The sequence below is a fragment of the Bradyrhizobium prioriisuperbiae genome (assembly GCF_032397745.1).
GTDB classification, from domain to species: Bacteria; Pseudomonadota; Alphaproteobacteria; order Rhizobiales; family Xanthobacteraceae; genus Bradyrhizobium_A; species Bradyrhizobium_A prioriisuperbiae.
In genome coordinates, this window is sequence record NZ_CP135921.1 from 1,318,385 (window position 1) to 1,376,055 (window position 57,671).

The 57,671-nt window shown below is 62.4% G+C and carries 52 protein-coding genes and 1 pseudogene (2 of these 53 running past the window's edge); 22 read left to right on the top strand and 31 right to left on the bottom strand.

The features are described 5' to 3' along the window. On the bottom strand, positions 1–1,086 hold the 5' portion of the coding sequence (locus RS897_RS06180) for a type I secretion system permease/ATPase (protein ID WP_315835707.1). It extends 606 nt beyond the left edge of the window; the window shows 1,086 of its 1,692 coding nt (coding positions 1–1,086); it begins with the start codon at positions 1,084–1,086; its stop codon lies off the left edge, out of view. A gap of 197 nt (positions 1,087–1,283) precedes the next feature. Continuing rightward, entirely contained in the window at positions 1,284–2,423 is a 1,140-nt protein-coding gene (locus RS897_RS06185; protein ID WP_315835708.1) for a calcium-binding protein, read from the bottom strand. Between the two features lie 63 nt (positions 2,424–2,486). Between RS897_RS06185 and RS897_RS06190 the strand changes: the two genes are divergently transcribed. Continuing rightward, complete coding sequence (locus tag RS897_RS06190; protein ID WP_315835709.1) at positions 2,487–2,639, top strand: hypothetical protein; 153 nt, start codon at positions 2,487–2,489, stop codon at positions 2,637–2,639. Between the two features lie 362 nt (positions 2,640–3,001). Here RS897_RS06190 and RS897_RS06195 read toward each other — a convergent pair whose 3' ends face one another. From RS897_RS06195 to RS897_RS06205, 3 genes are read right to left on the bottom strand one after another with little or no spacing between them, the layout of a single operon-like run. Beyond that, on the bottom strand, positions 3,002–5,350 hold the full coding sequence (locus tag RS897_RS06195; RefSeq protein WP_315835710.1) for a glycosyltransferase family 2 protein: 2,349 nt from the start codon (positions 5,348–5,350) through the stop codon (positions 3,002–3,004). Then, positions 5,347–7,857, bottom strand: a complete 2,511-nt coding sequence (locus RS897_RS06200) for a glycosyltransferase family 2 protein (RefSeq protein WP_315835711.1) — start codon at positions 7,855–7,857, stop codon at positions 5,347–5,349. Before RS897_RS06200 ends, RS897_RS06195 begins: the two co-directional genes overlap by 4 nt. A 24-nt stretch (positions 7,858–7,881) precedes the next feature. Continuing rightward, positions 7,882–8,805, bottom strand: coding sequence for a hypothetical protein (locus RS897_RS06205; protein ID WP_315835712.1), 924 nt, complete (start codon positions 8,803–8,805; stop codon positions 7,882–7,884). Between the two features lie 177 nt (positions 8,806–8,982). On the opposite strand from RS897_RS06205, the gene RS897_RS06210 reads away from it, so the two are divergent. Further along, the gene (locus RS897_RS06210) at positions 8,983–10,236 is read left to right on the top strand and encodes a glycosyltransferase (protein ID WP_315835713.1); all 1,254 of its coding nucleotides are present in this window, start codon (positions 8,983–8,985) and stop codon (positions 10,234–10,236) included. Between the two features lie 22 nt (positions 10,237–10,258). On the opposite strand, the gene RS897_RS06215 is transcribed toward RS897_RS06210, so the two are convergent. After that, complete coding sequence (locus RS897_RS06215; RefSeq protein WP_315835714.1) at positions 10,259–10,387, bottom strand: hypothetical protein; 129 nt, start codon at positions 10,385–10,387, stop codon at positions 10,259–10,261. A 50-nt stretch (positions 10,388–10,437) separates the two neighbouring features. Next, positions 10,438–11,694, bottom strand: a complete 1,257-nt coding sequence (locus RS897_RS06220; protein WP_315835715.1) for an MFS transporter — start codon at positions 11,692–11,694, stop codon at positions 10,438–10,440. Between the two features lie 142 nt (positions 11,695–11,836). Here RS897_RS06220 and RS897_RS06225 point away from each other — a divergent pair, with 142 nt between their 5' ends. After that, the gene (locus RS897_RS06225) at positions 11,837–12,421 is read left to right on the top strand and encodes a CGNR zinc finger domain-containing protein (protein ID WP_315835716.1); all 585 of its coding nucleotides are present in this window, start codon (positions 11,837–11,839) and stop codon (positions 12,419–12,421) included. 168 nt (positions 12,422–12,589) lie between these two features. After that, the gene (locus tag RS897_RS06230; protein WP_315835717.1) at positions 12,590–14,731 is read left to right on the top strand and encodes a methyl-accepting chemotaxis protein; all 2,142 of its coding nucleotides are present in this window, start codon (positions 12,590–12,592) and stop codon (positions 14,729–14,731) included. Between the two features lie 125 nt (positions 14,732–14,856). Here RS897_RS06230 and RS897_RS06235 read toward each other — a convergent pair whose 3' ends face one another. The 3 genes and pseudogenes from RS897_RS06235 to RS897_RS06245 form a co-directional block, all read right to left on the bottom strand. Continuing rightward, the gene (locus RS897_RS06235) at positions 14,857–15,462 is read right to left on the bottom strand and encodes a class I SAM-dependent methyltransferase (protein WP_315835718.1); all 606 of its coding nucleotides are present in this window, start codon (positions 15,460–15,462) and stop codon (positions 14,857–14,859) included. Positions 15,463–15,484: 22 nt separating this feature from the next. After that, positions 15,485–16,015 (bottom strand): annotated as a pseudogene (locus RS897_RS06240) (SDR family NAD(P)-dependent oxidoreductase); the annotation flags it as partial. A 56-nt stretch (positions 16,016–16,071) separates the two neighbouring features. Then, positions 16,072–17,166, bottom strand: coding sequence for a hypothetical protein (locus RS897_RS06245; RefSeq protein ID WP_315835719.1), 1,095 nt, complete (start codon positions 17,164–17,166; stop codon positions 16,072–16,074). Between the two features lie 107 nt (positions 17,167–17,273). Here RS897_RS06245 and RS897_RS06250 point away from each other — a divergent pair, with 107 nt between their 5' ends. Both RS897_RS06250 and RS897_RS06255 read left to right on the top strand, forming a co-directional pair. Beyond that, on the top strand, positions 17,274–17,873 hold the full coding sequence (locus RS897_RS06250) for a DUF6088 family protein (RefSeq protein WP_315835720.1): 600 nt from the start codon (positions 17,274–17,276) through the stop codon (positions 17,871–17,873). Further along, on the top strand, positions 17,866–18,888 hold the full coding sequence (locus RS897_RS06255; protein ID WP_315835721.1) for a nucleotidyl transferase AbiEii/AbiGii toxin family protein: 1,023 nt from the start codon (positions 17,866–17,868) through the stop codon (positions 18,886–18,888). Before RS897_RS06250 ends, RS897_RS06255 begins: the two co-directional genes overlap by 8 nt. 72 nt (positions 18,889–18,960) lie before the next feature. Here the strand turns inward: RS897_RS06255 and RS897_RS06260 are convergent, their stop codons facing one another. The 3 genes from RS897_RS06260 to RS897_RS06270 form a co-directional block, all read right to left on the bottom strand. Then, positions 18,961–20,382: a DUF2971 domain-containing protein gene (locus RS897_RS06260; protein ID WP_315835722.1), complete on the bottom strand. Its 1,422-nt coding sequence runs from the start codon at positions 20,380–20,382 to the stop codon at positions 18,961–18,963. Between the two features lie 82 nt (positions 20,383–20,464). After that, entirely contained in the window at positions 20,465–21,895 is a 1,431-nt protein-coding gene (gene mauJ, locus RS897_RS06265; protein ID WP_315835723.1) for a methylamine utilization protein MauJ, read from the bottom strand. Between the two features lie 32 nt (positions 21,896–21,927). Further along, positions 21,928–22,512, bottom strand: a complete 585-nt coding sequence (locus tag RS897_RS06270) for a hypothetical protein (protein ID WP_315835724.1) — start codon at positions 22,510–22,512, stop codon at positions 21,928–21,930. A 645-nt stretch (positions 22,513–23,157) separates the two neighbouring features. On the opposite strand from RS897_RS06270, the gene RS897_RS06275 reads away from it, so the two are divergent. From RS897_RS06275 to hemA, 6 genes are all read left to right on the top strand, one after another. Continuing rightward, the gene (locus RS897_RS06275) at positions 23,158–24,048 is read left to right on the top strand and encodes a MurR/RpiR family transcriptional regulator (protein WP_315838537.1); all 891 of its coding nucleotides are present in this window, start codon (positions 23,158–23,160) and stop codon (positions 24,046–24,048) included. Beyond that, entirely contained in the window at positions 24,045–25,376 is a 1,332-nt protein-coding gene (locus RS897_RS06280) for an aspartate aminotransferase family protein (protein ID WP_315835725.1), read from the top strand. The genes RS897_RS06275 and RS897_RS06280 overlap by 4 nt, the downstream gene beginning before the upstream one ends. Before the next feature lie 45 nt (positions 25,377–25,421). Then, a complete protein-coding gene (locus RS897_RS06285; protein ID WP_315835726.1) occupies positions 25,422–26,345 on the top strand; it encodes a transporter substrate-binding domain-containing protein in 924 nt (307 codons plus the stop codon). A 191-nt stretch (positions 26,346–26,536) separates the two neighbouring features. Beyond that, complete coding sequence (gene bioB, locus RS897_RS06290) at positions 26,537–27,565, top strand: biotin synthase BioB (RefSeq protein ID WP_315835727.1); 1,029 nt, start codon at positions 26,537–26,539, stop codon at positions 27,563–27,565. A gap of 248 nt (positions 27,566–27,813) precedes the next feature. Further along, positions 27,814–28,878, top strand: a complete 1,065-nt coding sequence (locus RS897_RS06295) for an MBL fold metallo-hydrolase (protein ID WP_315835728.1) — start codon at positions 27,814–27,816, stop codon at positions 28,876–28,878. A gap of 286 nt (positions 28,879–29,164) precedes the next feature. Continuing rightward, a complete protein-coding gene (gene hemA, locus RS897_RS06300; RefSeq protein WP_315835729.1) occupies positions 29,165–30,394 on the top strand; it encodes a 5-aminolevulinate synthase in 1,230 nt (409 codons plus the stop codon). 55 nt (positions 30,395–30,449) lie between these two features. Here the strand turns inward: hemA and RS897_RS06305 are convergent, their stop codons facing one another. After that, a complete protein-coding gene (locus RS897_RS06305) occupies positions 30,450–31,100 on the bottom strand; it encodes a response regulator transcription factor (RefSeq protein ID WP_315835730.1) in 651 nt (216 codons plus the stop codon). Between the two features lie 318 nt (positions 31,101–31,418). On the opposite strand from RS897_RS06305, the gene RS897_RS06310 reads away from it, so the two are divergent. After that, on the top strand, positions 31,419–34,949 hold the full coding sequence (locus tag RS897_RS06310; RefSeq protein ID WP_315835731.1) for a hybrid sensor histidine kinase/response regulator: 3,531 nt from the start codon (positions 31,419–31,421) through the stop codon (positions 34,947–34,949). Positions 34,950–35,088: 139 nt separating this feature from the next. On the opposite strand, the gene RS897_RS06315 is transcribed toward RS897_RS06310, so the two are convergent. Further along, positions 35,089–35,769: a response regulator transcription factor gene (locus RS897_RS06315; RefSeq protein ID WP_315835732.1), complete on the bottom strand. Its 681-nt coding sequence runs from the start codon at positions 35,767–35,769 to the stop codon at positions 35,089–35,091. Between the two features lie 375 nt (positions 35,770–36,144). Here RS897_RS06315 and RS897_RS06320 point away from each other — a divergent pair, with 375 nt between their 5' ends. Next, a complete protein-coding gene (locus RS897_RS06320) occupies positions 36,145–37,770 on the top strand; it encodes an MFS transporter (RefSeq protein WP_407654535.1) in 1,626 nt (541 codons plus the stop codon). Between the two features lie 104 nt (positions 37,771–37,874). On the opposite strand, the gene RS897_RS06325 is transcribed toward RS897_RS06320, so the two are convergent. The 3 genes from RS897_RS06325 to RS897_RS06335 form a co-directional block, all read right to left on the bottom strand. Then, on the bottom strand, positions 37,875–38,339 hold the full coding sequence (locus tag RS897_RS06325; protein WP_315835734.1) for a secondary thiamine-phosphate synthase enzyme YjbQ: 465 nt from the start codon (positions 38,337–38,339) through the stop codon (positions 37,875–37,877). 87 nt (positions 38,340–38,426) lie between these two features. Further along, entirely contained in the window at positions 38,427–39,182 is a 756-nt protein-coding gene (locus RS897_RS06330) for a hypothetical protein (protein WP_315835735.1), read from the bottom strand. A 131-nt stretch (positions 39,183–39,313) separates the two neighbouring features. Next, a complete protein-coding gene (locus RS897_RS06335; RefSeq protein ID WP_315835736.1) occupies positions 39,314–39,937 on the bottom strand; it encodes a 2-hydroxychromene-2-carboxylate isomerase in 624 nt (207 codons plus the stop codon). Between the two features lie 289 nt (positions 39,938–40,226). Here RS897_RS06335 and RS897_RS06340 point away from each other — a divergent pair, with 289 nt between their 5' ends. The 5 genes from RS897_RS06340 (at position 40,227) to RS897_RS06360 (ending at position 42,960) form a co-directional block, all read left to right on the top strand. Beyond that, positions 40,227–40,616: an AtpZ/AtpI family protein gene (locus tag RS897_RS06340; RefSeq protein ID WP_315838538.1), complete on the top strand. Its 390-nt coding sequence runs from the start codon at positions 40,227–40,229 to the stop codon at positions 40,614–40,616. A 108-nt stretch (positions 40,617–40,724) separates the two neighbouring features. Further along, positions 40,725–41,474, top strand: coding sequence for a F0F1 ATP synthase subunit A (locus tag RS897_RS06345; protein WP_315835737.1), 750 nt, complete (start codon positions 40,725–40,727; stop codon positions 41,472–41,474). Positions 41,475–41,542: 68 nt separating this feature from the next. Continuing rightward, entirely contained in the window at positions 41,543–41,770 is a 228-nt protein-coding gene (locus RS897_RS06350) for a F0F1 ATP synthase subunit C (protein WP_068732626.1), read from the top strand. Positions 41,771–41,866: 96 nt separating this feature from the next. Continuing rightward, a complete protein-coding gene (locus tag RS897_RS06355; RefSeq protein ID WP_315835738.1) occupies positions 41,867–42,457 on the top strand; it encodes a F0F1 ATP synthase subunit B family protein in 591 nt (196 codons plus the stop codon). 5 nt (positions 42,458–42,462) lie between these two features. After that, positions 42,463–42,960: a F0F1 ATP synthase subunit B family protein gene (locus tag RS897_RS06360; RefSeq protein WP_315835739.1), complete on the top strand. Its 498-nt coding sequence runs from the start codon at positions 42,463–42,465 to the stop codon at positions 42,958–42,960. 91 nt (positions 42,961–43,051) lie between these two features. Here RS897_RS06360 and RS897_RS06365 read toward each other — a convergent pair whose 3' ends face one another. From RS897_RS06365 to coxB, 12 genes are all read right to left on the bottom strand, one after another. Then, entirely contained in the window at positions 43,052–43,783 is a 732-nt protein-coding gene (locus tag RS897_RS06365) for a hypothetical protein (RefSeq protein WP_315835740.1), read from the bottom strand. A gap of 145 nt (positions 43,784–43,928) precedes the next feature. Beyond that, positions 43,929–44,516 carry a GNAT family N-acetyltransferase gene (locus tag RS897_RS06370; RefSeq protein ID WP_315835741.1) on the bottom strand — a complete coding sequence of 196 codons (588 nt, stop codon included), beginning with the start codon at positions 44,514–44,516 and terminating at the stop codon, positions 43,929–43,931. 139 nt (positions 44,517–44,655) lie between these two features. After that, complete coding sequence (locus RS897_RS06375; RefSeq protein WP_315835742.1) at positions 44,656–45,945, bottom strand: M16 family metallopeptidase; 1,290 nt, start codon at positions 45,943–45,945, stop codon at positions 44,656–44,658. After that, positions 45,942–47,360 (bottom strand): threonine synthase, encoded by a 1,419-nt coding sequence (gene thrC, locus RS897_RS06380; protein WP_315835743.1) that lies wholly within the window; start codon positions 47,358–47,360, stop codon positions 45,942–45,944. Before thrC ends, RS897_RS06375 begins: the two co-directional genes overlap by 4 nt. Positions 47,361–47,545: 185 nt before the next feature. Continuing rightward, positions 47,546–48,283, bottom strand: a complete 738-nt coding sequence (locus tag RS897_RS06385; RefSeq protein ID WP_315835744.1) for an SURF1 family protein — start codon at positions 48,281–48,283, stop codon at positions 47,546–47,548. Then, on the bottom strand, positions 48,280–48,663 hold the full coding sequence (locus RS897_RS06390) for a DUF983 domain-containing protein (RefSeq protein ID WP_315835745.1): 384 nt from the start codon (positions 48,661–48,663) through the stop codon (positions 48,280–48,282). Before RS897_RS06390 ends, RS897_RS06385 begins: the two co-directional genes overlap by 4 nt. 142 nt (positions 48,664–48,805) lie before the next feature. Continuing rightward, positions 48,806–49,660, bottom strand: a complete 855-nt coding sequence (locus RS897_RS06395) for a cytochrome c oxidase subunit 3 (protein ID WP_315835746.1) — start codon at positions 49,658–49,660, stop codon at positions 48,806–48,808. 262 nt (positions 49,661–49,922) lie between these two features. Further along, positions 49,923–50,570 carry a cytochrome c oxidase assembly protein gene (locus RS897_RS06400; protein WP_315835747.1) on the bottom strand — a complete coding sequence of 216 codons (648 nt, stop codon included), beginning with the start codon at positions 50,568–50,570 and terminating at the stop codon, positions 49,923–49,925. Positions 50,571–50,579: 9 nt separating this feature from the next. After that, positions 50,580–50,744 carry a CoxF protein gene (locus tag RS897_RS06405; protein ID WP_315835748.1) on the bottom strand — a complete coding sequence of 55 codons (165 nt, stop codon included), beginning with the start codon at positions 50,742–50,744 and terminating at the stop codon, positions 50,580–50,582. Positions 50,745–50,762: 18 nt separating this feature from the next. Continuing rightward, positions 50,763–51,701, bottom strand: coding sequence for a heme o synthase (locus tag RS897_RS06410; protein WP_315838539.1), 939 nt, complete (start codon positions 51,699–51,701; stop codon positions 50,763–50,765). A gap of 116 nt (positions 51,702–51,817) precedes the next feature. Further along, a complete protein-coding gene (ctaD, locus tag RS897_RS06415; protein WP_315835749.1) occupies positions 51,818–53,437 on the bottom strand; it encodes a cytochrome c oxidase subunit I in 1,620 nt (539 codons plus the stop codon). A gap of 65 nt (positions 53,438–53,502) precedes the next feature. Beyond that, positions 53,503–54,357, bottom strand: a complete 855-nt coding sequence (coxB, locus tag RS897_RS06420) for a cytochrome c oxidase subunit II (protein WP_315835750.1) — start codon at positions 54,355–54,357, stop codon at positions 53,503–53,505. Between the two features lie 511 nt (positions 54,358–54,868). On the opposite strand from coxB, the gene RS897_RS06425 reads away from it, so the two are divergent. Beyond that, positions 54,869–55,438, top strand: coding sequence for an invasion associated locus B family protein (locus tag RS897_RS06425; RefSeq protein ID WP_407654444.1), 570 nt, complete (start codon positions 54,869–54,871; stop codon positions 55,436–55,438). Positions 55,439–55,445: 7 nt separating this feature from the next. On the opposite strand, the gene RS897_RS06430 is transcribed toward RS897_RS06425, so the two are convergent. After that, the gene (locus tag RS897_RS06430; RefSeq protein ID WP_315835751.1) at positions 55,446–55,937 is read right to left on the bottom strand and encodes a GNAT family N-acetyltransferase; all 492 of its coding nucleotides are present in this window, start codon (positions 55,935–55,937) and stop codon (positions 55,446–55,448) included. Positions 55,938–56,102: 165 nt separating this feature from the next. Between RS897_RS06430 and tldD the strand changes: the two genes are divergently transcribed. Together tldD and lepB are read left to right on the top strand one after the other, a co-directional pair. Beyond that, the gene (gene tldD, locus RS897_RS06435; protein ID WP_315835752.1) at positions 56,103–57,527 is read left to right on the top strand and encodes a metalloprotease TldD; all 1,425 of its coding nucleotides are present in this window, start codon (positions 56,103–56,105) and stop codon (positions 57,525–57,527) included. Positions 57,528–57,544: 17 nt separating this feature from the next. Next, positions 57,545–57,671, top strand: the beginning of a protein-coding gene (gene lepB / locus RS897_RS06440; protein WP_315835753.1) for a signal peptidase I. It continues 623 nt past the right edge of the window; 127 of the gene's 750 nt are visible here — the first part of the coding sequence; its start codon is at positions 57,545–57,547; the stop codon falls past the right edge of the window.

Here is a 57,671-nt window from a genome sequence, read left to right on the forward strand (position 1 = left end):
GCCGACCAACACCCGTGCAAGGCAGGATTTGCCCGCGCCACTGGGGCCGATAACCCCCAGGACACGCCCCTCGCCAAGGCTGAAGGTCACATCGTTGAGCAACGGCTTCTCACCGTTCCCGGCAAAGGCAAACACCCGCGATACCACGAGAGATCCACGCACATGGGGCAGCGAGACTTTCCCACCCTGCGTCTGGGCATCACGCAGCACATCGTCAAGCCGGCCCAGGGCCGCGAAGAAGTTCGAATAGTTTTTCCAGCCCGAAATCACCTGGTCGATCGGACCCAGCCCGCGCATCATCAGGGTCATGGCAACAAAGGTGTTGGCCAGGGTGACCTCGCCACGCAGGAACAGCAGCGTTCCGACGGTGTAGATGCCCGCCATCTGATATGCGCGCATGAATTTCGTGATGGACACGAAAATCTCCATGCGGCCGGTCGCAGCCGACTGCCAGCCCAGCATGCGCGAATGCAGGCCGTACCAGCGATCGCGCAATGGCGGCAGCATCCCAAGGACGCGCACAGCTTCCGAATTGCGCGCGACCGCTTGGCCGAACTCGTGCGATTTCATCGCCAAGCGCTGGTAACGATCCGCATCCGCCTTGGTCAGGCGGTGATTGAGCACCGCCAGGACTGCGGTCAACACGATCATCACCAGTCCGACCACGCCGAACAGCCAATTCACGATGGTCATCACGATGATGAAGAGAGGTGACCAGAATGCGTCGAAGATCGCCGTCAGCGAATTGCCGGACAGAAAATCGCGCACCTGGTTGAAATCGGCGAGCGTGGTCGACGCCCGGGTCGCCGCCCCTGCCTTGCCGGACCGGTTGGCGGTTTCGAAGATAACGCGACTGAGCCGCTCATCCATCGCGTGCCCGATCCGGACCAGGGCTTTCTTCCGAACCCATTCGAGCACGGCGTACATCGCGATCAGGAATGTCGCGATTCCCGCGAGGACGAACAGCGTGTCGACATTCCGGCTGTACATCACGCGATCGAAGATCTGCTCGACATAGATCGGCGATGCCAGATACAGCACCGGGCAGAAAAAACTGAATCCGAGCAGCGTCGCGTACGCCGGCAAGAAAGAGCGCAGCTCCGCGAGAAGAGGCGACGAGAGTTTGACGTTCAAAGGACCCTCGCAATGACCGTTGCACACGGATAGCGCCTGCCCCGGACATGCAGTTCCGGAACAGGCTGTCGCATTTGTCTTGTCGCACCTCCGGCGAGAATGCCCGGCATGGCGGCCGGTGCACCCTCGCGCGGTTTAACCAACGCCACTTAGATGTGACGGTCCGTGTCGGTGAAGACCAGATTCTCCACATGACTGACGGTAACGGTCTGTCCGTCGGTGAAGTGGATGACGGTCTGGCCGCCATGAGTATGGATCGAGTCGATGTCCGTCGATGCACGATCGTCGAACTTGACGGTGTCGCGACCGGAACCGCCATCGATGGTATCGTTGCCATCGTTGCCGACGTGGAAGACGTCGTTGCCGCCGCCGCCGATCAAGGTGTCGCCACCGGAGCCGGCATAGATAGTGTCGTTGCCGTCGCCGCCGATCACCACCTGATGGTCGCCGTTGCCGGCGTGGATCACGTCTCTTCCATCGCCGCCGATCAGCGTATCCCAGGCACCGTCACCGCCATACAGGGTGTCGTTGCCGTCACCGCCGCTCAGCAGCTGATGGTCGCCGCTTCCGGCAATCAGCGTATCCGAACCCGAGCTGCCATACAGCGAGTCCCAGGCACCCGAACCGCCGACCAACGTATCGCCGCCGCTGCCGGCGCTCAGCAACTGATGATCGCCGCTTCCGGCAACCAGCGAATCCGCTCCGGAGCCGCCGTACAACGAATCCCAGGCACCCGAGCCGCCGATCAATGTATCGCCACCGCTGCCGGCAATCAGCAACTGATGATCGCCGCTTCCACCAACCAGAGAATCCGAGCCCGCGCCGCCATACAGTGAATCCCAGGCACCCGAACCACCGATGATGGTATCGCTGCCGTCGCCGCCGTCCAGCAACTGATGACTGCCGCTTCCGGCAACCAGCGAATCCGAACCTGCACCGCCGTACAGCGAATCCCAGGTGCCCGAACCGCCTATGACGGTGTCGCTACCTGCATCGCCGGACAACAGTTGATGGCTGCCGGTGCCCGCGTGCAGCGAGTCGTCACCCGTACCGCCATAGATGCTGTCCTGGCCGGAACCGCCGATGACCGTATCATCGCCCGCACCGGTGAGCACGACGTCGTCGCCCGAATCTCTGAGCGTCACGAGATCGTCGCCGTGGCCGGTCACGACCATCACGTCGTGACTGCCGCGAACCGTGAGATTCGCGTCGCCTGAAATGTTCTCGACAATCACCTTGAGGGCAGCGTCGGTGGTGACCGTATTGGTCCCGCTGGTCAGGTTCAGCACCTCGGCTCTCGGATCGAGCGGCTGAGTGCCGTCGCTGATCTGAACCTTCACGGTCTCATCGTGATGATGGCCTCCGCCGTGATGACCACCGCCCTGGTGACCTCCGCGGCCAAAGAGATCGAACAAGCCACTGCTGGAATCGTCGTCGAAGCCACCGTGATTCAGGAGATAGTCCACGACCGCCGCGCGGGCAGCCGGATCGATGTTGGGCGTTAGCAAATGGTTGAGTTCAGTTCTGTCTAGATCATACGTCGCCATGTATCACCCCTTACATACCGCGGCCATCTATATCGCCCGTCACGATTTCAAGATCAGGTCGCGCGAGTTGAGAATAGTTTTGCAGGCTTGTTGGCTGACCTATCGCATTGCAGCGACGGCACCATGAAGACGACAGGGCCCATGAGTCAATCTGAAGAGCCGAACAACACGCGCATGCCACCGCGTTTCAAAATGTTCAGTTACGTCGCGCGTAATGAACAACGGAGGTTTCAACTGAAATTCGCGCAAGCATTAACGCGAAAAGAAACTTCAAAGGCGAATCGAGTTCGATGTGACAAAACAAAGAAAAATTCGCCTGACTAAAATCCCGGCGGAACCGCCACTGGAATCGGCAGATCGGATGTGCGCGCGTCCATCGATCTCAGCGGCCAGGCCAGCGCGGAAAACGGAATGGGATCAAGTGACAGCACCGGACTGTAGAATGGATCTGATGTCAATACGTCGGCCCACCGTGCTCGCAGGTTGAGCAACTCGCGCTCAAAGCGTGACTTTCGATCGGTATCCTTATCTTTGCCGCGGCTGGCCGATTCGAGGTGAAGAAGCTTCGCGTGCGGCGTAAACACCACGCGTTTTCCAGATGCGCGGAGTTTTAAGCAATAATCGACGTCATTAAAGTTGACCGGAAAGCGGAACTCATCCATTCCCCCGAGGTCCATGAAATCCTGCCTCCGCGTCAGCAGACAGGCCGCGGTGACAGCGCTGCACTCGTGAGCGACGCGAAGCAGATCACCATATCCGGCATCGCCATCCATCCGATCGTTGAAGGCATGAATCGCCGCGAAGTTGGGCCCGAGTACGACGCCGCCGTGCTGAACGACACCGCTCGGCCACAACAGCAATGCGCCCACCGCACCGACGTCGTCGCCCGACAACCGTCCCAGCATCTCGTCGAGCCAGCCGTCGTCGCGCGCCTGCACATCGTTGTTGAGCAGACAGAGGAATTCACCGTTCGCCGCGGCCGCCGCCAGATTGTTCAGACGCGCGAAGTTGAAGTCACCGGCAACGCGGAGCACCTTCGCTTCGCGCCCATCAATCGACGACAGATATGCGAGCGAGTCCGGATCGGAGGAGTCGTTATCGACCACGATGACTTCGGCGCGCCGCCTGCGCAGCGCCGGTGCAATCGAAGCGAGACACGCTGCGAGCAGTTCGTGCCGATTCCGGGTCGGGATGATCACGCTGACCCGCCCATCGATTCGCCTCGACGTTTTCACCGCCGGCAGAACCAGGCTCTGCCCCGATGTCACGTCGGCGTCGACGCCGCGTTGCGCAAGATGCGCCTGTGTTGCAGCGGCCAGCGTACGGCCGGCCGCACCGATGTCGATCGGCGGCAAAGTCGCGAGAGCTCCCGGCAGGTGAACAATCCGGTCTGCGCCCCTGATGCCTTCGTCCAGAAAGCAGTTGAATACGCGATAGAGATCGGAGGCGCCGGCGTCGAGCACGCGCTCCGCGATGGAACGGCGCAGCGCGAAAACGTGGGCGCAGTATCCCTGCTCAAGCATTCTTTCATAGTCGAAAGCCGGAAACGCCAGCGGCCACAGCGAGCCGTCACCGCCCGCCACATCGAGATCGCCATAGACGGCCGCCGCATAGCCACGGCTTTCGAACACGCCGGCGATGCGCGCGAGCGCGGTCGCCTCGAGCAGGGTGCCTGATGGTAGGAACACGACAAAATCCGCCTCGGCACCATCACCGGCCAGGAACTCCCGGACAGCAGCGTTCTGGAATCCGACATAGTCCGGCGTCTCGGGAAGGGACGCCGCCACCCAATCCGGGTGGCTCTGCGCCTGCAGGCTATCCAGCGTGTCGTCGATCACGCCCGAGCCGACCACGATCACCGCCGCCTTCAAAGAAGGACCGCCCGTGGCGCAAGCCGGAAGTTGCTGGCGCCAGCGCCGATACTGCGCGAACGGAACCGACATCGGAACCAGGCGATCGAACATCGCACTGCGCAGACCATCGGAATCGGCGTTTCCCAAGCCCGCAACTGCCCGCTCCAGACCGCCAGTGAAAGCAACGAACGGCAGCGGACTGCCCTCGAGATGCTCACCGCTGGGCGTCATCGCCGCAAGACGGCGCGCCGATCCATCCGCAAACCGCTCAGGCACGTGAAAATCGAGAGCTCGAACCGCCCGCGCATCGTCCACATCGCCAACGTGGCTCCAGCCGGAGGCCCGCACCCGATCGACCCGCTCGCCATCGATGGAAATGTCGACCAACGGTTCCGCGTCATCCATGATCCAGCCGGAAAATCGCAGGCCGCCAAGCCAGCGTACGGCGCCGGGAGACGACCGGGCCCGATCCGTGGCCTCCGGTCTGTCGAACAGAATTGGGGCTCCAATCGCTGTTCCGAGGTTGGCGATCCGCGCTTCGACAACAGCGCCGTCGCCCAGCGCGCTCTCCGCCAACGCGAAGGCAAAACCATAACAACCGTCTCCGATATTATCGGCAGCGAGCGTCTCGACGAAGTCGATTGCGCGCAAACATTTGACCGGGTGGCCATCAACGAGCAATTCGACAATGAACTTCCGGCTGGGATCGGCAGCATCACAGGCAAATCCGGAAAATGTTCGGTCGTGCGACCACTGCAGCGCGGTCCGCAGATCCTCATGCACGAGAGGTTTTCGCGGCTTGAGCGGGGCCGTCATGCGGATTGCGCCCCTTGCAACCAGGGCACCAGCTGTTCAACCACACCCGTTGTGATCAGTTGTTGCGAATCGAGCGGCAGGTCACCTGCGCGCACAGCACATTCCCCACGAGACCAGTCGATGTAAGCCACAGGCAGCGCTGCCGCCGTCGTGGCCGACACCACGGGATGCCCGAACAGCGGCCGCAGGAGACAGCAGAAAACACGTTCGAGCCGATGCCGTCGAAACACATCGGCGAACTCGTCCGCATCGATCGGACCGGTGACGAATGCGCCGGTCCGGAACAGCTCATGATCGTCCAGCGTGCTGCCAGCCACGATGATGTCGAGACCCGGCATCGCGCGCCGCAGGCCGGCGATCACGCCGTGCATGAACCGATGCTCCTGTGCGCCACCCCGGATCGGAACCAGACCGAGGCGTGCTGCGGGGGCATGCGAAGATGCGAGGTGAGGCATCGACACCGTGGCTGTATCCAGCCGCGTCACCGTCCGACGCAATGCAAGCGTTGACGCCACAGCAGCGGCCTGTGCGTCGGGGGCGAGCACGCGGTAGGCCCTGGCGACGACGTTGCGGAGAAAGAGCCGCTCCGGGGCGGCGTGATCGCGTTGCGCAGCCTCGCGTTTGCCGTTTGTTACAGTGGATGCGAGCCCGTCATGAGTCATGAAAAGATCGTAGGGAATTGCCAGTTCCAGAAGCAGATCAATGACATCACGCGGGATCGCGGCAAGATCGAGAAACTCGATCCTTGCAAGCTCCGCGCCTTGCAGAAACTGACGCATCCCCTCCATCTCGCTCGGAAGCCGAAACGCCAGCGATTGCGGAATGCCGTCGGCCGCGTCGCGCAACTCAGCGATGGCACCTTCCGGACCACGGCGGAGCTCCAGAATGAATACGGCCGGCAGCGCATCGGCCAGCAACTGCCCGGCACGTTCGCGCGCGACTTCGGCGGCGACGCCACCAGCGGAGACCAGCAACGTGCCATGGCGGTGAGCCGACGGGAGGCAAAGTTCAATGGCCCGACGTGCCGCTTTCAAGGGATCCGCGAGAACGAAATCCGCACATTCGGTCCGATAAGTCGGAAACCGTTGCTCGATGACCGCAAGATTGCGAACGACCAGCGACCGCTTCTGCGCGCGGAAAGACCGCGAACCGGCATGGCCGACATAGACCGAGGTCGCACAGACGTTGCGAAATCCGTGTTGCCGGGCGCGCAGGCAGAAATCGACGTCTTCCAGATATCCGCGGTGATAGCTTTCCGACAACGCACCCACGGCGTCGAGACACGCACGGGTAACGTAGAGGCAGAACCCGATCCCGTTGGGGATATCCACAATGCCGCCGGTATTCACCCGCGCCGCGATATCGTCGAGCTGCGCCACGGTGGCGGCATCGCCCGCGGCGTTCGATCGGTTGGGAACGGGAAAACTGGTGAACTCGCCATTGTTGGACAGTGGCGTCACCGTGCCGATATCGGGCGCGGACCTTGCCGCAGCCGACAACCGCTCGATAAAGCCTGCGGGAACGATGGTGTCGGCATTCAGCAGCACCACGTCGCCGGACAACACCGCATCCAAGCCGCGATTAATCGCGCCGACAAAGCCCAGATTTTGCGCGTTGGTCAGGATCGCCAGGTTCCGCCTGCCGTCCAGGCCATCGAGCAGGTCCCGGATGTGCGGGTCCGGGCTGGCATCGTTGACGACAACTGCCGTGTAACGCGCGCTGCCCTCGATTTGATCGAGAAGACTTTCAAGACAGGCCCTGGTGGCATGGTAGTCGGCGTAGACCGGAACGATCACCGTCACCTGGGGAACAACATCGACGGGTGCGCGGGTCGCCGGGCTCTTCTGCACACCTTGGCCGGCGGGATGCGTGGTCCGCAATGACACCAGGACATCGCGATCCCTGGTGACGGAGACAAACTGGGCGGCCTGCGCCGGCGGCCGCGGGAGATGAAAACCAACCGCGTTTCCGAGCTCAGCGGACAAAGGATGTCGTGGATCGGCATCCAGCCGTGTTTCGACGCGGTCCGTTTCGCCGGCAATGGCGATCCGGATCAGGCCGGCTCCCTGCCAGGCGGCCCACCCTTCGATGGAGCCCTCATGCACCCGCACACCAGAAAATGCCGTCTGCCCGGCCTTGCGCAACACCGCGATGGCCTGCCGGACAATGCGCATATCGTGCTCGACGCTAATCAGCGTTCGCGCCGCCGCGATCCGCTGCCTTGCCTTTCCCCAGTTCAGGAGTCTCCGATTGGCCGCGATATCGTCCGGCGCGATCTCCAGGGCCATCGCCAGATCAGCGACCGCCGCAGCCCGCTCTCCCATCCGATGCAGCGCCTCGGCACGCAGCACATAACAATGGGCATCCGGCAATGGCCTGATGCGGCAGCGACGATCGGACAGCCGGTAAGCCGCCTCCACGTCGCCGCTTTCCAGCGCCCTGGCGCACAGAACTTCGAGCACCTGATGGTGTGGCTCGCCGAAATGCTGGGGGACGTGCAATGTCACGGCAACCGAACCATCCCGATGGCGCTATCCCCCGGCCCGCTCGTCGACCGAGTCGGCGTACGACCGCAGTTGGCTTTGGGCCGCCCGCGAGCGGAATACGCGGACCCGGCCGGGCGATCGCGCCTTGGCGGTCACCGGTTCCGACAAGGGCTGTAGCGGCACGTTCAATTCATCCACGCGCAGACGCAATCCAACCAGCGGCTCGCGCCCGGTCGGACCGGCGAGATTCAATCTCCGCCCGATCACCTGGCTCACCGGAGCACCAAGAAACGCTGCTTCCGCAACCAGTTGGAAGTCCGACGCGCCCGGTCCCGACAATTCGAGCGAGAGGCCGACAACGGGCAAAGCGCGGCCACGCGTGCCGGCATAACCGCCAAGCTCCACCGTGCGGCCTGACGTCGTGTGAGGCCGCGCCAGCATCACCGAATAATGCATGTCGAGATCGTCCGGCTTGCCGGGCCATTCGATCGACACGCCCTCGATGCGCGCGGGCGACGCGGGCCCGGCGATCCATTCGTCCGCGCGCGCAACCACATCACCGATCCCGGCGACGTGCCCGAGCAGGCTCAACTGATTGGAATCCTCGCCGGAATCGACGTCGGCAACGGCGCGCCCGGTAACATTGCGCCGCACCGGCACAACCACTTCACCCTGACTCAAGGTTTCAATTTTAACCGTCGCAGCCGTCGATCCGTCACTGTCGATCGGAATAACCTCGACAAAAAGCTGCCCGGGTCGCATCGCACGAACAACAAGGCACGAGCCCGGCTGCCAGAGCGTCGCATTTCGATGTTCGGGACTTAATACAAGTTCGATGTTCTTGCCGTGCTTGGGATTCACTACGACGTTGATCTTTGGAGGCCGCGTGTCGTCATCCGCGGTCGCATAACGAACGAGAAAAAGACCTTTGGCGACATCGACGACTTTACTCTTCTTTGTACGTTCCATGACCGCTCGCCGCGTTTGCATTGCCCGATGCGCGCGACCTTAAGAAGCAACTGTCTATCCCGGGTTAATCGCAATTAAATGATTTTCGAGACATCCGTTGTCATTCGTGCTCGCCGACACCGGCGATGCATGCTCTGATGATCGACAACGCGAACGACACAGTGGATTCAAATCAAAATGAACGTATTGTTCGTTCACAACAACTTCCCCGCACAGTTTCAACAGCTCGCGCGATTCCTGTCGCAGCAACCCGGCGTCACAGTTGCCGCGGTCGGCGCGCAAAACTCGCGCGCGCAAAAAGGCGTGCGCCTGGTCAAATACTCACTGACCGATGTCGACGTCTCCGCGTCGCATCCGTTCGCGCGCCGCTTCGATCTCGAGTGTCATCGCGCCGAACAGGTGCTGTATGCGCTGACGACACTGGCATCATCGGGATTCGTTCCGGAGGTCATCGTCGCGCATCCAGGCTGGGGTGAGACACTACCGCTTCGTGCCGTCTTTCCGAAGGCGCGGCTGATCGTCTACTGTGAATTTTTTTACGGCACCAATGATCGCGATATCGGATTCGATTCCGAATTCCCGGCCATCGGTGTGGACGGACATGTGGCCCTGCAGATGAAGAACGCCGCGACCCTGCTGGCGTTGTCCGAATGCGACGCCGGTCTCGCGCCGACGCAGTGGCAGCGCTCGACCTTTCCACGGCTTCACCAGGACAGGATTTCGGTGCTGCACGAAGGCATCGACACCGCGGCCATCAAGCCGTCACAAAACGCTTCGTTCCGCCTGCCGTCAGGACGAGTGCTCTCGGCCAAAAACGAAGTCGTGACATTCGTCGCGCGCAATCTCGAACCTCTGCGGGGATATCATGTCTTCATGCGCGCGCTGCCGCGCCTAATGGCTGAGCGGCCGAATGCGGAGATCCTGATCATCGGCGGTCATGGCACGTCCTACGGTGCGCCGCCGCCCGCAGGAAAAACATGGCAATCGATCTATCTCGAGGAAGTCAGCGCGCGGATCGACATGCGGCGTGTGCACCTTGCCGGGCACCTGCCCTATCAGGACTATCTGCGGGCGCTGCAGATTTCCTCCGCCCATGTGTACCTCACCTATCCTTTTGTGCTGTCATGGTCGCTGCTCGAAGCCATGAGCGCGGGCTGCCTGGTGATCGGCTCGGATACGGCTCCGGTGCGCGAGATCATCAATGCCGAGAACGGGATCCTCGTCCCGTTCTTCGACACCGATCAATTGTCCAAGCGACTGATCGAGGCGCTCGCACATCGCGAACGTTTCAATGGCATCCGCACCGCCGCGCGCCAGACCATTCTCGATCAATACGATCTGGCACGGACATGCCTGCCGGCGCTGGTCGCTTTTGTCCGTGGCGGCGAGACACCGAGCGAACTCCCACGATTTCTGGCCAGGGCAGGCTAAGCCGCACGATCACATCCAGCGATCAGCCATTCTCGGGGCAGATGATCGCCGGCGCGCCGGTCTCCGAACACTGACGGTCCCACAGGACACGAAAATTGCGGTCGGCTTCGGTCAGACGCGCACGCCAGGGTGTGCCGCCCAGGTAGTCCATCTCCGTGAACTGCTCCCGCACCCGGTGCTGCACCGCGCTGCGGTGCGGGCCTACGGCACCGCGGATCCCTTCGCGACGCCGACTGATACCTTTGACATCACAGCCATGATGCCGGCGGCGACGATGTTGGCGGCCACGCTGACCAGGATCGGCAAGGTGTAACTGTGGCTGATGTCGAACGCGAAGCCGGCGGCACTGGGGCCGATCAGCGTGCCGAACGCGACACTGGTATAGAGCACACCGATGATGCCGCTGACATTGCGGCCACCGAAATAATCCATCACCACCGCCGGCAGCACGGCGACCCAGCCGCCATAGAAGATGCCGAACACGAACGCGAACAGTGCGAGCGGCCAGAACCCGGTCGACACGGCCCAGATCGCAAGCGCAACCGCCATGCCGACGAACATCAGCAGCACCGACTGCTGCCGTCCCATCCGGTCGGCCAGGCCGCCGAGGAAAAAGCGGCCCGCGGTGCTGCCGACGCCGATGGCGCCGAGCAGCAGAACGGCTGACGTTTGCGGCACGCCATGGTCCAGCGCATAGGGAACGAGGTGAACGAAGGGCACGAACACGCCGAGTCCGCAGATCAGGCACGCCATATAGAGACCGATGAAGCGCGGTGACCTGATCGCCTCGCCGACCGAAAATCCCAGCGGCCGCGTCGCCTGCGCATTCGCCTGCAGAGGCTCGCCATCCGGCGCGAGCCCGCGATCACGCGGATCGTTCTCGATCAACAGTGCCATTCCCACGCCGACAACGGCAGTGAGGCCGCCGAGCACGAGATAGGTCATGCGCCATCCCATCATCTCGATGAGCAGCGCCGCCAGCGGCGGCATCACCGGTGTGCCGACGCCGATCCCGCTCACCGCAAGCCCCGAGGCGAAGCCGCGGCGTTTGACGAACCAGCGCTGCACGGCGCCCACCGCCGGCACATAGGCACATCCCACGCCTAATCCGACGCCGAGGCCATAGGCGGCATACACTTCAGTCAGGTTGCGTGCGACACTGGCAACCGCAAGTCCCAATCCGGTGAAGAGCATCCCGATCACGGCCAGCCGACGCGATCCCCATCTGTCGGCGAGCGGGCCACTGACGACGCCAAGGCCGAAATAGAGAAAGCCGGCGAGCGAAAACACCAGGGACACCGATCCGCGCGATGCGCCGAATTCCCGCTGCAGGGAGTCGACGAAGGCGCTGAACGTGTAAGCGCTGCCGAATCCCATGAAGGTCACGGCGAACGCCGAGGCGACGATGAACCAGCCATAGAATATCGGAGGGGTCGCCGAGGCCCGATGGCTGCTCATGATGAACTCCCTTTTCCAGAGGATATCGGACGTCGAAATGACAAGTTCACAGCGCGCGTTGAACACCGCTATAATTTATTTAATGGTGTCTTGCTGTCAACCAGTAAACATGATTAACTCGTGTTTGTTCCCGGGAAGCGGCATGCGCGAGTCGAAAAAATTCAAGGTTCCGGACGAACTGGCGAACCTCTACGAGTTCGCGAATTCGCTCGACCTGCGCCATTTCATCCATCACGGCGTGCAGCATCAGCAACACGATGACCTGCAGGGACCGCGCGATCTCGCAGCCTGGATGGCGGAGCGCGACCTGCTGCGCCCTGGCGCAAAAGTCTCACCGGAGATTTTCGCGGCTGCGCTGTCCTTGCGCGAGGGCGTGCTTGCTTACCTCGCCTGCGCACCCGACGAGCGACGCACCAGCAAGACCACTCTGCAGGCGCTCAACACCGCGACCCGCCCGTTTCCGCTGCTGGCGGAAGCCTCGACCGAGGGCATCGTGCTGCGGCCGGCGCGCGATGATGCCTCCGCCGGCCTCGCGCAGATCGTGGCGGAGCTGCAAAACGCCGCCGCCATCGGCACACTGGATCGCCTGAAGATGTGCGATGCCGAGGAGTGTCGCCGGGTGTTTTTCGACCGCTCCAAACCGGGCACGCGGCGCTGGTGCGTTTCCACCCTGTGCGGCAACCGGATCAAAACCCGCACCTACCGCGAGCGCCGCCACGCCGGTTAAACAGGCCCAGCGACGCTCCGGGTGGCGCCCGGGCAACCCACATCATGGTCCAAAACGGCCTGAAATCGCGCGCAAACGCTCAAATTCTCCAATTTTTATTAACTCGGTACAGAGATACTGCACCCCGCAGAAAGCATAAAATTGCCTTGATAGAGGCATGGGGGAAATATGGCCTTGTCGTTCAGGATCGGGAAATTGCCGTTTGGCGGCTGGCGTCCCAGGCTCGGTTTGAAAGGCAACCTCTTCCTCGCATTCTCGGTGATCGCGGCCATGGCGATCCTGATCAGCGGCGCAGCCAGCATCCTGTTGGGACGGCTCGGGCACACCATGGCGGATCTGAGCGGGCGCGACATTCCCCGCCTCGCCGCCAGCATGCAGCTCTCCGCCTTGAGCGAGAGCCTGGCCTCGAAGGGACCGACGCTGCTCGCCGCCAAGGACGAGGCGGTCCGCGTCGAAGACAGCAAGGACCTCAAGGCCACCCAGGCGGCCGCGATCTCCAAGCTGCGCGAGATCGAGAGCCTCGGCGCCGACAAGACGGTGGTGAGTGCGCTGGAGGAAACCGTCAAAAGTATTGACGACACCATCAACAGCCTCGGCAAGGCTGCGAAGGAGCGTCTCGACATCGCCGCCGAGCGCGAGAAGCAGTACGACACGCTGCGGTTCGCGCAGACCCACTTCCAGTCCTCCGCCGCGCCCGAGATGGTCGACGCGCAGACCCGGCTGAATGCGCTGCTCGCCGGCCAGGAGATCGAGGCCGATCTCGTCAAGGAGGTGGCCTACAGCGTGGAGCGCATCAGCACCATCATTTCCGACAGCAACGGGCTGACCGCCGACATGATGGGCGCGTTGTCGGCGAGCACCAGCGGCGACATCGATACGCTGCAGGAGTCTTTCGCCACCACCCGCAAGCACGTCGACCCGCTGCTCAAGTCGCTGGCCAATATCAAGAGTGCCGCGCCGATGTATGCCGCGGCGATGAAGCTGATCGCCTTCGGCGAAGGCAAGACCAGCGTCTTCAAGCTTCGGCAAAAGGAGCTCGACGCGCTGGACTACGGCCAGTTGATCCTTGACGAGACCCGCAAGCTCAACCGCGGCCTCGAGATCAGCGTCAAGCGGCTGGTCGACGATGTCCAGACCAACACCAACACGGTGACCGCGGGCGTGCAGACCACCATCTCGGTCGCCACCACCATCATGCTGGCGCTGGGCGCGCTGACGCTGGTCGGATCCGCGCTGTTCGTCTGGCTCTATGTCGGCCGCAACATCCTGCGCCGGATCGGCAACCTGCAGTCGGTGATGCAGCGGCTGGCCGACGGCGATCTCGCCGCCGAGGTGATGCGCAGCCGGCAACAGGACGAAGTGGCAATCATGGCTCGTTCGCTGGAAGTCTTCCGCCAGGGCCTGATCCAGGCTCGCGACATGGAGACCGAGCAGGACAAGGATCGCCTCACCAAGGCCCAGCGCACCGCCCGGATCGAACAGCAGATCGCCCGCTTCGAGGAAACCGTGGGCGCCTCGCTCGACGGCCTGATGACGTCAGCGGATTCGATGCAGACCACCGCCAAGAGCATGTCTGCCACCGCCACCCGCTCCAGCGAGCTTGCCAATGCGGTGGCGTCCGCCGCCGAAGAAACCTCGATCAACGTGCAGACCGTCTCGTCCGGGACCGAAGAGCTGTCCTCGTCGATCGAGGAAATCAGCCGGCAGGTGTCGAGTTCGTCACAGGTCGCGGGCAAGGCGGTGCAGGAAGCCGGCCAGACCGACGCCACCATGCAAGGCCTCGCCGACAGCGCCAACCGCATCAGCATCGTGGTCGACCTGATCCAGACCATCGCCTCGCAGACCAATCTGCTGGCGCTCAACGCCACCATCGAAGCCGCCCGCGCCGGCGAGGCCGGCAGGGGCTTTGCGGTGGTCGCCTCCGAAGTGAAGGGCCTCGCCGACCAGACCGCCAAGGCCACCGAGGAAATCCGCGCCCAGATCGCCCAGATGCAGCAGGTGACCACCACGGCGGTCAATGCCATCCGCAGCATCGGCCAGACCATCGGCGCCATGAACGAATACACCACCACCATCGCCGCTGCTGTCGAAGAGCAGGGCGCCGCGACCCGCGAAATCGCCCGCAACGTGCAGCATGCGGCGGGCGGCACCACGGAGGTGTCGAGCAACATCGTCGGCGTCAGCCAGGCCTCGTCCGAAGCCGGCACCGCGGCCGAAGAGGTGCTGGTCGCCTCCGACGCCTTGCGCCGCGAGGCCGATCATCTGCGCGAAGGCATTCATGCCTTCCTGTCGGATATCCGCGCCGCCTGACGCTGCGCACTTTATGTCCAGCGATGCGCCGGCAAGGATCGGCCAGGAGCCTCTGGACGGGCTCGAAGAGCCGCTTATGACTAACGGCCCGGCATACTTATTACGCCAATCCGCGTGTCGATTTTCTATCTCGACAGCCGCCGACCTGGGACCTCAGGACGCTGACGGATGCGATACACGGATGCCGGAGGAATATTGAACGCAATTCGCCCGACAAGGCTTGCCTTCAGACCGAGGCGATCAAGGATCGGGCGCGGCACAGGACAGCGCGGGCCGTAGGTGAATTGATAAAAGGTGCCGCCCTCACGCATGTGCTGAAAGGCGCCGGTCAAAATGGCCATGACCTTGCGCGGCGACATCGAGAGAAGCGGAAGGCCGCTCACGACCGCCGCAGCGGGCGCCATGAACAACTCATGTTGCGAAAGCTGGCGCGCATCCATCCACAACACTTTCGCCCTCGGGAAACGCTGCTGCAACAGGCGCATAAAATCCGAGCCGTATTCAATCAGCAGCAAGTCACGCTCGGGAACACCGCGCTGAAGCAGCGTCTTGGTGAATATGCCAGTCCCGGGCCCGAGTTCAATCACCGGTCCCACGCCCGGCACGATCTCCTGCGTCATCAAGCGCGCCAGCGACTGGCCGGATGGCGCGATTGCGGAGACTTGTCCCGGGTTGGAAACATACGAGCGGAAGAACTGGAAGAAGTCTGCAACGGCGGTAGCGCTCATCACCATCCTCTTCTGGGTTCTTGGATCAGGATGCGATATTGTGCTGCCGCGCTTCACCTTGAGCGGTCTTCGAAAGCGCATCCCATGCTTCCCAGGTTGCAAGGCGCTCGGCGAAGGCAGCCCTGGCGCGGGGCAAGCCTTCAGTACCAACAAAGAACCGCAGCGGCGGATTCTCGGCGTCCACGATCTTCAGAATGGCATCCGCCGTCGCCGGCGGGTCGCCAAACTGGTTCTTGGCGCCTGCGGCGAAAACTCCCGCCCGAATTGCGCTGTAGGCCTCGATCGTGGGTGTGATCCGCAGGGAGGCCATACTGGCAAACCCCGTCGCATAGGCGCCAGGCTCCAGCAGCGTCACCTTGATCCCAAAACCTTTGACTTCCTGCGCAAGGCTGTCATGCATCGCCTCGAACGCGAATTTTGAAGCGTGATAGAAGCCGGTGACCGGGCCTGCGACGATCCCAGCGACACTGGAGACGCCCACGATATGGCCGCTGCGCTGGCGCCGCAGGATCGGAAGCGCCGCCTGAATGACCCGGAGTGCACCAAAGAAGTTGGTGTCGAACTCGGCGCGAACGTCTTTTCGCCTTGGGCGATTATTGTCATGCGGTGTGTTTAAGCCTCGGGAGGCGCGGAGGCTTGTGCTGGCGCCCTGCTGTCTTCGATGAACTTGCCATCTTCATCGAACAGGAACGTCAGGCGGCCCGCCAGCATCTGCGTTTCAAGCTCGGCATCGCTGAATTTATGCGACTTGATCATGGGGAGGTTGCGTTGAAAGAGGTAGTGCATGAGCTGGCCGCGGACGGTGTAGTCCAGCGTCACGAGTTCGGGCCACATGGGCTTTCCGTCGATGCCGTGGCGTTCGCCCTGCAGATCGAAGGATGATCGCAACTCCGTATGTTCCTTAAGGTGGGCATTAAGGAAAGCAAGTTCAGCCGCTAATTCGCGCAGTTGCATACCAGAGACGGGGCCTGTGATCCGCTCCAGCTTTTGCTTGAGGAACAGGGCGGCGGCGCCACCGTCATTGAAAGCGGCAAGGAAGGCAAACGCGCCCATACGCAGCATGACCGACTGAGCCTGATAGAGATCGCCAAAATCGAATTCGCTTCGAGATCCTTCTTCCTGCACGCGTATCGCGACAAAGGAGCCAAGCGCGCTCGGGTGAATAGCCGCGCCGGTCGCAAAGCAGCGGAGCAGCGTGTGCAGATAGTGCAGGCCACCCCAATCGTATTTTAGCTCCTCCGCGATCGGTGCGACGCCTTTTCTCGCATCGAGATGCGCGCGGAGCCTGCGATCCTTCAGATGGGTCTTGAGAAAGATCAACCCCATCCAGACATAGAACAGCAAGACGCCGTGCTGTTCTTGGTGTGCTTGAACCGCACCGAACCCGCCCTCCACGAGCGCGCGCACTGGCTCTTCGATCTTACGGCCCATCAGGGTGTTGCACGCCGAGCAGCAGGGCACCGTGTAGCGGTCGTAGCGAATGGCGCTTCCATTCGGCAACGTGATCGAGGCGGCAAAGAGATCGTAGCGCCGCAGAAGCCATCTCGGAATAACGTGCTCGTCGTTGAAGGACACCGTGCCAGGGGCCGCTCCGTAGATGAAGCAGCAGTCGCCAAGGCAAAGATCGCGGACGAAGCGCTCAAGGCTGAAATAAACGACCGACCCGTTCTCATCGAGGACCGTATCGTCGGGCTCCCTGGTCCACATGCGCGATCCATCCCTTAATGTTCTGTAAGATATTGATAATATTCATGAAAATATCAAAACATTGATTTTCGTCAGAAGTAGTGTTATGTTTCTGACAAGGTGAGATCATGCAACCGATTGCCCAACGCATTTTAACTCAGGCCAAGACGCTTTCCGAAGGCGCTTTAATCAGCGCCAAGGAATTCCTGCATCTGGGCACGAGGGCGGCCGTCGACCAGGCCCTCAAACGGCTAGAGGAGAAAAAGGAGCTGATGCGCATCGCCCGCGGCGTATATGTGCGCCCGGTGCAGACGCGGTTTGGCACGCGTGCCCCGGCTCCGGAAAAAGTCGTGGCCAACATCGCGACCTCGCGGGCGGAAACCGTCGTCAGTCACGGTGCGGCCGCCGCCAACGCGCTCGGCCTCACGACGCAGGTGCCGACCAAGCTCGTCTATCTCACGTCCGGGCGTAGCCGGCGTCTCCATCTTGGGGCACAGGTCGTGGAAATGAAGAATGCTCCGCCATGGATGCTTCTTCCGTCGCATCGCGCGGCCGGAGAAGCCGTCCGCGCGCTTGAGTGGATTGGCCAGCGCGGCGCTTCGGAAGCCTTGAAGACCTTGAAACGAACCCTGTCGCCTGCCACGGTCGAAGAACTGGTCGCGATCCGTCCCGCACTTCCGTCGTGGATGTCCGAGTCCATCAGCCAGGTATTCATAGCCCATGCCTGAAAATTACCTGACGCTCTCCCGCGAGGAACGCCTTGAAGCCCTAGGCGTGGCCGCCACCCAATCCGGGCGGCCCGTCCACTTGCTCGAAAAAGATATCTGGGTCGTTTGGGCCGTGGACGGCTTGTTCAAATCGGAATTCGGCGAGCATCTCGTCTTCAAGGGCGGTACGTCGCTGTCGAAAGGTTACGACGTCATCGAGCGCTTTTCGGAAGATATCGATGTGACCTACGATATCCGCCAGCTTGTGCCTGAACTGGCGGCCGACGATCCCATCCCGAAAACGAACAGCCAGGCCGATAAATGGACCCGCACGATTCATGATAAGCTCGCGGCGTGGGTCAAGGAGAAAGCACTGCCGGTCATCGAGAAGCACATCAAGGATTCAGGAGTCGACGCCAAGGCAACCGTCGATGGCTCCAAGATCTATATCGACTACGATCCGCTCGCCAAAGGCACCGGCTATGTTCCTCCGCGCGTGATTCTCGAATTTGGCGCGCGTTCGACCGGCGAGCCCTCGGAAAAGAGAACGATCGCCTGTGATGCTGCTTCGTATCTGCCGGACCTTGCGTTCCTGACAGCTACGCCTAACACCATGCTGCCGAAGCGAACGTTCTGGGAGAAAGCGACCGCTGTGCACGTCTATTGTTTGCGCGGCCACCAGGGCGACCGCTATTCCCGCCACTGGCACGACCTTGTGCGTTTGGATGACGAAGGCTATGCGCAAGCCGCCTTTGACGATCCGGACCTCGCCAAAGACGTTGCTGCTTTCAAAGCACGCTTCTTTCGCGCGAAGGATAGCGAAGGCAATCCGATCGATTACGCCAAGGCTGTCTCGGGCGGATTGAAGCTCGTTCCCGATGCCGAAGCGCTCAAGGTGCTCGAAGCCGACTACAAGAAGATGGCGGATGACGGCATTCTGCTCGACGACGCCGAGCCTTTCGCGAAGCTCATCGAACGTTGCGCCGACCTTGAACGCCGAGCCAATGGTGGGGCATCTTCTGACGCGAAGGGCTAGGCCTTCCTCCCGGCATAGCCTTGCAACGCGTCGGACATCGGCGGCGCCTGACAGACCGCGTTTATCCCGCTATCAGAGCAGCGAGAGAGGGATGATCTGGAAACCTTGCTGCTGTCGCACATAACGGGTTTGATAGAACTCGAAGCCTGAACGCTCCTCGGCCTTGCACTTCGCAGCGATAATTTTGACGATGCTGGCCTTGTCGGCCTCGCGCGTGTTTACGCCGAAGACTATGCCCGCGAGGTCCTGAAAGCGGTATTGCAGCTTGCGGTATCGCGGGTCATCGTAGCTGTCGAGCATGGAGTGGATGGCGATCCTGGCCTCCTGCTCATGGGCCCAGTCGAGTGTCTTGCGGACAAGCCCGGCTTCGAAACCCGCCCAATAGCCCTCCCGCCACTTCGCTTCATCTTCCGCAATGGCCGCGCGGATGGGACTTTCCCGTCCCGTCTCGTCGCGAAACCAGAACCGGTTAATCGCCTGTTGCGGAAGATGCCCGATCGAGCGAAAGAAATCGATCTCGGGATAGGTGTTCGAATATTCGATGTTGCGAACGCTGTGATCCCGAAAGCCAAAATCCGGCTCCATCGCACGACCCTGCCCGCTATGCCAGCCGGTGACCCCTTTCAACTGCAGGACAGGATCGCCTGCTTCATTGGCGGAGGTCTTGAATTTGAGCGCCACGCCGCGATGGGAATCACCATACGTGCCCCACATCGATGCGTTGGTCGCAATGCGCGCAAAACACGCATAGTAGGCGGGATAGTGGATAAGCTGGTCGAGTGCACCCACGTAGCTGCTGGCGAAATTGTAAGAGAATAGTGCCGCATAAGGGGGCAACGATCCATTTGAGTTCACATCTAACCGGATCTGCTCCTGAACGGCGAGCCCTTCGCCGGCCAGAAACAGAGCCTCGGCGGACGCGACCTGGGCGGGGTCGAGCGTAACGAGCGCTTCGAGGCTCCGGTTCATGCGTTCCATTTGTTCGCGGAAAGCCTCCGCCGGTGTTGTCATCGTGAAGACGTCTTTGAGCGAGGGGTGTGTAAAGAAGAGGTGCAGGAAAAAGGGATAGAGCGCCCGCAGGTAATGTGTCAGTTCCTCCCGCCGCATCGGCCGGGCGCGCGCGCCGAGCTTTTCGACGAAGGAGGAGATTCCCGGTTCGGCAAAGAACTGCGAACAAATCTCCAGATAGACGTCACGCACCGTCGCAGGCGCTGGCGGCAGATCATCGAAGGTGACGTAGATCACCTTGCGAATGTCGGCTTCGCCGAAAGATGGCCCGCCCAGAAGGCGGTGAGCCATGAGCATCGCATTGAGGAGGAAGTGTCGGAGGAGATTATGCCAGACGACGGCATCGCCTTGCCAAACGACATCCTTGTATCCCTCCATGGGATCGTTGAGGTCCTCAGGCGGGGCAAAGTAGATTTCCTGCCGTTCGAGTTCGTGGAATTCATCGAGGACGGCGCTGGCGCGGCGAAAGCGAAAAAGATCGGTCATAGGCTACCGGCCGCTGCGATGTTGAAGGCGGGTAAAAGTCTCTTATAGCGTATTTTACGTCAGTCGGTAGGAAGTGATACGCTCAGTCGCCCGAGTACATCACGTCCGAGATCGCAAACTCCTGCTCGATGAAGCGGCGTGCCAGCCTGTGCATGACGCGCGCGGCTGTGTGCAGGCGAACAATCTCGTGGGCATCGTCGGGATTGGACTTTGAGTGCTTTCCTGCATGCGCAACCGCAATACGGCAGGAATCGTGGATATATTTATGCGGCGGTTCGCTGCCGCATATGGCGAGGAAGCGGCTGATATCGTCGTCTCCCTTGGACTCGGTGTGCAGCGCTTCAAAATTCGTTAGAAACCATTTTCGCGCGGCTTCCTTTCCAGGATATCTGATCTCGATGAGTTTGTAGTAGTTCAGCACGGCGTAGCTGACGAATTCATTTTGCTGCGCATTCCGCGCCTCCCGGAAGAGCGCAAGGGCGCGCCGTGCTTCCTCGGAATCCGGAATTTTCCGGTCAAAAATGTAGTCGTGCGCCGTTGTGAACGCGAGGTCGCGCTTTGAGACGGGAACTGGGACGGGATTGCCCGACCATCCATGCTGCGCAATCGCAAAGTTATCGTCGCACCATGCCATCACACTGAGAAATCGGTTGATGACCGTCATGGCGGCGCGTTCGTCGAGCCGGTTGGCCATCAGATCGATGTGGACCGATTGCACGTTTTCCTTGGTCTTGGGCATGAGCGCCAACTGGTACCGATCGAAGGTGATGAGCTTTTCTTCCTTGGGCCAGGTGACCTGATTGTCTACGCCGACATGGAGATAGCGCGAGCCATTGCGCACGCCGAGCTTCCGGTAACGTTCCTGCTCCGCCTCCTCGGCATCGTACTCGGAGCCGTCGCCGTCCGGCGGCGCGGGAAAGCGATCGGCCAACGCGCATTCCCGGGCCAGCCGCCGAAAGAACTCTTGCGTAAACGACATCTCGCGCATCGTTGGCGCATTCATCCGGTCGCGGTCAGGGTCGAAATCGACGTCGCGTCCCGGTGATAACAGCGAGACCGCCATTTGCGGTACAAAATGGGCCCTTCGCTTCTCTCCGTTGCGCCGGTACACGACTTCGGCGCCGCCATGACTGTTCATGCCGGTTTCGGCCATGGTAAGCGTCATCCGGATGAAGTCCTTTCGGGCTTCTTCATCCGCCAGAAGCGTAACGATGACGTCGCTCAGCGTCTCGGCCATGAAGAACGACGCCTCGGTGCCTCCGACGGGGCGAAACCCCTCCAGTATGAGCGCGACATGCCCGGCCCAGCCGGGATGCATCGGGACAAGCCCAAACACGGCAGCCGCTATATGCTTGCCCGACAACTTCTCCTCGCGCCGCTCCCTTCCGCGCGGGAGCTGGTCGTAGCGGCGCAGGGAATCAAATCGCTGCTCCAGTTCCTGCGGCGCGCTGTGAGACACGTCGCTGTTCTGGCACAACAGCCCAAGAATACGGGCCAGGTTCTTTGCATACATCGCCACTCTCTTTCCGCGGGCTCGTCCAGCATCTAGTCGTAGGCGTGGCGATAGTCCCGGAGCACGGGGTTGGACCAAACCCGTTTGATTCCTTCCTCCGAGATCGGTAAATCCAGAGCCGTCAGCAGATAGCAAAGCGCTTCCATCGCCCGCGTTGATTTCGAGAAAGCGCGGAATTCGGCGTCACTCTCCGGATTGAAATGGCCGTGGGCACTCTTGCCGCGAAAGCTGATCGCGCGCTTAAGGTGCTCGACGGCCTCGGGTGGCAGAACCCCGCTGCCGAATCTTGCATCGACCGTACCGATAAGGCGCTTGAACTGCTGCTCGGCCGTCTCCGCTCTGATCCACCGGATAGCGCCCGCGATCCGCTCGGCAATCGCAGGGCCGTGCCCCAGTTCCTGCGCCTTCGCAGCCGCCGTGGCCGCGATCGCGTCAACGTCCGAACTGGAGAGCACGGGTTGCGCTTTTGCGATGGGGATGTCCTCGAGCCAGCGGCAGGCGTTGAGGAGCCTCTCCGACGAAACCACATTTTTCAAGCCAAAGCTCGTTATCATCAGCGCGCCGGGGCGCCGCCACGCAGCCGCGCGGTTCATCCAGACAACGAGGCATTCGCGCAAGGAGGCGAGCTCTTTATCGTCCCAGGACCGTACCGGAGAGCCGCCGACCCAAAGGTCGCGATTGTCGATCTCGACCTCGGGTCATACATAGTGCACTTCGTGGTCGCCCGGATATTCGTGTTTTCGGATCGCCGACAGCTTGAGATTCGCGCCGAAACAAAACGACAGGAAGCTGACGTAACCCGAAACGCTTGGCGGCCGGTCCGATCCTTGGCAACCCGGACTTTTGTGGATCGACGTACGATACGTCGCTTGTCGTACTGGGAAAACTCTGCGGGAACCCGGCGCACAAAATGCGAGGTACCGTCTCGGCGGGTGAGTAAAGTCAGGCGTGACCCACCCCGCTGTTGGACGATATTTGGTATTTTCAATTTTTCGGCCTCCGTATGGAGGCTCGTCGGGTGCCACGGCTTCCCAAAAATTGGTGGAGGGGAGAAGCGTAGTGTGGCGCTCCGTCCAGTCAGATGCGCGCTGCATCGTTTTGATCACAAACAATCTTTTCTGATATTTTTGCGGGGTGTGAGCACCCGGCCGGTGCTCGAATCCTGATCAGCTTTGCTCAATATTTGATCCAATTGGATCATTTATAGCAGGAGCTGAAACATATGTTGCAAGTTCCGGCCACGGAGACTACAAATGCAGTCCATGGATCACGGCCCTCTCGCCAAAGAGATCATCGAGGCATTCGAATCCATGTCGGCTCAGCTCCAGACGGCTGCCAGATATGTGCTGGAACGTCCGCGCGACGTGGCGCTGCTGTCCATGCGCGAGCAGGCGCGCCAGGCCGGCGTGCAGCCGGCGACCATGACGCGGCTGGCGAAACATCTGGGTCTGGCCGGCTATGAAGACATCCGCGAGCGATATGCCGCCGCGATCCGCAGCGGCGACATCGGCTTCGCCAGCAAGGCCGGCGCACAGGTCGCCACACAGAAACTCAGGGGCGACAAGGCGCTGGCGGCGGAGATGCTGGTTTCGATCGGCAAGCAGATCGAGCATCTTGGCAGCGGTAACGGGCTCGATCGCCTGGTCGCGGCAGCCACCCAACTGGCGTCGGCGCGCCGGATCTACTGCCTGGGCCTGCGTTCCAGCCATACGGTGGCCTGGCATCTGCACTACATGCTGACCCTGATCGGCGAGCGTTCGATCAATCTCGACGGCATCGCTGCGACCGGGACCGATGCTCTCGCCGGCGCCAGCACCCGCGACGCACTGCTGGTCGCGGCGGTCTTGCCCTACCCCAGACTGACGGTCGAACTGGCCGAGCATGCCGCACAACGCGGCATTCCGATCGTGGCCATCACCGACAGCGAGCTCTCGCCGCTCGCCCAGATCGCGCAGCACTCGGTTATCGTCTCGACCGACAGTCCTTCGTTCTTCCATGCCATGTCGCCGGCCTTTGTCGTGTCCGAGATTCTCGGCGCAATCATCGCCGGGCGTGGCGGCGACGACACCGTCGCCGCACTTCGCCACACCGAGGACCACCTGGCGGCCCTCAACACCCACCTGCAATCGCGACGCGTCAAAGGTTCGTCATGACCCATATTCTCCATCGTGTAGCCGACGCCGTAATGCCTGTTGCCGTTAGCGGCAAAGGCGTCGAACTGTTCGACAGGGACGGCAAGAGCTACATCGATGCCTCCGGCGGCGCGGCGGTGTCATGCCTCGGCCATGGTCATCCCGATGTGCTGGCCGCGCTGCACAAGCAGCTCGACACTCTCGCCTATGCCCACACCGGTTTCTTCACCACGGATGTCGCCGAGCGGCTGGCCGACCGGCTGGTGGCGGACGCGCCCGCGGGCCTCGATCACGTCTATCTGGTGAGCGGTGGATCCGAAGCCGTCGAAGCGGCGCTGAAGATGGCACGGCAATACTTTGTCGAGAAGGGCGAGCCGCAGCGCCGGCATATCATTGCGCGCAGGCAAAGCTTTCACGGCAACACCCTGGCTGCACTGGCGACCGGCGGCAATGAATGGCGCCGCGCCCAGTTCAAACCGCTGCTGATCGAAACCCACCACATCGATCCCTGCTTCGCCTACCGTTTGCAGGAGGCTGGCGAAAGCGACGCGGCCTATGCAGCGCGCGCGGCGCAGGCGCTCGAAGACCAGATTCTGGCGCTCGGTCCGGATCAAGTCATCGCCTTCGTCGCCGAGACCGTGGTCGGCGCGACCGCCGGGGCCGTGCCGCCGGTGGCCGACTATCTCAAGCGTATCAGGGCCATCTGCGATCGCTACGGCGTGCTGCTGATCCTTGATGAAGTGATGTGCGGCATGGGCCGCACCGGCACCCTGCACGCCTGCGAGCAGGATGGCGTGGCGCCCGACCTGCTGGTGATCGCCAAGGGCCTCGGCGGCGGCTATCAACCGGTCGGCGCGGTGCTGCTCAGCGGACAGATCTTCGAGTCGTTTTCAAAAGGCTCCGGCTTCTTCCAGCACGGCCACACCTATATGGGCCATCCGATGGCGGCAGCGGCCGGCCTCGCGGTGCAGGAGGTGGTGCGACGCGACAACCTCTTGGCCAATGTCGTCGCCATGGGCGAGCATCTGCGGCGCCGTCTGGATGAGCGCTTCGCCAACCACCATCATGTCGGCGACAACAGGGGACGCGGCTTGTTCCGCGCGCTCGAGCTGGTCGCCGACCGCAGCACCAAGCAACCTTTTGCGCCCGAACTGAAGCTGAACGCGCGGATCAAGCGCGAGGCAATGGCACGCGGACTGATGGTCTACCCGATGGGTGGCACCATCGATGGCGTGCGGGGCGACCATGTTCTGCTGGCCCCGCCGTTCATCGTGAACGACAGCCAGGTGGATGCCATCGTCGAGCGTCTCGGCGATGCGGTCGATGCGGCCATCGCATCGACGAGGTAAGGCCAGCGCCGGCCACACGGCGTTAGTTAAAAAGGATCGATAGCCATGATGACACGCGTCACGGGCCTCGCGGCCGCATGCCTTTTGTTTACTTTGTCTTTCTCGACGATTGCCACTATCTCCAGCGCGCCGGCCCAGGGCCTCGGCCCCACGCTGAGCAAGATCAAGGAGACCGGCACCTTCACCATCGGCAACCGCGATTCATCGCTGCCGCTGTCCTATCTCGACGACCGCCAGCAGCCGGTCGGCTTCGCCATCGATCTTTGCAATCTGGTCGCGGCCAAGCTCAAAACCAGGCTCGGCCTGCCCGAGATGAAAATCGTCTATCAGAGCGTCACCTCGTCGAACCGGATTCCGCTGGTGCAGAACGGCACCGTCGACATCGAATGCGGCTCCACCGCCAACACCATCCCGCGCCAAAGCGCGGTGGCGTTTTCGCTGACGACCTACCAGCCGCAATTCAAATGGATCGCACTGAAAGCATCGGGCCTGAAGACGACCGACGATCTCAAAGGGAAGGCTGTGGTTGTGACGCAGGGCACCAACACCGCGCAGTTCGTTCTCAAGCTGAACTCCGAGAAGGCGCTCGACATGAAGATCCTGCAGGGCAAGGACCACGCCGAATCGTTTCTGCTGATGCAGACCAGCCGCGCCGTGGCTTTCATGGAGGATGACATCCTGCTGGCCGGCCTGAGAGCAACAGCGACGACCCCGGACGACTTCGCGTTTCTGAACGACAGTTTCCCGAGCGATCCCTATGCCCTTGTCGTCTCCAGGACCGATCCCGGTTTCAAGCAACTGGTCGACGAAACGCTGAGCGAAACCATGAAATCCGGCGCCTACGACAAGCTTTATGCCAAGTGGTTCGAAAGCAAGATCCCACCCAAGGGGGTCAATTTGAACTTTCCGCAGTCGGAGAAGCTGAAGGAATTGATCAAGACGCCGAGCGACAAGGCCATCGGTCAGTAGATCTTTCTCCAGGGCGGGCGCCGGGTTGATTTTTCCGCACAACGGAATCGATCACGCCGGCCTCATAATGTGATCGGTGCTCGCCTTGTCTTCGGCGCAAAAATCCCACAGAGCTTTCGCCGCCGCGCAGCGTCTGTCCGCAAGACCGCACAGAGGCTGCGCAGCCTAATGCGACGGCAGGAGTTTTTGCGATGACACCACCACTGGCTTCAACCAACGGACAGGCGGCCACCGGGCTGCGGCATGACTGGGACCGCGCCGAGGCCGAAGCGCTTTATGCCCTGCCGTTCGCCGACCTCATGTTCCAGGCGCAGAGCCTGCATCGCACGAATTTTGATCCGAATCATGTCGAGACCGCGAGCCTGCTCAGCATCAAGACCGGTGGCTGCCCGGAGGATTGCGGCTACTGCTCGCAGAGTTCGCATTACGACACCGGCCTGAAAGCGACCAAGCTGATGGACCAGGCCACCGTGGTGGCCACGGCGCAGCGCGCCAAGGAGGCCGGCGCCAGCCGCTTCTGCATGGCCGCCGCCTGGCGCAATCCGAAAGACCGCGACCTCGATCAGGTCTGCGACATGGTGAGCGCGGTGAAGGGCCTCGGCATGGAGACCTGCGTCACCCTCGGCATGCTCACGCCGGCCCAGGCGGCGCGGCTGCACGACGCCGGGCTCGATTTCTATAATCACAACGTCGATACATCGCCGGAGTTCTACGACAAGATCATCACCACCCGCACCCTCGAGGATCGCATCGATACGCTGGCGCATGTGCGCGACGCCGGCATCAAGGTCTGCTGCGGCGGCATTGTCGGCATGGGCGAACGGGTCGAGGACCGGCTTGGCATGATGGTGCTGCTGGCCAATCTGCCCAGCCATCCGGAGAGCGTGCCGGTCAATCTCTGGAACGAGGTCAAGGGCGTTCCGGTCAACGACACCGCGGAGCGGCCTGATCCGATCGCGCTGGTGCGGCTGATCGCAGTCGCCCGCATCCTGATGCCAAAGAGCGTGGTGCGACTGTCGGCCGGACGTCAGTACATGACCGACGAATTGCAGGCGCTATGCTTCCTGGCCGGCGCCAATTCGATCTTCATCGGTGACGTGCTGCTGACCACCAAAAATCCGCAGCGCGACCGCGACGCCAGCCTGCTGGAGCGGCTTGGGATCAATTCGCAGCTCGACCACACCACCCATTCCCATCTGCGGGCCGACGCCGCCGAGTGATCGGCCGCGGCCCGGGCCCGCGCGCGCGAAGACCTGCCATGCACCGGCGCATCGGGCCGGCCAACCGCCCCTGAGCCGGGGGGTACTTTTTTTATTTTACGCGTTTTCTTGACGCGAACCGGTGCCCACTTCGCTCGAAAACGCTACGGCTGCGCGTTTCAAACGGCTGTTCGGACGCTGGACGCAGCAATTTCGGCTGGCGCAACGGCCGATGTCCGTTTAAGCCGGAGGCAGAGGTTACGATCCAGATGAACGCAAACGCCCCCGCTGCCGCCAAAGCAACCGACCCGCTGAGCTATCCGTTCGAAACCGCGCCCAAGCAGGACGAGGTGATCGAACTTCGGCCGGGCGTGCTGTGGGTGCGCCTGGATCTTCCGTTCCGCCTCAACCACGTCAACATCTACCTGCTCGCCGACGGCGATGGCTGGACCATGATCGATGCCGGCTTCGGCAACGAAGTCACGATCGCCGCGTGGACCAAACTGTTCGAAGGACCACTCAAGCAGGTCAAGGTCACGCGGCTGATCGTGACCCACGCGCATCCCGATCATGTCGGGCTCGCGGGCTGGATCGTCGAGCGCTTCAACTGCTCGCTGCATATGTCGCAGGTCGAATATCTGCAGAGCGCCTATCACCAGCATCGGGGCTCGGAAGAGCGCAAGCAGGCGCAGCGGCTGTTCTTCCGCCGTCACGGCATGGACGAAGACCTCACCGATCAATTGCTGGGACGCGGCCAGGATTATCTCAAGCGGGTCTCGACACTGCCGGCCTCGTATTCTCGCCTGTCGAAAGACGACACGATCGCCATCGGATCCCGGCGTTTCAAGGTGATCACCGGTGGCGGCCACTCGCTGGATCAGGTGATGCTGTACAGCGCCGACGACAAACTGTTTCTGTCCGCGGACCAGGTGCTGAGCAAGATCTCGCCGAACGTCAGTGTCTGGGCGGTCGAGCCCGATGCCAATTCGCTTGGCGAATACCTGCAGTCGCTCGCCGAACTCGACCGCGCGCTGCCCGATGACGTGCTGGTGCTGCCCGGTCATGGCATTCCGTTCTATGGCGTCAAGACGCGCATCAAACAGCTCGCCGATCATCACGAAGAACGCTGCCAGCTGATTGCGGACGCCTGCCGCACCACGCCGAAGACCTCGGCCCAGCTGGTGCCGGTGGTGTTCCACAAGCATGTGCTCGATGCCCACCAGACCGGCTTTGCGGCCGGCGAGCTGATCGCCCACGTCAACCACATGCTGGCGCAGGGGCGGCTGACCGTCGCCCCTGCGACCGACGGCGTGCTGCGCTTCGCGACGGCCTGAATCAGCCCCGCGGTCCGCGCACGGCCCGGATCACCTCCGGGCACGCCTTGCCTGAGACCGCACTAGAGCCCCGTTCCGATAGAATCGGAACGGGGCTCTGGTATTTTGTTTGACACGTTTTCTTCCCGCGAACCGGTATCCACTTCGCTGGAAAACGCTCTAGTCCGATCAATTTTTCATCAACGGATGATCGGCCTGCAGATTTGCGCCTCGACAGCCAACCTGGAAACGCTCTAAAAAGGGGGCCGTACGCGGCTTTGCGTTCAGGTTCCGCCCGGGATTTGCGATGGATTACAGTCAGTTCTTCAGTACCGCCCTCGACCGCTTGCATGACGAACGGCGCTATCGTGTGTTCGCCGATCTGGAGCGGATCGCAGGCCGCTTTCCCCATGCCGTGTGGCACTCTCCCCATGGACAGCGCAATGTCGTGATCTGGTGCTCCAACGACTATCTCGGCATGGGCCAGCACCCCAAGGTGGTGGGTGCGATGGTCGAGACCGCGACCCGCTGCGGCACCGGCGCCGGCGGCACCCGCAATATCGCCGGGACCAATCATTCCCTGATCCAGCTCGAGCATGAACTCGCCGACCTGCACGGCAAGGAAGCCGCGCTGGTGTTCACGTCCGGTTATGTGTCGAACCAGACCGGCATCTCGACGCTGGCCAAGCTGCTTCCGAACTGCCTGATCCTGTCGGACGCGCTGAATCACAATTCGATGATCGAAGGCATCCGCCAGGCCGGCTGCGAACGCCAGGTGTTCCGGCACAACGATGTGGCGCATCTGGAAGAACTGCTGCGCGCGGCCGGCCCCGATCGTCCCAAGCTGATTGTCTGTGAGAGCCTGTATTCGATGGATGGCGACGTCGCGCCGCTGGCGAAGATCTGCGATCTCGCGGAACGCTACGGCGCGATGACCTATGTCGACGAAGTGCATGCGGTCGGCATGTACGGCCCGCGCGGCGGCGGCGTCGCCGAGCGCGATGGCGTGATGCATCGCATCGACATTCTGGAAGGCACGCTGGCCAAGGCATTCGGCTGCCTCGGCGGCTACATCGCCGCCAAGGCCGACATCATCGACGCGGTGCGTTCCTATGCGCCGGGCTTCATTTTCACCACGGCGCTGCCGCCGGCGATCTGTTCGGCAGCCACCGCTGCGATCCGGCACCTGAAATCATCCCAGTGGGAGCGCGACCGCCATCAGGACCGCGCCGCACGGCTCAAGGCCGTTCTCACCGCCGCCGGCGTGCCGGTGATGTTGAGCGACACGCATATCGTGCCGGTGTTTGTCGGCGATCCGGAGCGCTGCAAGAAGGCCTGCGATCTGCTGCTGGAAGAGCACGGCATCTACATCCAGCCGATCAACTACCCCACCGTGCCGAAAGGCTCGGAACGGCTGCGCATCACGCCGTCGCCCTATCATGACGACGGATTGATCGACGGCCTTGCGGAGGCGCTGGTGCAGGTCTGGGAGAAGCTCGGCCTGCCGCTTGGTGCCAAGGCTCTCGCCGCCGAATAGGCCGCGTTCCGACGCAAGCCGGTTTCCACGTTGCTGGAAACCGCGGCCGCCCGCCTCACCCGGAACTGGAACGCGACCGCGGCGTCGATTCCGACAACACGATCCGCATCAGGTCGGCGGCATTCTTGGCACCGAGCTTGTCCATGATCCGCGCGCGGTGAACCTCGATGGTCCGCGGGCTGATGCCGAGCCTGCGGCCGGCTTCCTTGTTCGACGCCCCGCGGGCGACTTGCGACAGCACATCGCGCTCCCTGCTGGTCAGCAGTTCGCGGCCCGGGAAGTTCGCAAGCCCCTCGATATAACCGTTGGTCAACCGGTGGTGCGCCGCGACGACGTCGCGAATGCGGTCGATCAGGACATTTGCCGCAAACGGCTTTTCCAGAACGTCGCGGGCCCCGCTCTTCATCGCCGCAACCGCCATGGCGATGTCGGCCTGGCCGGTGATCACGATGACCGGCGGCGGAAATTTGAGCCGGGACAAATCATCCAGCACTTCAAGCCCGGAACGGCCCGGCAGGTTGATGTCGAGTACAACGCATGCGGGTACTGCCTCCTGGACCGCCTCAAGGAAGGAAAATCCGTCCCCGAAGCCTCTGGGCAGGAAACCTTCGATTTTTAGCAGCAAAGACAATGCGTCACGGACGGATGAGTCGTCGTCGACAATAAAAATCGGCACGTCTACGGAAAATGGAAGTTTCTGCGCCATATGCTCGGTTCCCAAAGGGGTTTGGCCGGAAACGCAACCATTACGTGTATATGCTGATTCGTGACGGTTTACAATTCCGCCACTATTTTAGCTACTTATGCGTAGAAATACGGGGCCCGGTAAATTTGAGCCCCCTCGAATACGCAACCAATAAGTGTAACAACTAATGCGTGCATTCGATTTCTGTCCAATCCCGTCATCAGGTGCTTGAAAAGACTGTGAGAGCGCGGGGAGCCGCCCCTGAAAATCACTGTCGCCGCCGCCCGTCGCGAGGGCTAGGTTCAACAGCCTCATATCGAACCGAAGCTGGGAGACCGAATGCAGAACTGGGCCGTCATCGCCGTCGCCTTCGGCTATATCGGTCTTCTGTTCGTGATCGCGAGCTATGGCGATCGTCTGTCCCAGAGCCAGCGCGCCAAAGCCGGCGTCGTGATCTATCCGCTGTCGCTTGCGATCTACTGCACCTCGTGGACGTTCTTCGGTTCGATCGGATTCGCCACGCGCACCAACATCGAGTTTCTCGCGATCTATGTCGGGCCGGTGCTGATGATCGCGTTCTGCACGCCGCTGCTGCGGCGTGTGATCTATCTCGCCAAGACCCACAACATCACCTCGGTGGCCGATTTCGTCGGCGCCCGCTATGGCAAGAGCCAGGCGGTGGCGGCAACCGCCGCATGCATCGCGATCGTCGGCTCGGTGCCCTACATCGCGCTGCAGCTCAAGGCGGTGGCCGCGTCGCTGGAGACCATCCTCGGCGAGAACCAGTCGATCGATCTCGCGATCTCGCGCATCCCGCTGATCGGCGACATCGCACTCGTCGTCACCATCGCGATGGCGCTGTTCGCCGTGCTGTTCGGCACCCGGCAGACCGATGCGACCGAACACCAGCACGGCCTGATGCTGGCGGTGGCCACCGAATCCATCGTCAAGCTCGTGGTCTTCCTCGCGGCCGGCGCTTTCGTGACGTTCTGGATGTTCACCCCGCACGAGCTGATCGAGCGCGCGCTGAAGACGCCGGAGGCGGCGCGCGCGATCAATCACGCGCCATCGACCGGCAACTTCCTGACCATGACGCTGTTGTCGTTCTTCGCGATCATGCTGCTGCCGCGGCAATTTCACGTCAGCGTCGTGGAGAACACCCGCGACGCGGAGGTGCGGCGCGCCCGCTGGCTGTTTCCGCTCTACCTTGTCGCCATCAACGTGTTCGTGATTCCGATCGCACTCGCCGGCCTGGTCACCTTCCCGTTCGGCGCCATCGACGGCGACATGTACCTGCTGGCCCTGCCGATCGCCCACGGCTCGTCGGCGATGAGCATCGCGGTGTTCGTCGGCGGCCTGTCGGCGGCCACCGCCATGGTGATCGTCGAATGCGTGGCGCTGGCGATCATGGTTTCCAACGACATTGTGGTGCCGCTGGTGCTGCGGCGCAGCCCCAACGGGCGGGACGGCGGCCGGAATTTCGGCGCCTTCCTGCTCAACACCCGGCGGGTGGCGATTTTCGTCATCATGCTGATGGCCTATTGCTACTACCGCGCGCTCGGCAACGCCCAGCTCGCCGCCATCGGACTGCTGTCGTTCGCCGCGATCGCACAACTGGCGCCATCGTTCTTCGGCGGCCTGATGTGGCGACGCGCCACCGCGCGGGGCGCGATGGGTGGCCTCGTGGTCGGCTGCGCGGTGTGGGCCTATACGCTGTTCATTCCAAGCCTTGTCATTCCAAATCTCGCCGACACCGGGCCCGCAAGCTCTTACTGGCTGCAGCACGGGCCTTTCGGCATCGAGCTGCTTCGTCCGCAAGCGCTGCTGGGAGCGGACCTGCCGCCCCTGATGCACGGCGTGCTGTGGAGCCTGTCGCTCAACTGCCTGACCTACATTCTGCTGTCGCTGATGCGCCAGCCGTCCGCCATCGAGCGGGTTCAGGCCGATCTCTTCGTGCCGACCGAATTGACCCCGATCACGCCGAACTTCCGGCGCTGGCGCACCACCGTGACCGTGCAGGACATCCTCTCCACTGTCGCACAATATCTCGGACCGGACCGCGCCCAGCAGGAATTCGAATCCTTCGCGGCCATCCAGCGCATCAGCCTCGATCGATCGGCGCCGGCGGATTTCCGCCTGCTGCGTCATGCCGAACACCTGATCGCGTCGTCGATCGGGGCAGCCTCCTCGCGGGTGGTGATGTCGCTGTTGCTGCGCAAGCGCACGGTGTCGGCCAAGGCCGCACTGAAACTGCTCGACGACGCCCACGCCGCACTGCATTTCAACCGGGAGATGCTGCAGACCGCGCTCAATCACGTGCGCCAGGGCATCGCGGTGTTCGACGCCGATCTGCAACTGGTCTGCTCGAACCGGCAGTTCGGCGAGCTGCTCGACCTGCCGCCCTATGTGATCCAGAATGGCATCCCGCTGCGCGACATTCTCGAGGCCCTCGACAGCAAGACCACGGACGATGCCCGCAACACACTGATCGACCAGCGGCTGGCGGCCTACACCACCGAAGGCGAACCGTATCTGGAGCGCCTCACCGATCGCAACCTTGTCATCGAGGTGCGCGCCAACCGCATGCCCGGCGGCGCGCTGGTGATCACGTTCTCCGACATCACGCCGAGCGTCGAGGCCGCCGAAGCGCTGGAGCGCGCCAACGCGTCACTGGAAAATCGTGTGCGCAACCGCACCGAGGAATTGACCCGGCTGAATTCGGAACTGGCGCGGGCCAAAGGCGCTGCCGAAGACGCCAATGCCTCGAAAACCCGCTTCCTGGCCGCGGCAAGCCATGACGTGCTGCAGCCGCTGAATGCGGCGCGGCTTTATGTCACCAGCCTGGTCGAACGACAGGGCAGCGGCGGCGAGACCGCGCGGCTGGTGGAAAACATCGATGAATCCCTCGAAGCGATCGAGGAAATCCTCGGCGCCCTGCTGGATATCTCCCGGCTCGACGCCGGCGCCATGACGTCGTCGATCTCGAGCTTCCGCATCGGCGACCTGATGCGGTCGCTGGAAATCGAGTTTGCGCCGATCGCGCGCGCCAAGGATCTCCGGCTGACCTTCGTGCCGTCGTCGCTGCCGGTCGAATCCGACCGCGTGCTGCTGCGACGGCTGCTGCAGAACCTGATCTCCAACGCAATCAAATATACCCCGCAAGGGCGCGTGCTGGTCGGCTGCCGGCGCAACGGCCAAGTGCTGACAATCGACATCTACGATACCGGGGTCGGCATTCCGGTGGCCAAGCGCGGTGAAATCTTCAAGGAATTCCACCGCCTCGACCAGGGCGCGCGGATCGCACGCGGCCTTGGGCTCGGGCTATCGATCGTCGAGCGCATCGCCCGGGTGCTGGATCACAAGATTTCCATCGATGCCAATCCCAGTGGGGGATCGCTCTTCTCGGTGACGCTGCCGATCGCGAGCGCGGTCACCTATACCGCTGCGGTGACAAGCGCCACGCCGCTCTCGCGCGCACCGATGAGCGGCACGCGCATCGTCTGCATCGAGAACGATCCGGCGATCCTCGACGGCATGAAGACGCTGCTGACCGGCTGGGACGCCAATGTGATCGCGGCACTCGATCCGGACAGTGCCGTGGAGGCGATCACGGCCTGCGGCGGCCCGATCACCGGGCTGCTGGTCGACTATCATCTCGATCGCGGCAACGGCGTCGCGGCGATCCGGGACATCCGCCGCAGGTTTGGCGCGGATATTCCGGCGATCCTGATCACCGCCGACCGCAGCCCGGCGGTTCGCGCCGCCGCCTCCGAGGAAAAGATCGTGGTGCTGAACAAGCCGGTGAAACCCGCCGCGCTGCGGGCGCTGCTCGGCCAGTGGCGTGCGCAGCAGATGATCGCCGCGGAGTAGCGGCCTGCGACACATCCGCACAGGCATATTCAAGCAGGGCTATCGTTTCAGACCAGCGATCGAAGAATTCTCTTCTGCGGGTACGCTGCGTGGCGCCAGATCTTTCGTGACGCGCCGTGTTCGCGCGCGACGAAGCGCTCTATTGCGGCGGCTGGTCGCCGGGCCGCCACTGTCCACCGGAAATTTTCGCCGCCGCGATCACGGCCTGGGTCCGGCTTTCGACCCCGAGCTTCTGCAGGATCGCCGACACATGCGCCTTGATGGTCGCCTCCGAGACCCCGAGTTCGTAGGCGATCTGCTTGTTGAGCAGCCCTTCCGACAGCATCATCAGCACGCGCACCTGCTGCGGCGTCAATGTCACCAGACGGTCGCGCAGCTTGGTCATATCCGGGTCGCTTGCGGCCGACAGATCGACGTCGGCGGGAATCCAGACATCGCCGGCCATCACCTTGGCGATGGCCGCGCGCAGCGTCTCCACGCCAAAACGCTTCGGGATGAAGCCGGATGCGCCGAAATCCATCGAGCGGCGAATCGTCACGGCATCGTCGCTCGCCGACACGATCACCACCGGGATCGCAGGATACTGCGCGCGCAGGTAGATAAGCCCGGAAAACCCGCTGATTCCCGGCATGGTCAGGTCGAGCAGAATCAGGTCGACGTCGGCCTCGCGCTCCAGCAGAGCCGTCAATTCCTCGAACGACCCAGCCTCGCCGATCGAAGCAGCTTCCAGCACACTCGCGACCGCCGAGCACAACGCGCCGCGAAACAGGGGATGATCATCGGCGATCACGATATGGGTGCTGTTGGCAGTTGAGCTCATCGAAACCAATCGCGTGAGAGAGCGAAACCTAGTCCTATCCGCCTCTAAACAAAAAGCAAAAGCAATCGTCTATCCCGTGCACACGATTGTTCACCGGCAGCGCATGTCTTGCAAGCGAAGAGGCTGTTCAAGCGCGCAGCGCAGTTAATTCCCCGTGCTTTGTGCGACGCAAAACCAACCCGCTCTGGTCGTACTCCGGTCGCAGCGGCCGGCCTAAAGTCTTATTGGGGCCCTTTTCACGCCAATGTTAACTTGATTCCGATTTGTCGTGCTTATGCGGCGCAAGTTCCGGGCACGAAAGCAAGCTGCAATCAGCCAGATCGGGGGAAATGTCTCATGACGTCGACTACAATTACGCCAACCAAATCCGAGGGCATGACGAAGGACGAACGTTTCGTCATCTTCGCCTCATCGCTCGGGACCGTCTTCGAATGGTATGATTTCTACCTCTACGGATCGCTGGCGGCGATCATCGGCGCCCAGTTCTTCAGCGCCTATCCGGAGGGAACGCGCAACATCTTCGCCCTGCTGGCCTTCGCCGCAGGCTTCCTGGTGCGTCCGTTCGGCGCCATCGTGTTCGGCCGGGTCGGCGACATCGTCGGCCGCAAATACACCTTCCTGGTCACCATCCTGATCATGGGCCTGTCGACCTTCATCGTCGGCATCCTGCCCAACGCCGCCACCATCGGCATCGCTGCCCCGATCATCCTGATCGTGCTGCGCCTGCTGCAGGGCCTGGCGCTCGGTGGTGAGTACGGCGGTGCCGCGACCTATGTCGCCGAGCATTCGCCGCATGGCCGGCGCGGCTTCTACACCTCCTTCATTCAGACCACCGCGACGCTCGGCCTGTTCCTGTCGCTGCTGGTGATCCTGTTTACCCGCACCATCACCGGCGAAGCAGACTTCGCAGCCTGGGGCTGGCGCATCCCGTTCCTGGTGTCGGTGCTGCTGCTCGGCATTTCGGTCTGGATCCGTCTGCGCCTCAACGAGTCGCCGGTGTTCCAGAAGATGAAGGACGAAGGCAAGGGCTCCAAGGCCCCGCTGACGGAAGCGTTCGGCAACTGGAAAAACGCCAAGATCGTGATCCTCGCCTTGTTCGGCCTGACGATGGGCCAGGCTGTGATCTGGTACACCGGCCAGTTCTACGCGCTGTTCTTCCTGCAATCGATCCTCAAGGTCGACGGCTATACCGCGAACCTTCTGATCGCCTGGTCGCTGCTGCTGGGAACCGGATTCTTCCTGTTCTTCGGTGCACTCTCCGATCGCATCGGCCGCAAGCCGATCATCCTGGCAGGCTGCCTGATCGGCGCACTCACCCTGTTCCCGATCTTCAAGATGATCTCGACCAACGCCAACCCGGCGCTGGAAAAGGCCTATGAGACGGTCAAGGTACAGGTGGTGGCGGATCCGGCGAAGTGCGGCGACCTGTTCAATCCGGTCGGCACCCGCGTATTCAGCGCACCATGTGACACGGCTCGCGCTTTCCTGGCTTCGTCGTCGGTGAAGTACTCGACGATCAATGCCCCGGCAGGTGCACCGGTGAAGATCCTGGTCAACGACAAGGAAGTGGCCTACGCCGACGCGAAGACCTCCAACCCGGCGATCACCGCAGCGGTCCAGGCTGCGGGCTATCCGAAGCCGGGTGATGCGGGCATCGTGAAGATGTCGAATCCGTTCGACATCTTCCGTCCGCAAGTCGCCGCGACCATCGGGCTGCTGTTCATCCTGGTGCTCTACGTCACCATGGTCTACGGGCCGATCGCGGCGATGCTGGTCGAGATGTTCCCGACTCGCATCCGCTACACCTCGATGTCGCTGCCTTATCACATCGGCAACGGCTGGTTCGGCGGACTGTTGCCCGCGACCGCATTCGCGATCGTGGCCTCGACCGGCGACATCTACTCCGGCCTCTGGTACCCGGTGATCTTCGCATCCATCACCTTCGTGATCGGCATGCTGTTCGTGCCGGAAACCAAGGATAACGACATCACCAAGATGTAAGTCCGACGGATCACCGCTCAAAAGAGAACCGGCCGCCGCGTGCGGCCGGTTTTTTGTTGCCACCTGCTCCGACCGGCAAACGTGCCGGCGCCATCAGTTCCAGCTCACGCGCGTGCGCCGAGAAACTGCAGCACCACCTCGCGCCGATGCGGCCGGGCGCGATGTTCGATCAGATAGACCGCCTGCCAGGTGCCGAGCATCAGCCGGCCGTCGATCACCGGCACCTGCAGCGACGTCGCCGTCAGCATGGTTTTGACATGCGCCGGCATGTCATCCGGCCCTTCGGTATCGTGGGTCCAGGCCACCGTCTCCGGCGCAAGACGATCGAGCGCGGTCAAAAGATCGTCCCGCACCGACGGATCGGCGTTCTCCTGGATCGTCAGCGATGCGGAGGTATGCCGGACGAACAGCGTCAGCATGCCGTCCCCGGCACCGCACTGCGCGACGAATCGCGCAACGTCGGCTGTGAGATCGACAAAGCCGGCGCCACGGGTCTGCACCGCAAGGACCGTAGACGCGACAGTGTCGACACCGGCGACGCGGACGGAGGCATGCTGTGATGGAGGCATCGTATTCTCCGGGCAGCCGTGACTTGGTGGTCCCGGAGCCAGCGACCTTGGATTTAGTGGCTTGGATTTAGCGGCCTGGATCGCGCGTTACTCGGGCTTGCCGACGAGGTCTTTCCGCATCCGGGACGCCATATCAATCAATTGCTTCCAGGCCCGTTCCACCACGCCTTTTTGACGATTGAACGCCTGCTCGTCGGGAAGCTGAGCCTCGGTCTTCTTCTCCAATGGAGTCTTGTGGATCTCGCTGCTTTGCGGCTCGGTGGTCAGCAGATCGCCCTTCGGCGCGGGCTCAGGCGCGGGCCGCTTGGCATCCGCTTGCGGCAACGGATCCACGATCTTGCCGTCGCCTTTTGCGGCAACAGCCTTGCGGTTGACATCAACCTTGCTGCTCTCGGCCTTGTTGCCCTCGGTCTTGCCAATCTCAATCTTGCCGAGGTCTGTCTTGAACGACTCCGTCGCGTCGCGCAGGGCCAGTTGATCTTTCAGCCGCACGGTTTCGCCGCGCAATCGGGAGGCCTCATCCTTCAGCCGCGCCATCTCACCCTTGAGCCGGGCTGTTTCATCCTTGAGGCGCAGCAGTTCGCCATCATCGGCGCGACGATCGTCCGCCGTTGCCGGATTGTTGTCGGCCTTCGCAGCCTGCACCGGAGCATTCTTGGAGTCGGCTTTGCTGTCGCTCCTAGCCTCCGGCTTGATCTCACTTTTGGGTCGCGCCGCCTTCATCTCGAAGGCCCCGGGCAGCGCGTTATAGGCGCGATAGGCGCGCGCGCTCCGCGGATTGCACGGCCACGCCTCGCCGCGACCGGTATCGAGCCGCAGCACCCCATCACCGCCGGGCGACATGCCGTAACAGGTCTCGGCCGCAGCGGCCGGCCGAGCGACGGCGAGGCCGGTGACGACAACGCACACAGCCAGTGCGCGGGCGCAGCCCGCATCAGACCAGAGCGACATGCCGTGAGCCACCGATCTCCTCATCAGATGTTCGCGTGATAGGGCTTGCGCTGCGACTTCAACGCATCCGCCAGCAGTTCAATCCGGTCCTGCCCCCAGAACGCTTCGCCATCGAGAACATACACCGGCGAGCCGAACACGTCCGCCGCCACCGCGTCGTCGCGGTTTTTGGCGTAGATCTCGGCAATGTCATCCGCTCCCGCCCGCTCGATCAGGGCGCGGCCCGGCAGACCGGCCTCGTCGGCAAGCGCGATCAAAGTATCAGCCTCCGTCAGGTTGCGTTCCTGTTCCCACACCGCGGGAAACGCGCGACTCAGAAATGGCTCGGGATCATGGCCTGTTACGATCATGGCAATCACGAATTGATCCGCCAGCGTGGGATTGAACGGCACGTGCGCCGGCTTGATGTGAAACGACAGGCCGCGCTTGTCCCGCCAGCGCTGCATTTCCAGCAGCCGATAACGCTGGCGCACCGGATGGCGCTTCACCAGCGGCAGCCCTCCGGTCTCGGAAAACAGCTCGCCCAGCATCACGGGCTTGCAATTTACCTTGCAATTATAATCGCTTACGACGCGCCGAAAGGCCTGATGCCCGATATAGGCCCAGGGTGACGACAAGGAAAAATAATAGTCGATCTGACGCTGCATTCCCGCTTCCGAACTCCACCAAAGATTGTCCATCCCAACAGACCACCACGGACGTCGCAAGACGGATGTTCAAGTCTTGGCTATCCCTTGGCTAATCCCTTGGCTATCGCGTTGCGGCATTGTCTCGCACGCAAGCTCGGCGCAGCGTGTTTAAGCCATGAAATTCAATACGATAACAACTAATTACGACTTCTTGACTTGCCAGAACGTGGTCAGTATGGTCCGCGCGGTTTCGTGGGTGGCGGGGCGTTTTTTCAATCGCGCATGTGTGTTTTGGGTGTCGACGACAATGGCGGACGGCACGCGCAACACTCAGCAGGGCGACGGAAACAGCCAACAACCGCCGGCTGACGAAGCTGCGCTTTCCGCAAGGCTAACGCATCTGGACGAGCGGCTTTCCGAAGTGCGGAAAGACCGTGACAACCGGAGCGCCCGGCAAGGCAGCGAAAGGCAGACCGCATCGGCCAAGGCTTCGGCCATGGCGCGCGGCTTCCGCCTCTCCTCCGAACTGGTTGCAGGCGTGGTCGTGGGAGCGGTCATCGGGTGGGGCATCGATCGTTTGTTCTCGACGTCTCCCTGGGGTCTGATCGTGTTCTTCCTGCTCGGCTTCGCCGCCGGCGTCATCAATTTGATGCGGGTTGCAGGCGTCGCTCCCAGCGACAGCTCCGATCGTTCCTGACCGACCCCGTCCGGCGGGCCGCAAGGCAAGACGACACTGTTTTCAGCCCGGCGCGCGGCCGGCACACACAATCCGGCTTCGCCGGTCAAAGATGAGAGACGAGACCGGATGGCCGATCCGATTCACCAATTCGAGATCCACAAGATCTTCTCGCTGGGCCATATCGGCAACCAGGAAATCGCCTTCACCAATTCGTCGGCCTACATGCTCGGCGCGGTCGGCATCGTGGCCCTGCTGATGATCGGCGGCAGCGCCGGTCGGCGCCTGATCCCGACCCGGTTCCAGTCGCTCGCGGAACTCTCCTACGAATTCGTCGGCAACACGCTGCGCAGCAGTGTCGGCGACGAAGGCATGAAGTTCTTCCCGTTCGTGTTCTCGCTGTTCATGTTCATCCTGACGGCGAACCTGATCGGCATCATTCCCTACACCTTCACCGTGACCAGCCATCTGATCGTGACGCTGGCGCTGGCGCTGATGGTGTTCCTCACCGTGCTGCTCTACGGCATCTACAAAAACGGCTTCAAATTCTTCAAGCTGTTCGTGCCGCACGGGATTCCGATCTACATCCTGCCGCTGATCATGGTGATCGAGGTGATCTCGTTCCTGTCGCGGCCGGTTTCGCATTCGGTGCGTCTGTTCGCCAACATGCTGGCGGGCCACATCACGTTGAAGGTGTTCGCGGGTTTCGTGACATCGCTGTCGGGACTGGGCGCACTGGGCATTTTCGGCTCGGTGCTGCCGCTGGCCATGACCACGGCGCTGACCGGCCTGGAACTGCTGGTCGCCTTCCTGCAGGCTTATGTGTTCACCATTCTCACCTGCATCTACCTCAACGACGCGCTTCATCCGGGACACTGAGACTTACGATTCAAACCCGGGCGATTTTCACCAACCCCCAAACCTATCTTGATTGAAGGAGTTTCGTTATGGATCCCATCGCAGCAAAGTACATCGGTGCCGGCATCGCTTGCCTCGGCATGGGCGGCGCAGGCATCGGCGTCGGCATGATCTTCAGCCAGTTCCTCAACGGCGCGCTGCGCAATCCGTCGGCATCCCAGGGTCAGTTCGCCAACCTGATCTTCGGCTTCGCCGTGACGGAAGCTCTCGGCATCTTCTCGCTGCTGATCGCACTGCTGCTGCTGTTCGCCGTCTAAGCGTATCCAAACCCCGAAACGGCTCTCACGGGCCTTTGCGGCATGATCTTTCCGGACCATGCGTTTCGCCCGTGACTGTCGACAGAGGAGATGTCCGTGGCTGAAAGTCATGGCACCGCAAAAGCCGGCACCGCCAAGACCGCCCCCGCAAAGGGCGCGACCGCGGCCCACACCGAGGCCGATGGCCACGGCAAGGCCGGTTTCCCGCCGTTCCAGGCGGAAACCTTCGCCTCGCAGCTGGTCTCGTTCGCGATCGCCTTCGCCCTGCTCTATGTGATCGTCTCGAAGATCGCGCTTCCGCGCGTCGGCGGGCTGCTCGCAGCGCGCCAGGGCATGATCGACCATGATCTTGCCGAGGCGCAGAAGCTGAAGGACGAGTCGGACGCGGCGCTGAAGGCCTATGAGAGCGAACTCGCTTCGGCGCGTTCGCGGGCGCAGGCCATCGGCAACGAGACCCGCGAGAAGCTGAGCGCGCAATCGGAAGCCGAACGCAAGGCCCTCGAAGAGCGGCTCGGCAAGAAGCTCGAAGAGGCGGAGGCGTCGATCGCCGCCACGCGTCAGGCTGCGATGGGCAACGTTCGCTCGATCGCGTCCGATGCCGCCGCGGCCATCGTGCAGCGTCTCACCGGCGCGCTTCCTGACGGCAATGCCGTCGCGAGCGCAATCGACGCGTCGTTGAAAGGATAATCACGATGCATGGATTGTTGGGCTTAGAAGCCGAAGACTGGGTTGCCGTCTCGTTCGTGATCCTGATGGGTGTGTTCGCCTACTTCGGCGTTCACCGCACGATTCTCAAGTCGCTCGATAATCGTCGGGACCGCATCAAGGACGAGATCGACGACGCCCGCCGCCTCAAGGAAGAAGCCGCGAAGCTTGTTGCCGAGTATCGGGCCCGCCGCGAAAGCGCCGAGCGCGAGGCACAGGACATCGTCACCAACGCCAAGGCCGAAGCCGAGCGCATTGCCGCCGAAACCAAGGCCAAGATGGAAGATTTCGTGGCCCGTCGCACCAAGAGCGCGGAAAGCAAGATCGCCATGGCCGAAGCCCAGGCGCTCGCGGACGTCCGCGCCGCCGCGGCAGAAGCCGCCGTCGCGGCCGCCAGCCGGATCATGGCGCAGACGGTCAAGGGCAGCATTGCCGATGATCTCGTGACCCAGGGCATCCAGGACGTTCGCCAGAAGCTGAACTGATCGGTCCCAAATACGTCCCATCAAAAAGCCGGCGCGAACATCTCGCGCCGGCTTTTTCTTTGGATCGTGTCGGGTTCAACCGTTTTGCGAATCAACCCTGGGATTTGCTGCGCCGCGCCGGCCGCGGAGCCGGCTGCGATTTCAGGCCGTTCGGATCGAAGCCGATATAGAAAATGTAGCTATCGTTGTCGTTGGCGGAGGGCACCGGATAGATCACATCCTCGGCGACAAAGCTGTAAGCCACGTTGTCGCCGCTCATCGCCACGCTGGTGCGATAGAACTTCGTGAAAACGATCTTGTCCTGCACGCCTTCCTGCACGACGGCCACGCGCAGCGGAATGTCGACGGACGGCGTCGCCCCGGCCGGGCCAACGATCACCCGCCCCTCGATGCCGACACGCGCGGTGATCTGGTTGCCGTTCAAATTGCAATCGCGCGCCGTGCGCGTGATGGTGACCTGATAGCGCAGGTCGCTGCCGCTGGCCGGCTTGCCCGGCAGGCCGACCGCCAATGTCGAGGCGCCGGCACGAATGCCGACCGGAGGACAGGTCAGCTGGGCGTCACCGGAGGTCACGCCGGCGGGCGATGACGCCTCGCCCACGGCCTGCGAATTCGATCCGAAAATCTGGCCGAATCGCGAACTGATGGACGAGCCGATCGACGATACGCCCGACGACGCCGACCCGAGAACACTGCTGCCGCTGCTGCACCCTGCCAGCACACCTGCTGCGAGCACGCATAACGCCGCGGTCCGCACATGACGCAGCCGCAGTCCATTTCCCAGCCGCCGATGTTCCAATGGCTTGCGTCCCAGATCGACCATGCGATGCCCCGATATCCCCGAATATCGAGCGCGGTTATAGCAGCCCAAAGACGGCAAACCAAAGGCGTAATCGGCTGTATCTAAAGCGTTTTCAAGCGGAACGAAGCCATCCGGCCCCGCCGGGCCGGGCGGGCGCCCTCAGAAACTATCCCCTGAAATCGTCGTTCAGGAGGCCGAACAGGTAGTGATCCTGCCAGACCCCGTTGATGCACAGATAGCGCCTGGCCTTGCCTTCGCGGGCAAACCCGCATTTTTCCAGGACCCGGACCGACGCGGTGTTGCTGGGAATGCAGGCGGCATCGACCCGATGCAGATTGAGCTCGCCGAACAGCGACGGCAGCAGCACCCGCAGCGCGGCGGTCATGTAACCCTGGCCGGCATAGGGCTCGCCGATCCAGTATCCGATGGTGCCGGCCTGCACGATGCCACGGCGGACATTGGCGAGCGTGACCCCGCCGATCAACGCGCCGTCCCGTTCACTGAAGATCAGGAACGGATAGGCCTTGTCGCCGGCCATATCCTCCTCATAACGCCGCAGCCGGCGGCGAAAGCCCGACCGGGTCAGGTCATCCGACGGCCAGATCGGCTCCCATGGCGTCAGGAAACCGCGGCTGCCCTCGCGCAACTGCGCCCATTGCGGAAAATCGGACATCTGCGGCGCCCGCAGCAGCAGGCCATGGCCACGCGGCGCCAGCGGCGGAGGTGCGCTCGACGGCAACCGGAAAAGAGCCATTCAGGACGCCTTTCTGTCAGATCCGTGACTATTCTAGAGCACGGGCCGGAAGGCTGTGAACCCCGTTTTCGGGCACCCCAATATGCGTTCATGACGCCGAACGGTATCCCCCGGATCAAGGCCGGGGGCAGGCTTCGTTCTAGTGATACCGCGCCCGCGCCACCGAGCGGCTCAGGCCTTCCGCAATGCCGACGGCGGATTCCAGACCACGGCCATTGCCGAGCGCGACGACCGCGGGACGGCTGCGATTGAGCAGCGCATGGCCGGCATGGCGGGTGGATTCGGCGCTGACCGCCTCGATTCGGGCGATCAGCTCCTCGGCGGTGAGCGGACGGCCATAGGCCAGAATATGGCGCGCCAGCTGCTCGGCGCGCGAGCTGCAGCTTTCCAGCGCCATCAGCAGGCCGGCCTTCATCTGTGCCTTGGCGCGGTTGATCTCCGCGTCGGTCAGCGTCTCGACCGCATTGTTGATCTCGTCGACAATGACTTCCATCATTTCCGACGCGTCGTTCGGATCGGTGCCGGTGTAGAGGCCGAAGAAGCCGGTGTCCGAATACGGCATATGGAATGTGGAGATGGTGTAGCAGAGCCCGCGCTTCTCCCGCACCTCCTGAAACAGGCGGGACGACATGCCACCGCCGAGAATGTTGACGAACACGTTCAGGCTGAACAGCGACGGATCGCTCTGCGGCAAGCCTTCGAGCGCCATGGTCAAATGCGCCTGCTCGAGATCGCGGCGCACGACTTTGGTGCCACCCTTGCCGAAGGTCGCCGGCTGCGGCTTCGGCGCCTCCGGGCCTTTGAATTCGGCAAAGTGTTTCTCGACTTCGGCGACCACCTGCTTGTGATCGACGGCTCCGGCCGCCGACACCACCATGTCCGGTGCGCGATAGTGCGTGTGCAGATAGCTGCGCAGCTTGTCGCGATTGAAGCCGCGCAGCGTCTCCGGCGTTCCCAGCAGGGAGCGTCCCATCGGCTGGTCGGGATAGGCGAGTTCGCTGAGATGTTCGAACACCACGTCGTCGGGCGTATCCTGCGCCGCGCCGATTTCCTGCTCGATGACGCTCTTCTCCCGCTCCAGCTCTTCCGCGTCGAAGGTCGGATGGGTCAGGATGTCGGAGAGCACGTCCAGCGCCAGCGGCACGTCGGCCTTCAGCACCCGCGCATAATAAGCGGTGGTTTCCGTGCTGGTCGCCGCATTGAGGTCGCCGCCGACTGCTTCGATTTCCTCGGCGATCTGCAAGGCGCTACGCCGCGCGGTGCCCTTGAAGGCCATGTGTTCCAGCAGGTGGGAAATGCCGTGCTCGTCGACCTTTTCATCGCGGCCGCCGACACCGCTCCAGACGCCGAGCGCGGCCGTCTCCAGATGCGGCATGTTGTCGGTGATAACGGTCAGCCCGGAGGCCAGTTTGGTGACGTCGACACTCATCCGGCAACTCCCTGCTTCGCAGCACGGCTTACCGACAGCACGAACCGCTCAATCAACGACTGATCGTTGGCAACAATCTCAATTCGTTCCGGCCGGGTCATCAGATCACCCAGCCACGCGGGCAGCTGCGGGCGCGTGCCGCAGGCGGCTTCAACCGCATCGGGAAACTTCGCCGGATGCGCTGTCGACAACACGATATTCGGCACCGAGGGATCGACCGCGCCGTGCTCGGCGACCGCGATCGCCACCGCGGTGTGCGGGTCGATCAGGTCGCCGGTCTCGCGCCAGGCGGTGCGAATCGCAGCGCTGGTTTCGTCCTCATCTGCCCGGCCTGCATCGAAATCGCTGCGCACGGCGGCAAGCGCCGGGCCCGGCAGCGTGAAGCGCCCGGATTGCGCCAGCGAAGCCATCAGGCCACGCACCACGGCACTGTCGCGGCCGCTCGCTTCGAACACCAGGCGTTCGAAATTCGAGGAGATCTGGATATCCATCGACGGCGAGGCGGTGGCATGGACCTGGCGCACCTCGTATGTGCCGGTCGCCAGCGTCCGCACCAGAATGTCGTTGACGTTCGATGCAATCTTCAGCCGCCGGACCGGCAGCCCCAAACGCTTGGCCACATAGCCCGCGAAGATATCGCCGAAGTTTCCGGTCGGCACCGTGAAGTCCACCGTGCGTGACGGCGATCCCAGCGCGACCGCGGAGGTGAAGTAATACACCACCTGGGCGATGATCCGCGCCCAGTTGATGGAATTGACACCGGACAACGCCACCATGTCGCGGAAACGATGGTTGTTGAACAGGCCTTTCACGATCGCCTGGCAATCGTCGAACGTGCCTTCCACCGCCAGCGCATACACGTTCGCGGCTCCCGTGGTCGTCATCATCCGGCGCTGCACGTCGGAGATCCGGCCGTTCGGAAACAGCACCACAAGATCGACATTGTCACGGCCGGCAAATGCGTCGACCGCGGCACCGCCGGTATCGCCCGAGGTCGCGACCACGATGGTGGTGCGTTGCCCGCGCTGCGCCAGCACGTGATCCATCAGCCGCGCCAAGAGCTGCATGGCGACGTCCTTGAACGCCAGTGTCGGCCCGTGAAACAGCTCCAGGACGAACTGGTTGGGACCGGACTGATCGAGCGGCACCACGGCCGGATGGCGGAAGGTGGCGTAGGCCTCGACCGCCATGCGGCCCAGGTCAGCGTCGGAGATCTCGCCGCCGACAAACGGCCGCAACACCTCGACCGCAACCTCCCAGTATGGCCGGCCGGAAAAGCCCGCGATCTGGGCGGTCGTCAGTTGCGGCCAGACCTCGGGCACATACAGCCCGCCGTCGCGGGCAAGCCCGGTCAGCATCACATCGCAGAATCCCAGCACCGGGGCTTCACCCCGGGTCGATATATAACGCGTCAAATCGTCCTCCAAAGGCGGAGACCGCTCCAAGCCTCTGACATCTCTGAATTATTCAGTTTCCAAGCGAAACCATCGGGGCACATTACGGCATGATCCCGAAAAGTGGAAACCGGTTTTCGGAAAAGATCATGCCCCAAACAAGAGCCATCATCCCGAAAAGTGGAAACCCGGTTTTCGGAAAAACCTCAGGCCCGCCGCTGACTGGCAAACCAGAAGCCGGAGGCCGCCGCGACAACGATGGCGAGCCCGAACCAGGTCATGGCGTATTGCAGATGTGGATCGCGCAGATGGACCTCAAGTGGTCCCGGCTTCGGCAGGCCTGACGGCGGCACCGGGCCTTCGAGATCGACATAGAATGGCGCGACCTCGCCCCAATGCAGCGCCCTAGACATCGCCAGATGATCCCTGACGAACCACAGCCGCTTGGCAATATCCTCATGCGCCGAGAAAGCGCCGGGCTTTTCCGGAAACCGCAGATAGCCGGTGAGCGTGACCGGCTGAGCCGGATCAGCGGCGGACAGAGCCGGCGACGCCTGCTTTCCGTCGGGCACGAAGCCGCGATTGACCACCACCGTCTCGCCTGAGGCCAGTTTCACGGGCACGAAATTCCAGACGCCGAGACCGGAGATATCGGATCGAAGTGCCGATCCCGCGGCAAACACCCGCGCATCCGGCTTTGCGTCCACCTGAGCTGCGAATGTGACGCGACGAAACTCGTCTTGCTCCGGCCTCAAGGCCGGCCACGCATTTTTCGCCGGCAACGCCACCGGAGCTGTCGCCAGTCGTTCGGTCAAAGCCGCGATCAGCGCATGTTTTTCCGCCCTGCGCTGCAGTTGCCACACGCCGAGACCAACCAGCGTTGCGAGCATGATCAACGTGATCACGCCCATCCCGAGCAAGCTTCGCATGCGCTCAGCCGTCATTTCGGATCTCGATCGATGAGGCGGCCTTCGGAGGCCTTGTGGTGATATTGCAGGGCGATCAGCAGCGCCTTCATGGACCGCAGCGGCAGCAAGGTCGTCGCCAAAATCAGCGGCAGCCACAAGGCCGCATGCACCCAGAACGGTGGCTGATACTTGATCTCGACCACCAGCGCCGCGCCCACCACGATGAACCCAGCGATCATGATGATGAAAACGGCCGGGCCGTCACCAGCATCGATGAAGGCATAGTCGAGCCCGCAGACCTCACAGCGCGGCTTCAGCGTGAGGAAACCCGCGAACAGCCTGCCGTTTCCGCAACGCGGACACTTGCACGCCAGCCCCGCCAAAATCGGGGAGACGGGTTTGTTGTCGTTCGACATCGGCGCTCCCCTGTCATGCTGTCTGAATTTTTATTTGGACGCGTTTTCTTCACGCGAACCGGTATCCACTTCGCTGGAAAACGCTATGGAAAAAACAAAGGGGCGGCCGAAAGGCCGCCCCCGTTTCAATCCCGGTGGGAAATCAATGGGCGGCGTGCGCCATGGTTTCGGCGCCATGGCCCCAGACGTAGATGCAGAGGAACAGGAACAGCCACACCACGTCGACGAAATGCCAGTACCAGGCGGCGAATTCGAAGCCGAGATGCTGCTTCGGTGTGAAATGCCCGGCATAGACCCGCAGCAGGCACACCAGCAGGAAGATGGTTCCGATCAGCACGTGGAAGCCGTGGAAACCGGTCGCCATGAAGAAGGTGGCGCCGTAGACGTTGCCGGCAAAGCTGAAAGCCGCATGGCCGTACTCATAGGCCTGCACGCAGGAGAAGGCAGCGCCGAGCAGGACAGTGATGATCAGCGCCTGCTTGACGCCCTTGCGGTCGCCCTCGAGCAGCGCGTGATGCGCCCAGGTCACGGTGGTGCCAGACGTCAGCAGAATCAGCGTGTTCAGAAGCGGCAGATGCCAGGGATCGAAGGTTTCGATGCCCTTGGGGGGCCAGACGCCGCCGAACAGCGCTTCGCGGGTCATATGCACCGGATCGGCCGGGAACAGCGCCGCGTTGAAATAGGCCCAGAACCAGGCGACGAAGAACATCACTTCCGAGGCGATGAACAGGATCATCCCGTAGCGATGATGCAACTGCACCACGCGGGTGTGGTCACCGGTCTGCGCCTCGCGGATCACGTCCCCCCACCAGCTGGCCATGGTGTAGAGCACGCCGATAAAACCGACGCCGAACACGATGGGCGCGCCGGGGAACATGTGATGCATCCAGCCGATCGCGCCGACCGCCATGATGAAGGCCGAGATCGAGCCGACGACCGGCCATGGGCTCGGGTCGACGAGATGATAGTCGTGGTGTTTCACTTGCCCCGAGGCCATGCCCATTCTCCGTTAGCAGGACCGATATTAGCCGGCCCTAGTTCGTCGCTCAATCATTCACACCGCGGCCCGAAAGAATCGCAGGGGACCGCCAACTTCTAGTGTCCCGAATTCGAAGTTCGTATCACTTAGCAACTACCCTAGAGCGAACTTCGAATTCGATCAGGACACTAGAAAACCTAAAGATTCTAGTGTGGCTTGTGTTTCCGAAATTCCCTCAAAGAGCTAGCCGGGACGGGAGGGGAATTTCGGAAACGCCACACTAGAGATTACCTTTGCGCGTATCGGTTTCCCCCGCCGCCAGCGGCTTCACATCGGCATCGCGCACCGGATAGAACGTGTAGGACAGCGTAATCGAATTGATATTCTTGTTGTCGTCATCCGCCATCAGCGCCGGATCGACATAGAACACCACCGCCATCTCGCGCTTTTCACCGGGAGCAAGCTGCTGCTCGGTGAAGCAGAAACAGTTGATCTTCTGGAAATAGGCCCCGACCGTCAGCGGCGCGACATTGTAGGCCGCGAGCCCAGTGGTGCGGCGCGCGGACTGATTGGTGACCGTGTAATAGGCGGTGACGACCTCGCCGATCCTGACCTCGATCTCGGTCTTTTCCGGCTCGAACTTCCAGGGCAGCCCGCCGCTGACATTGGAATCGAACCGCACGGCGATCTTGCGCTCGAGGCTTGATGACGGCGACGGCACGGAGGTTGCGACCTGGGTGGTGCCGTTGAAGCCGGTGGTGCGGCAGAACCAGTTGTAAAAGGGAACCGCAGCGTAGGACGCGCCGACCATCATGGCCACGACGAAACCGCAGATCGACGCGACGGCGGCATCGCGACCAAGACCACGCAAACCACGCCGGCGGGGCTGGCGCGGCGGCTCACTGGCGGGGCTCGGGGTTTGGGTCATGGCATCCGATCAGATGGGACGGTGCAGGACCGCGGGGCCCTTGACCATGGTGACGGCGAAGAACAGCACCACCAGGATGCCAAGCGTCCATGCGATCGCGATGGACCGTTCGCGGCGGCGGCGCTTCTGTTCCTCGGTGAGGACAATTCCCTGCGGCTTGTTATCGTCGTCCATCGTCGCGCCATGCTTCCTTTACCAGATCAACCGCGTCACCGCGGGCATCATGGCTTCGACCAGCAACGTCGCGAACAGTCCGGACAGATAGACAATCGAAAAAGCGAACAGCCTGCGCGGTTCGCGCTTCGCCGCATGTCCCTCGCGATGCCGGTAGACCTGAATGGCCAGCCACAGCATCCAGCTGCCAAGCAGCACCGAGACCACGCCATAACCGACGCCGAAATAGCCCAGCGGCCATGGCGCCACGGCGACGGCGACCAGCACCACCGTATAAAGCAGGATCTGCAGCCGCGTGGCATCAGCGCCGGCGACCACCGGCAGCATCGGCACATTGGCCCGGGCGTAATCGTCGCTGCGGAACAGCGCCAGCGCCCAGAAATGCGGCGGGGTCCAGAGGAAGATGATCAGGAACAGCAGGATCGGCGCGACCGACAGCGATCCGGTGGCCGCGGCCCACGCCACCACCGGCGGCAGCGCACCGGCGGCGCCGCCGATGACGATGTTCTGCACCGTCGAGCGCTTCAGCCACATGGTATAGATCACCACATAGAAGAAGATCGTGAAAGCCAGCAGCCCCGCGGCAAACCAGTTCACCAGGATGCCGAGGGTCACCACCGAGAAGAACGCCAGCGTCATGCCGAAGGTCAGCGCCTCGGGCGGCGTAATGCGGCCGCGCGGGATCGGCCGGTTCACGGTGCGCGACATCAGCGCATCGATGTCGCGGTCGTACCACATGTTCAGCGCGCCCGACGCACCGGCGCCGACCGCGATGCAGAGAATCGACGTCACCGCCAGCACCGGATGGGCGAAGCCAGGGGCCATCAGGTATCCGACCAGCGCCGTGAACACCACGAGCGACATCACACGCGGCTTCAGCAGCGCAATGTAATCGCCGACGCCCGCCTCCGAGATATGGGGCGAGAGATCGAGGGTGTGATGGTCGATAGTCGACAAGTCGGCGTCCGCCTTTTCAAATCGGGCCATCGTCGACAAGTCTTACAGCCGACGATGGCCCTCGTCTTTACGCGGTGCAATGACGGCACCGCGATATCGGGTTTGTTGCGCCGCGATCACTGGATCCGCGGCAGCACCTCGAACTGGTGGAATGGCGGCGGCGAGGTCAGCGTCCACTCCAGCGTGGTCGCGCCCGGTCCCCACGGATTGTTGGCCGCGTGACGCTTGCGCGCGAAGGCCTCGATCACACCGTAGATGAAGATCAGCACGCCGAAGGCCGAGACGTAGGAACCGACCGACGACACCAGGTTCCAGCCGGCGAACGCGTCGGGATAGTCGACGTAGCGACGCGGCATGCCCGACAGGCCGAGGAAGTGCTGCGGGAAAAACACCAGGTTGACGCCGATGAAGGTCACCCAGAAGTGCGCCTTGGCGATGGTCTCGTTGTACATGTAGCCGAACATCTTCGGGAACCAGTAGTACCAGCCGGCGAAGATGGCGAACACGGCGCCGAGCGACAGCACGTAGTGGAAGTGCGCGACGACGTAATAAGTGTCCTGCAGCACGCGGTCGACGCCGGCGTTCGACAGCACCACGCCGGTCACGCCGCCCAGCGTGAACAGGAAGATGAAGCCGACGGCCCACAGCATCGGCGCGCGGAATTCGATCGAACCACCCCACATGGTGGCGATCCAGGAGAAGATCTTCACGCCGGTCGGAACCGCGATCACCATGGTGGCGGCGACGAAATAGGCCTGCGTCGCCGACGACATGCCGACCGTGTACATGTGGTGCGCCCACACCACGAAGCCGATGCCGCCGATCGCGACCATGGCGTAGGCCATGCCGAGATAACCGAACACCGGCTTGCGCGAGAAGGTGGAGACGATCTGGCTGATCATGCCGAAGCCCGGCAGGATCAGGATGTACACTTCCGGATGGCCGAAGAACCAGAACAGATGCTGGAACAGCACGGGATCGCCGCCGCCTTCGGCCGCGAAGAACGAGGTGCCGAAATTGCGGTCGGTCAGCAGCATGGTGATGGCGCCTGCCAGCACCGGCAGCGACAGCAGCAGCAGGAACACGGTGACCAGGATCGACCACACGAACAGCGGCATCTTGTGCAGGGTCATGCCCGGCGCGCGCATGTTGAAGATGGTGGTGATGAAGTTGATGGCGCCGAGGATCGACGACGCACCGGCGATGTGCAGCGACAGGATGGCGAAATCGACCGCCGGGCCCGGATGGCCCGAGGTCGACAACGGCGCATACATGGTCCAGCCGGCGCCGACGCCGTTGGCGCCCGGCTCGCCTTCCACGAAGGTGGAGATGATGAGCAGCGCAAACGAGGCCGGCAGCAGCCAGAACGAGATGTTGTTCATGCGCGGGAAGGCCATGTCCGGCGCGCCGATCATCAGCGGCACCATCCAGTTGCCGAACCCGCCGATCATCGCCGGCATCACCATGAAGAAGATCATGATCAGGCCGTGCGAGGTCACGAACACGTTGTAGGTGTGGCTTTCGTGGAAGATCTGCACACCCGGATACATCAGCTCGATCCGGATCGCGACCGACATGGCACCACCGATGATGCCCGCCACGATCGCGAAGATCAGGTACATCGTGCCGATGTCCTTGTGGTTCGTCGAATAGACGTAGCGACGCCAGCCGGTGGGGTGGTCGTGCGCATGATCATCGTGAGCGTGATCGGTAGCGGAAGGTGCAGCAGTGGCCATTTTCAGATCCTTTGAACCAACCAGGTTCGTCGCCCTTTAATCCTCGATATTGCGGTCGGCCGCGCTTACTGCGCGGCGGCCCCGACGGACGCGTACGAATTCATGCCCGACGCCGCATACTTCTTCTTCGCCGCCTCGATCCAGGTCGCGAACTCCTGATCGTTCACGACGCGCACCGCGATCGGCATGAACGCATGGTCCTTGCCGCACAGTTCGGAGCACTGTCCGTAATACATGCCTTCCTTGGTCGCCTTGAACCAGGTCTCGTTGAGACGACCCGGAATGGCATCGATCTTGATGCCGAATGACGGCACCGCGAAGGAGTGGATCACGTCGGCGCCGGTGACCTGGACACGGATCACTTTATTGACGGGCACCACCACTTCATTGTCAACGCCGAGCAGGCGCGGCGCCTTGTCGGCAACCATTAGCGAATCGAATTCGAACTTGCCGTTATCCGGATAAGCGTAGCTCCAGTACCACTGCTTGCCGGTGGCCTTGATGGTCAGATCGGCCTTGGGAATGTCGAGTTCCTGGAACAGCAGGCGGAACGAGGGCACCGCAATGGCCACCAGAATCAGCACCGGGATCAGGGTCCAGGCGACTTCGATCAGGGTGTTGTGGGTGGTCTTGGACGGCTGCGGATTGGTCTTTGAATTGAACTTGACGGCCACCACGATCAGCAGGGCAAGCACGAATATCGTGATGGCCGTGATGATCCAGAGCAGGAAATTGTGGAACCAGATGATGTTGTCCATCACCGGAGACGCCGAGTGCTGCAGCGTATATTCCCAAGGCGTGGGCTGACCGAGCCCCGCGAATGCCGCCCCGGCAAACGCCACCACACTTCCGGCCACTGCGAACCCCAGTCCGCTAAAACCAAGTACCCGGCGGACGATCTGTCCCCTCGACATCTTCATGCCGCTCGCGCTCCCCTAATCCTGCAACGTCAAACCGGCGGACCGAAACGACACGAAGCCGAAACGACGAGACCGGCGGCCCCGACCCCGCTCTGCGGCCGCCGGCCGGCTGGTTAGAACGCGTCGAGATTCCAGCTTCTCAAACCATAATTCCCTGCCTATCGCAATGCACGAATAAGCAGTCTGAGGATACGCCGCCACACGGCAGAGGCGGCCCTGACTCCCTGAAAAATCAGCCAAACCACCCCGCCTTGGAGGCCAACAATGCTTGACAGGGGCATTACGCGATGTAGGCACAGGCAGGGCGTGTGGCGAAAATGCGATTCGCGCCTTGGGGGACGTTGTTCGGGACAGTGTTCGGGCCTTGGTCAGGTCCTTGGGACCGCCTTCAAGGCGCCGTCATTGCCGTATCAGCCTCCCGCTCGGTCGTGCCGGGGAGGCATGGCCGGGACAAGCCCGGAGCACTTTGCCCCGATACATCGCCCCGACACATTGCCAAGGATCGACCTCGATGGGCGCTTCGAGACACCAGGAACAGGATGCGGGTCCCACCCGGCGGACGGCTTTCGCCATGGTCTCGGCGGCCTTGCTGCCGCTCTTCATTGCAACTTTTGCGGTCATTTCCCTGGGGGCGACCTCAATTGCCAACGCCCAGGGTGCGGTCAAATCGGTCCATGGCGACTGGCAGATCCGCTGCGACACCCCGCCGGGGGCGCAGGCGGAGCAATGCGCCCTGATCCAGAGCGTGGTGGCGGAGGACCGTTCCAATGCCGGCCTCACGGTGATCATTCTCAAAACCGCCGATCAGAAAAGCAAACTGATGCGGGTGGTCGCGCCGCTCGGGGTGCTGCTGCCGTCCGGCCTCGGCCTGAAGCTCGATAACGCCGACGTCGGCCGGGCCGGCTTCGTCCGCTGCCTGCCCAACGGCTGCGTTGCCGAAGTCGTGATGGACGACAACCTGCTCAACCAGCTGAAAACGGCCAAGACGGCCACCTTCATCATTTTCGAGACCCCGGAAGAAGGCATCGGTTTCCCGCTCAGCCTCAAGGGCATCGGCGAAGGCTACGACAAGCTGCCGTAAGGCTCTGTCAGAACAAAACCGCCATCATCAGCAGGTTTTCGTAGCGGCCATCGATCTGGACGCCGTCGCGCTTGACACCCTCGATCTTGAACTCCATCGCCTTGTAGAGCGAAATCGCCGAGGCGTTGGTCTCGCGAACGGTCAGCTCGACCCGGTGCAATCCGATCCGCCGGGCGTCCGCAAGGGCGGCGCGAACGAGCCGCGTCCCCACCCGCTGGCCGCGAAACGCGGGCAACAACCCCATCCCCAGCACGCCGCAGTGGCCATAAATCGGCCGGTTCATCGGCGTGATATCGCACCAGCCGACCACCTGCTCATCGGACAAAGCGATCAGGTGCGGATAGCCGCGCTTCAGGTTGTTTTCGACAAACACACGTGCCGCCTCGATCGGCGGTGCCTCCAGAAATGCCAGATATCGCCGTTCCCGCGCGACCGCGTCCAGCACGGCATAGAAGCCGTCCACGTCACGAGGCTCGATTTGCCTGATCTCAATCAACATCTGACCTGCAGACAATTCGGAAATCGCATGCATCCTCTCATCGAGTTTATCTAAGAGCTGTTTCCAGGCAAACGAGCCCCCTCGCGGAACAGCCGATTACCCCCTATCTTCGTTAATGCCTGCTGCGCAGAATTACCTTTTCACGCCCTCACAATGGACCGTCTCATGACCCTCCCGACCTCCTCCCTCATCGACCGTGCCGGCCTCGATCGTGATCAGGTACGCAGTGAGGTGGCGCGCGGGCTCAACGGCGCCGACGATGGGGAGCTTTTTCTGGAATACCGCCAGTCCGAAGGGCTGATGTTCGACAATGGCCGGCTGAAGCAGGCGACTTATGACACCGCCCAGGGTTTCGGGCTGCGGGCGGTCAAGAACGACGCCGTGGGCTATGCACACTCTTCCGACGTCTCGATCCCGGCGCTGATGCGCGCCGCGGACGCGGTGCATGCGGTGCGGGGCGGCTATTCCGGCACCTTCGCGGCAGCGCCGACCCACACCAATGTCCGGCTTTACGGCGACGAAAACCCGCTGGACGGCCAGGCCTTCGAGGCCAAGGTCAAGCTGCTGGCGGAAATCGACGCCTATGTGCGCGACAAGGATCCGCGGGTGCGGCAAGTGTCGGTCAGTCTCGGCGCCACCTGGCAGGTGGTGGAGATCCTGCGTCCTGACGGCGAAAGCTACCGTGACATCCGCCCGCTGGTGCGGGTCAATATTTCCGTGGTGGCGGGATCCGGCGACCGGCAGGAAACCGGCAGCCAGGGTTATGGCGGCCGCGAGGGCTATGCCCGCTTCATCGAAACCAAGGCCTGGCGCGACGCCGCCGACGGCGCGATCCGCCAGGCACTGATCAATCTGGAATCGGTTCCCGCCCCGGCCGGCGAAATGGACGTGGTGCTCGGCCCCGGCTGGCCCGGCGTCATGCTGCATGAAGCGGTTGGACACGGCCTCGAGGGTGATTTCAATCGCAAGCAAACCTCGGCGTTCGCCGGCCTGATGGGACAACAGGTGGCGGCGAAAGGCGTGACCGTGGTCGACGACGGCACCATCGCCTCGCGGCGCGGCTCGCTGTCGATCGACGACGAGGGCACACCGACCAACCGCACGGTCCTGATCGAAGACGGCATCCTGGTCGGCTACATGCAGGACCGGCAGAACGCGCGGCTGATGAACATGAAGCCGACCGGCAACGGACGGCGCGAAAGCTACGCCCATGTGCCGATGCCGCGCATGACCAACACCTACATGCTGGCCGGCGACCGCGACCCGGCGGAAATCCTGGCCTCGGTGAAGAACGGCATCTTCGCCGCCAACTTCGGCGGCGGCCAGGTGGACATCACCTCGGGCAAATATGTGTTCCAGTGCACCGAAGCCTATCGCATCGAGAACGGCAAACTCGGTGCGCCGGTGAAGGGCGCCATGCTGATCGGCAACGGCCCCACCGACCTGCACCGGGTCACCATGGTGGGCAACGACCTCGAACTCGACGCCGGCATCGGCACCTGCGGCAAGAACGGCCAGGGCGTACCGGTCGGCGTCGGACAGCCGACGCTGCGGATGGACCGCATCACCGTCGGAGGAACCGGCTCGTGACCATGGAAATCACGGCGATGAAAAAAGCCGTTCGGAGCTGGTCGAGTGCCATCGCGCAGATGGCCGCGGTGTTCCTGCTGGTGCTGGCGGCGAAGTGCGCGCTTGCCGAGCCGTTCTACGTCCCGTCAGGCTCGATGGAACCGA

Bases quoted from the DNA above. Each gene is read 5' to 3' on its own strand.
- RS897_RS06190 (WP_315835709.1), top strand. From the start codon at position 2,487: ATGATGGCCTCCGCCGTGATGACCACCGCCCTGGTGACCTCCGCGGCC.
- RS897_RS06195 (WP_315835710.1), bottom strand. From the start codon at position 5,350: ATGACGGCCCCGCTCAAGCCGCGAAAACCTCTCGTGCATGAGGATCTG.
- RS897_RS06205 (WP_315835712.1), bottom strand. From the start codon at position 8,805: ATGGAACGTACAAAGAAGAGTAAAGTCGTCGATGTCGCCAAAGGTCTT.
- RS897_RS06210 (WP_315835713.1), top strand. From the start codon at position 8,983: ATGAACGTATTGTTCGTTCACAACAACTTCCCCGCACAGTTTCAACAG.
- RS897_RS06215 (WP_315835714.1), bottom strand. From the start codon at position 10,387: ATGGACTACCTGGGCGGCACACCCTGGCGTGCGCGTCTGACCGAAGCC.
- RS897_RS06220 (WP_315835715.1), bottom strand. From the start codon at position 11,694: ATGAGCAGCCATCGGGCCTCGGCGACCCCTCCGATATTCTATGGCTGG.
- RS897_RS06225 (WP_315835716.1), top strand. From the start codon at position 11,837: ATGCGCGAGTCGAAAAAATTCAAGGTTCCGGACGAACTGGCGAACCTC.
- RS897_RS06230 (WP_315835717.1), top strand. From the start codon at position 12,590: ATGGCCTTGTCGTTCAGGATCGGGAAATTGCCGTTTGGCGGCTGGCGT.
- RS897_RS06245 (WP_315835719.1), bottom strand. From the start codon at position 17,166: ATGTGGACCAGGGAGCCCGACGATACGGTCCTCGATGAGAACGGGTCG.
- RS897_RS06250 (WP_315835720.1), top strand. From the start codon at position 17,274: ATGCAACCGATTGCCCAACGCATTTTAACTCAGGCCAAGACGCTTTCC.
- RS897_RS06255 (WP_315835721.1), top strand. From the start codon at position 17,866: ATGCCTGAAAATTACCTGACGCTCTCCCGCGAGGAACGCCTTGAAGCC.
- RS897_RS06260 (WP_315835722.1), bottom strand. From the start codon at position 20,382: ATGACCGATCTTTTTCGCTTTCGCCGCGCCAGCGCCGTCCTCGATGAA.
- mauJ (WP_315835723.1), bottom strand. From the start codon at position 21,895: ATGTATGCAAAGAACCTGGCCCGTATTCTTGGGCTGTTGTGCCAGAAC.
- RS897_RS06275 (WP_315838537.1), top strand. From the start codon at position 23,158: ATGGATCACGGCCCTCTCGCCAAAGAGATCATCGAGGCATTCGAATCC.
- RS897_RS06280 (WP_315835725.1), top strand. From the start codon at position 24,045: ATGACCCATATTCTCCATCGTGTAGCCGACGCCGTAATGCCTGTTGCC.
- RS897_RS06285 (WP_315835726.1), top strand. From the start codon at position 25,422: ATGATGACACGCGTCACGGGCCTCGCGGCCGCATGCCTTTTGTTTACT.
- bioB (WP_315835727.1), top strand. From the start codon at position 26,537: ATGACACCACCACTGGCTTCAACCAACGGACAGGCGGCCACCGGGCTG.
- RS897_RS06295 (WP_315835728.1), top strand. From the start codon at position 27,814: ATGAACGCAAACGCCCCCGCTGCCGCCAAAGCAACCGACCCGCTGAGC.
- hemA (WP_315835729.1), top strand. From the start codon at position 29,165: ATGGATTACAGTCAGTTCTTCAGTACCGCCCTCGACCGCTTGCATGAC.
- RS897_RS06305 (WP_315835730.1), bottom strand. From the start codon at position 31,100: ATGGCGCAGAAACTTCCATTTTCCGTAGACGTGCCGATTTTTATTGTC.
- RS897_RS06310 (WP_315835731.1), top strand. From the start codon at position 31,419: ATGCAGAACTGGGCCGTCATCGCCGTCGCCTTCGGCTATATCGGTCTT.
- RS897_RS06315 (WP_315835732.1), bottom strand. From the start codon at position 35,769: ATGAGCTCAACTGCCAACAGCACCCATATCGTGATCGCCGATGATCAT.
- RS897_RS06320 (WP_407654535.1), top strand. From the start codon at position 36,145: ATGACGAAGGACGAACGTTTCGTCATCTTCGCCTCATCGCTCGGGACC.
- RS897_RS06325 (WP_315835734.1), bottom strand. From the start codon at position 38,339: ATGCCTCCATCACAGCATGCCTCCGTCCGCGTCGCCGGTGTCGACACT.
- RS897_RS06330 (WP_315835735.1), bottom strand. From the start codon at position 39,182: ATGTCGCCCGGCGGTGATGGGGTGCTGCGGCTCGATACCGGTCGCGGC.
- RS897_RS06335 (WP_315835736.1), bottom strand. From the start codon at position 39,937: ATGCAGCGTCAGATCGACTATTATTTTTCCTTGTCGTCACCCTGGGCC.
- RS897_RS06340 (WP_315838538.1), top strand. From the start codon at position 40,227: ATGGCGGACGGCACGCGCAACACTCAGCAGGGCGACGGAAACAGCCAA.
- RS897_RS06345 (WP_315835737.1), top strand. From the start codon at position 40,725: ATGGCCGATCCGATTCACCAATTCGAGATCCACAAGATCTTCTCGCTG.
- RS897_RS06350 (WP_068732626.1), top strand. From the start codon at position 41,543: ATGGATCCCATCGCAGCAAAGTACATCGGTGCCGGCATCGCTTGCCTC.
- RS897_RS06360 (WP_315835739.1), top strand. From the start codon at position 42,463: ATGCATGGATTGTTGGGCTTAGAAGCCGAAGACTGGGTTGCCGTCTCG.
- RS897_RS06365 (WP_315835740.1), bottom strand. From the start codon at position 43,783: ATGGTCGATCTGGGACGCAAGCCATTGGAACATCGGCGGCTGGGAAAT.
- RS897_RS06370 (WP_315835741.1), bottom strand. From the start codon at position 44,516: ATGGCTCTTTTCCGGTTGCCGTCGAGCGCACCTCCGCCGCTGGCGCCG.
- RS897_RS06375 (WP_315835742.1), bottom strand. From the start codon at position 45,945: ATGAGTGTCGACGTCACCAAACTGGCCTCCGGGCTGACCGTTATCACC.
- RS897_RS06385 (WP_315835744.1), bottom strand. From the start codon at position 48,283: ATGACGGCTGAGCGCATGCGAAGCTTGCTCGGGATGGGCGTGATCACG.
- RS897_RS06390 (WP_315835745.1), bottom strand. From the start codon at position 48,663: ATGTCGAACGACAACAAACCCGTCTCCCCGATTTTGGCGGGGCTGGCG.
- RS897_RS06395 (WP_315835746.1), bottom strand. From the start codon at position 49,660: ATGGCCTCGGGGCAAGTGAAACACCACGACTATCATCTCGTCGACCCG.
- RS897_RS06400 (WP_315835747.1), bottom strand. From the start codon at position 50,570: ATGACCCAAACCCCGAGCCCCGCCAGTGAGCCGCCGCGCCAGCCCCGC.
- RS897_RS06405 (WP_315835748.1), bottom strand. From the start codon at position 50,744: ATGGACGACGATAACAAGCCGCAGGGAATTGTCCTCACCGAGGAACAG.
- ctaD (WP_315835749.1), bottom strand. From the start codon at position 53,437: ATGGCCACTGCTGCACCTTCCGCTACCGATCACGCTCACGATGATCAT.
- coxB (WP_315835750.1), bottom strand. From the start codon at position 54,357: ATGAAGATGTCGAGGGGACAGATCGTCCGCCGGGTACTTGGTTTTAGC.
- RS897_RS06425 (WP_407654444.1), top strand. From the start codon at position 54,869: ATGGGCGCTTCGAGACACCAGGAACAGGATGCGGGTCCCACCCGGCGG.
- RS897_RS06430 (WP_315835751.1), bottom strand. From the start codon at position 55,937: ATGTTGATTGAGATCAGGCAAATCGAGCCTCGTGACGTGGACGGCTTC.
- tldD (WP_315835752.1), top strand. From the start codon at position 56,103: ATGACCCTCCCGACCTCCTCCCTCATCGACCGTGCCGGCCTCGATCGT.